The sequence below is a fragment of the Streptomyces sp. NPDC025833 genome (genome assembly GCF_055558055.1).
The window spans coordinates 114269-162234 of sequence record NZ_JBVHNF010000003.1 but is presented as its reverse complement, the minus strand read 5'-3'; the positions used below and the strand labels follow the sequence as shown (position 1 = coordinate 162234).

43 protein-coding genes and 2 riboswitches are annotated in these 47966 nt (G+C 72.9%); of the genes, 14 read left to right on the top strand and 29 right to left on the bottom strand.

The window, feature by feature from the left end; genetic code table 11:
• Positions 1–106: 106 nt before the first annotated feature.
• From ACZ4K2_RS05825 to ACZ4K2_RS05805, 5 genes are all read right to left on the bottom strand, one after another.
• Complete coding sequence (locus ACZ4K2_RS05825; protein ID WP_467474152.1) at positions 107–2359, bottom strand: putative bifunctional diguanylate cyclase/phosphodiesterase; 2253 nt, start codon at positions 2357–2359, stop codon at positions 107–109.
• A 258-nt stretch (positions 2360–2617) separates the two neighbouring features.
• A complete protein-coding gene (ligA, locus tag ACZ4K2_RS05820; RefSeq protein ID WP_467474150.1) occupies positions 2618–4813 on the bottom strand; it encodes an NAD-dependent DNA ligase LigA in 2196 nt (731 codons plus the stop codon).
• 15 nt (positions 4814–4828) lie between these two features.
• A complete protein-coding gene (locus tag ACZ4K2_RS05815; protein ID WP_467474148.1) occupies positions 4829–5836 on the bottom strand; it encodes a methionine synthase in 1008 nt (335 codons plus the stop codon).
• A gap of 30 nt (positions 5837–5866) precedes the next feature.
• Positions 5867–6565 carry an SDR family oxidoreductase gene (locus ACZ4K2_RS05810; RefSeq protein WP_467474146.1) on the bottom strand — a complete coding sequence of 233 codons (699 nt, stop codon included), beginning with the start codon at positions 6563–6565 and terminating at the stop codon, positions 5867–5869.
• Between the two features lie 7 nt (positions 6566–6572).
• The gene (locus tag ACZ4K2_RS05805; RefSeq protein ID WP_467474144.1) at positions 6573–7112 is read right to left on the bottom strand and encodes an LOG family protein; all 540 of its coding nucleotides are present in this window, start codon (positions 7110–7112) and stop codon (positions 6573–6575) included.
• A 64-nt stretch (positions 7113–7176) separates the two neighbouring features.
• Here ACZ4K2_RS05805 and ACZ4K2_RS05800 point away from each other — a divergent pair, with 64 nt between their 5' ends.
• Both ACZ4K2_RS05800 and ACZ4K2_RS05795 read left to right on the top strand, forming a co-directional pair.
• Positions 7177–7500 (top strand): DUF427 domain-containing protein, encoded by a 324-nt coding sequence (locus ACZ4K2_RS05800; RefSeq protein WP_467474141.1) that lies wholly within the window; start codon positions 7177–7179, stop codon positions 7498–7500.
• A gap of 38 nt (positions 7501–7538) precedes the next feature.
• Positions 7539–8321, top strand: coding sequence for an alpha/beta fold hydrolase (locus tag ACZ4K2_RS05795; RefSeq protein ID WP_467474140.1), 783 nt, complete (start codon positions 7539–7541; stop codon positions 8319–8321).
• A gap of 13 nt (positions 8322–8334) precedes the next feature.
• Here the strand turns inward: ACZ4K2_RS05795 and mnmA are convergent, their stop codons facing one another.
• The gene (mnmA, locus tag ACZ4K2_RS05790) at positions 8335–9462 is read right to left on the bottom strand and encodes a tRNA 2-thiouridine(34) synthase MnmA (RefSeq protein ID WP_467474138.1); all 1128 of its coding nucleotides are present in this window, start codon (positions 9460–9462) and stop codon (positions 8335–8337) included.
• Between the two features lie 60 nt (positions 9463–9522).
• Between mnmA and ACZ4K2_RS05785 the strand changes: the two genes are divergently transcribed.
• Positions 9523–10200 carry an N-acetylmuramoyl-L-alanine amidase gene (locus ACZ4K2_RS05785; RefSeq protein WP_467474136.1) on the top strand — a complete coding sequence of 226 codons (678 nt, stop codon included), beginning with the start codon at positions 9523–9525 and terminating at the stop codon, positions 10198–10200.
• Here the strand turns inward: ACZ4K2_RS05785 and ACZ4K2_RS05780 are convergent.
• The 3 genes from ACZ4K2_RS05780 to ACZ4K2_RS05770 all read right to left on the bottom strand — a co-directional run bounded on the left by ACZ4K2_RS05780 (position 10193) and on the right by ACZ4K2_RS05770 (position 11907).
• Positions 10193–11362 carry a cysteine desulfurase family protein gene (locus ACZ4K2_RS05780; RefSeq protein ID WP_467474135.1) on the bottom strand — a complete coding sequence of 390 codons (1170 nt, stop codon included), beginning with the start codon at positions 11360–11362 and terminating at the stop codon, positions 10193–10195. The two genes, ACZ4K2_RS05785 and ACZ4K2_RS05780, sit on opposite strands and share 8 nt — an antisense overlap.
• A 64-nt stretch (positions 11363–11426) precedes the next feature.
• Positions 11427–11708: a DUF4190 domain-containing protein gene (locus ACZ4K2_RS05775; protein ID WP_467474133.1), complete on the bottom strand. Its 282-nt coding sequence runs from the start codon at positions 11706–11708 to the stop codon at positions 11427–11429.
• Between the two features lie 31 nt (positions 11709–11739).
• Positions 11740–11907, bottom strand: a complete 168-nt coding sequence (locus ACZ4K2_RS05770; protein WP_467474132.1) for a hypothetical protein — start codon at positions 11905–11907, stop codon at positions 11740–11742.
• A gap of 145 nt (positions 11908–12052) precedes the next feature.
• On the opposite strand from ACZ4K2_RS05770, the gene ACZ4K2_RS05765 reads away from it, so the two are divergent.
• Positions 12053–12679 carry a TetR family transcriptional regulator gene (locus ACZ4K2_RS05765; RefSeq protein ID WP_467474131.1) on the top strand — a complete coding sequence of 209 codons (627 nt, stop codon included), beginning with the start codon at positions 12053–12055 and terminating at the stop codon, positions 12677–12679.
• Between the two features lie 901 nt (positions 12680–13580).
• Here the strand turns inward: ACZ4K2_RS05765 and ACZ4K2_RS05760 are convergent.
• Positions 13581–14441, bottom strand: coding sequence for a thioesterase family protein (locus tag ACZ4K2_RS05760; RefSeq protein ID WP_467474129.1), 861 nt, complete (start codon positions 14439–14441; stop codon positions 13581–13583).
• Between the two features lie 153 nt (positions 14442–14594).
• On the opposite strand from ACZ4K2_RS05760, the gene ACZ4K2_RS05755 reads away from it, so the two are divergent.
• Positions 14595–15842 carry an alpha/beta hydrolase gene (locus ACZ4K2_RS05755; RefSeq protein WP_467474128.1) on the top strand — a complete coding sequence of 416 codons (1248 nt, stop codon included), beginning with the start codon at positions 14595–14597 and terminating at the stop codon, positions 15840–15842.
• On the opposite strand, the gene ACZ4K2_RS05750 is transcribed toward ACZ4K2_RS05755, so the two are convergent.
• From ACZ4K2_RS05750 to ACZ4K2_RS05705, 10 genes are all read right to left on the bottom strand, one after another.
• Positions 15751–16410, bottom strand: a complete 660-nt coding sequence (locus ACZ4K2_RS05750) for a trimeric intracellular cation channel family protein (protein WP_467474126.1) — start codon at positions 16408–16410, stop codon at positions 15751–15753. The genes ACZ4K2_RS05755 and ACZ4K2_RS05750 overlap by 92 nt on opposite strands.
• 46 nt (positions 16411–16456) lie before the next feature.
• Complete coding sequence (locus ACZ4K2_RS05745; protein ID WP_467474124.1) at positions 16457–17848, bottom strand: M1 family metallopeptidase; 1392 nt, start codon at positions 17846–17848, stop codon at positions 16457–16459.
• A gap of 97 nt (positions 17849–17945) precedes the next feature.
• Positions 17946–19448 carry an ABC transporter ATP-binding protein gene (locus ACZ4K2_RS05740; RefSeq protein WP_467474122.1) on the bottom strand — a complete coding sequence of 501 codons (1503 nt, stop codon included), beginning with the start codon at positions 19446–19448 and terminating at the stop codon, positions 17946–17948.
• Entirely contained in the window at positions 19445–20539 is a 1095-nt protein-coding gene (locus ACZ4K2_RS05735) for an ABC transporter ATP-binding protein (protein ID WP_467474120.1), read from the bottom strand. Before ACZ4K2_RS05735 ends, ACZ4K2_RS05740 begins: the two co-directional genes overlap by 4 nt.
• On the bottom strand, positions 20536–21543 hold the full coding sequence (locus ACZ4K2_RS05730; RefSeq protein WP_467474119.1) for an ABC transporter permease: 1008 nt from the start codon (positions 21541–21543) through the stop codon (positions 20536–20538). Before ACZ4K2_RS05730 ends, ACZ4K2_RS05735 begins: the two co-directional genes overlap by 4 nt.
• A gap of 72 nt (positions 21544–21615) precedes the next feature.
• The gene (locus ACZ4K2_RS05725) at positions 21616–23364 is read right to left on the bottom strand and encodes an ABC transporter substrate-binding protein (RefSeq protein WP_467474117.1); all 1749 of its coding nucleotides are present in this window, start codon (positions 23362–23364) and stop codon (positions 21616–21618) included.
• 55 nt (positions 23365–23419) lie between these two features.
• Positions 23420–24418: an ABC transporter permease gene (locus ACZ4K2_RS05720; RefSeq protein WP_467474115.1), complete on the bottom strand. Its 999-nt coding sequence runs from the start codon at positions 24416–24418 to the stop codon at positions 23420–23422.
• Between the two features lie 402 nt (positions 24419–24820).
• On the bottom strand, positions 24821–25600 hold the full coding sequence (locus tag ACZ4K2_RS05715) for an enhanced serine sensitivity protein SseB C-terminal domain-containing protein (protein ID WP_467474645.1): 780 nt from the start codon (positions 25598–25600) through the stop codon (positions 24821–24823).
• 169 nt (positions 25601–25769) lie between these two features.
• Complete coding sequence (locus ACZ4K2_RS05710; protein ID WP_467474114.1) at positions 25770–26561, bottom strand: enhanced serine sensitivity protein SseB; 792 nt, start codon at positions 26559–26561, stop codon at positions 25770–25772.
• A 66-nt stretch (positions 26562–26627) separates the two neighbouring features.
• A complete protein-coding gene (locus ACZ4K2_RS05705) occupies positions 26628–27296 on the bottom strand; it encodes an AAA family ATPase (RefSeq protein WP_467474112.1) in 669 nt (222 codons plus the stop codon).
• A 179-nt stretch (positions 27297–27475) separates the two neighbouring features.
• Positions 27476–27573: riboswitch (glycine riboswitch) on the top strand.
• Positions 27574–27687: riboswitch (glycine riboswitch) on the top strand.
• Between the two features lie 43 nt (positions 27688–27730).
• Between ACZ4K2_RS05705 and gcvT the strand changes: the two genes are divergently transcribed.
• The 4 genes from gcvT to ACZ4K2_RS05685 all read left to right on the top strand — a co-directional run bounded on the left by gcvT (position 27731) and on the right by ACZ4K2_RS05685 (position 32106).
• Positions 27731–28849, top strand: a complete 1119-nt coding sequence (gcvT, locus tag ACZ4K2_RS05700; protein WP_467474110.1) for a glycine cleavage system aminomethyltransferase GcvT — start codon at positions 27731–27733, stop codon at positions 28847–28849.
• 132 nt (positions 28850–28981) lie between these two features.
• Entirely contained in the window at positions 28982–29359 is a 378-nt protein-coding gene (gene gcvH, locus ACZ4K2_RS05695) for a glycine cleavage system protein GcvH (protein ID WP_467474108.1), read from the top strand.
• 14 nt (positions 29360–29373) lie between these two features.
• Complete coding sequence (gene glyA, locus ACZ4K2_RS05690; protein WP_467474107.1) at positions 29374–30636, top strand: serine hydroxymethyltransferase; 1263 nt, start codon at positions 29374–29376, stop codon at positions 30634–30636.
• A gap of 102 nt (positions 30637–30738) precedes the next feature.
• Positions 30739–32106, top strand: a complete 1368-nt coding sequence (locus tag ACZ4K2_RS05685; RefSeq protein ID WP_467474105.1) for an L-serine ammonia-lyase — start codon at positions 30739–30741, stop codon at positions 32104–32106.
• Positions 32107–32182: 76 nt separating this feature from the next.
• Here ACZ4K2_RS05685 and ACZ4K2_RS05680 read toward each other — a convergent pair whose 3' ends face one another.
• Positions 32183–33922, bottom strand: coding sequence for a M28 family peptidase (locus tag ACZ4K2_RS05680; RefSeq protein ID WP_467474644.1), 1740 nt, complete (start codon positions 33920–33922; stop codon positions 32183–32185).
• Positions 33923–34296: 374 nt separating this feature from the next.
• Between ACZ4K2_RS05680 and ACZ4K2_RS05675 the strand changes: the two genes are divergently transcribed.
• The 3 genes from ACZ4K2_RS05675 (at position 34297) to ACZ4K2_RS05665 (ending at position 37118) form a co-directional block, all read left to right on the top strand.
• Positions 34297–35304, top strand: coding sequence for a helix-turn-helix transcriptional regulator (locus ACZ4K2_RS05675; protein ID WP_467474103.1), 1008 nt, complete (start codon positions 34297–34299; stop codon positions 35302–35304).
• A 119-nt stretch (positions 35305–35423) separates the two neighbouring features.
• Positions 35424–36458, top strand: a complete 1035-nt coding sequence (locus tag ACZ4K2_RS05670; protein ID WP_467474101.1) for a phosphatidylinositol-specific phospholipase C domain-containing protein — start codon at positions 35424–35426, stop codon at positions 36456–36458.
• Between the two features lie 105 nt (positions 36459–36563).
• Positions 36564–37118, top strand: a complete 555-nt coding sequence (locus tag ACZ4K2_RS05665; protein ID WP_467474099.1) for a GH25 family lysozyme — start codon at positions 36564–36566, stop codon at positions 37116–37118.
• 31 nt (positions 37119–37149) lie between these two features.
• Here the strand turns inward: ACZ4K2_RS05665 and ACZ4K2_RS05660 are convergent, their stop codons facing one another.
• Positions 37150–37842 (bottom strand): NADPH-dependent F420 reductase, encoded by a 693-nt coding sequence (locus tag ACZ4K2_RS05660; protein ID WP_467474098.1) that lies wholly within the window; start codon positions 37840–37842, stop codon positions 37150–37152.
• 144 nt (positions 37843–37986) lie between these two features.
• Positions 37987–38199, bottom strand: a complete 213-nt coding sequence (locus ACZ4K2_RS05655) for an EF-hand domain-containing protein (protein ID WP_467474642.1) — start codon at positions 38197–38199, stop codon at positions 37987–37989.
• Positions 38200–38378: 179 nt separating this feature from the next.
• Between ACZ4K2_RS05655 and ACZ4K2_RS05650 the strand changes: the two genes are divergently transcribed.
• Positions 38379–39017: a GNAT family N-acetyltransferase gene (locus ACZ4K2_RS05650; protein WP_467474097.1), complete on the top strand. Its 639-nt coding sequence runs from the start codon at positions 38379–38381 to the stop codon at positions 39015–39017.
• 7 nt (positions 39018–39024) lie between these two features.
• Here ACZ4K2_RS05650 and ACZ4K2_RS05645 read toward each other — a convergent pair whose 3' ends face one another.
• The 6 genes from ACZ4K2_RS05645 to ACZ4K2_RS05620 form a co-directional block, all read right to left on the bottom strand.
• Entirely contained in the window at positions 39025–40212 is a 1188-nt protein-coding gene (locus tag ACZ4K2_RS05645) for a YVTN family beta-propeller repeat protein (protein ID WP_467474095.1), read from the bottom strand.
• Positions 40212–41006 carry a polysaccharide deacetylase family protein gene (locus tag ACZ4K2_RS05640; protein WP_467474094.1) on the bottom strand — a complete coding sequence of 265 codons (795 nt, stop codon included), beginning with the start codon at positions 41004–41006 and terminating at the stop codon, positions 40212–40214. The genes ACZ4K2_RS05645 and ACZ4K2_RS05640 overlap by 1 nt, the downstream gene beginning before the upstream one ends.
• A 105-nt stretch (positions 41007–41111) precedes the next feature.
• The gene (locus ACZ4K2_RS05635; RefSeq protein WP_467474093.1) at positions 41112–41615 is read right to left on the bottom strand and encodes an ATP-binding protein; all 504 of its coding nucleotides are present in this window, start codon (positions 41613–41615) and stop codon (positions 41112–41114) included.
• Positions 41616–41914: 299 nt separating this feature from the next.
• Entirely contained in the window at positions 41915–42682 is a 768-nt protein-coding gene (locus tag ACZ4K2_RS05630; RefSeq protein ID WP_467474091.1) for an enoyl-CoA hydratase/isomerase family protein, read from the bottom strand.
• 76 nt (positions 42683–42758) lie between these two features.
• The gene (locus ACZ4K2_RS05625) at positions 42759–43997 is read right to left on the bottom strand and encodes a L,D-transpeptidase (RefSeq protein ID WP_467474090.1); all 1239 of its coding nucleotides are present in this window, start codon (positions 43995–43997) and stop codon (positions 42759–42761) included.
• 162 nt (positions 43998–44159) lie between these two features.
• Positions 44160–45383: a L,D-transpeptidase gene (locus tag ACZ4K2_RS05620; RefSeq protein ID WP_467474088.1), complete on the bottom strand. Its 1224-nt coding sequence runs from the start codon at positions 45381–45383 to the stop codon at positions 44160–44162.
• Between the two features lie 231 nt (positions 45384–45614).
• Between ACZ4K2_RS05620 and glgX the strand changes: the two genes are divergently transcribed.
• Positions 45615–47858 (top strand): glycogen debranching protein GlgX, encoded by a 2244-nt coding sequence (gene glgX, locus ACZ4K2_RS05615; RefSeq protein ID WP_467474086.1) that lies wholly within the window; start codon positions 45615–45617, stop codon positions 47856–47858.
• Positions 47859–47966: the final 108 nt, after the last annotated feature.

The window sequence follows — 47966 nt, the reverse complement described above, 5'->3', positions numbered from 1 at the left end:
AGCCCGGCACGCGGGCGCGGGGACGATGCGCGGGGCGCCCGGCCACGCGGACACGGCCGCCCCGGGCCCATCGCGGCGGAGCCGCCACCGCGAGGACGTCGGGGGGTTACTCCGCGGCCGGGAGGGCGGCGCGGGGGCGCTGCCAGCCGCGGGAGCCCCGCGCCAGCAGCCACGCGGTGGTCTCGTCCGGGGGCATCGCCGCGGCGACCAGCCAGCCCTGTACCGCGTCGCAGCCCAGGTCCCGCAGCCGCTCCCAGGTCTCGTCGTCCTCCACGCCCTCGGCCACGACGAGCAGGCCCAGCGAGTGGGCCAGGTCGAGGGTGCAGCGCACGATCTCGGCGTCCTGGGCGTCGACCGCCAGCCGGGCCACGAAGGAACGGTCGATCTTCAACTCGCTGACGGGCAGCCGGCGCAGGTGCACCAGGGACGAGTACCCGGTGCCGAAGTCGTCCAGGGACATCTTGACGCCGTGCCCGGTCAGCCCGGCGAGGGTGTCGGCGGCCCGCTGCGGGTCCTCCAGCAGGACGTGCTCGGTGATCTCCAGCTGGAGCGCCCCCGCGGGGACCCCGTGCCGGGCGAGCCGGGCGGCGACGGAGCCGGCGAAGCCGGGGGTGTGCACGTCGCGCGGGGAGACGTTGACGGCGACCGGCACCCGCAGGCCCTGTGCGCGCCACCGGGCGACCTGGGCGAGCGCGGTCTCCAGGACGTACTCGGTGAGGTGGGGCATCAGCCCCGAGGACTCGGCTATCGCTATGAACTCGTCCGGCGGGACCTTGCCGCGCTCCGGGTGGACCCAGCGCACCAGCGCCTCCAGGCCGGCGACCTGGCCGTCGAAGCGGACCTTGGGCTGGTAGTGGAGCTGCACCTCGTGCGCGTCCAGGGCGCGGCGCAGGTCGCCCAGCAGGCCGAGCCGGTCCGGGGTGTTGGAGTCCCGCTTGGACTCGTACACCTCGACGCCCGTGCGGTCCCGCTTCGCCTGGTACATCGCCACGTCGGCGCGGCGCAGCAGTCCCTCGGCGTCGAGCGCGTGGTCGGGGAAGACGGCGACGCCCGCGCTGGCCTCCAGGACGAGGGTGAGTCCGTCCAGGTCCAGCGGGGAGCTGAGGTCGGTGACCAGGCCGCGGGCGACGCGGGTGGCCGACGTGATGGAGTCGGCCACGGGGAGTAAGACGGCGAACTCGTCCCCGCCGAGCCGGGCGGCCTCGGCGCCGCGCGGCAGGGCGAGCCGCAGCCGGTCGGCTATCTGGAGCAGCAGCCGGTCGCCGGCCAGGTGGCCGAGGGTGTCGTTCACCGACCGGAAGCGGTCGAGGTCGATCAGCATGAGCGCGGTGCGGGCCCCGATGCGCTCGGCGTCGTCCAAAGCGGTCCAGATCCGCTCCAGCAGCCACTGGCGGTTGGGCAGTCCGGTCAGCGGATCGCGCAACTGCTCCTCGGCGCGGGCGCGGGCCATCCACAGGGTGGAGTCCAGGGCGATGAGCGGGATGGCGAACAGCGGGAGCAGGATCGGCTGCGCGTCCGCGACGGCGCACAGCAGGGGCGCGATGCCGAGCAGCGCGACGGCGACCAGGCCCTGCCTGATCAGGGCGGTCCGGGCGGCGGTGGGCACCCCGCCGCCGCGCGGGGCGTGCAGGTACCACAGCAGGCCGCGGCTGCCGGCGAGGTAGGCGACCGCGACCAGGACGACCTCGGGGACCGTGGCGGCGGTCCAGGTCCCGGGCCGCCAGGGCTCCTCCACGCTCGGGACCCGGCCGAACGCGCCCAGCAGCAGGGCGCCGACGCCGATGCCGAGGATGTCGACCGCGCCGTGCAGCACGCCCTGCCGCCAGTGGTGCCGGCGGGCGATGCCGACCAGGACGACGACGGTGAGGCTGACCAGGCCGGCCGGCAGCCAGCCGTACAGCAGCAGGGCGGCGAGGGTCAGCGCGGCGCCCGAGCCGGTGCCGCCCCACCAGCGGGCGCGGCCGAGCATCACGAGGTGGCCGACGATGACGCCGGTGAGCAGGGCCAGCGCCCAGCCGGCCGTGCCGCGCGGGAAGAGGGCGTGGTGGCCGCTGAAGGCGCGGTGGAAGCCGGCGGCCAGGGCAAGGGCCGCGGCCGCGGTCAGGACCGCGGGCAGCACCGGCCGGGAGGTCTGGCGTTCGGTGTCGGCGCAGTCCAGGACGGGGGTGGGTGCGGCGACCGGTGGCAGGGGGGCGGCGGTCTCGACGGCGGCGCCCGGTCCGGCGGGGCGTGGGCGCACATGCGCGCGGCGCCCCGCGGTCAGCCCGGTCCACCCGGCCCACCGGTGCCCGGGCCCTGCGCCTGCGCGGCGGCGCGGGCGCAGCCGTGAGCCGGCAGCGACGCTCTCGGTCGGTTTCATTCCGTCCCTCTCACAGCCGGCGGTGCCCACGCCACGCGGCCCGATGCCCGACAACCATCAGCGGCTCCGCGTCGAAGAAACCTTCCCCCGGCCTCAGGAGGGCGCAGGGGTGCCCCAGCCGTGGCCGGGCACGGCAGGCGCACACCTCAACAGTAGGCCGCGGAAGGCTTCCACGGGCAGCGGTCTCCGACGGTTGCCCGAATGCGCCCGGGCCACCCGTATGCATCTGATATGCGCCGATCGGGTGGCCTTCAACCGCTACTCTCCGGCCGAAAGCGCGACTTCGGCCGCCGCGTCCGGCCCCTGCTCCAGAAGGACGGCGAATCCCTCCTCGTTCAGCACCGGAACCTTCAGTTGCACGGCCTTGTCGTATTTCGATCCGGGGTTGTCACCCACAACGACGAAAGCAGTCTTCTTCGATACCGAACCGGTCACTTTGGCACCCTGCCGCTGGAGCGCCTCCTTGGCCCCGTCACGGGTGTGGTGCTCCAGCGTGCCGGTGACGACGACCGTGAGCCCCTCCAGCGGACGCGGCCCCTCGTCCTCGCCGGACGACTCCTCCTCCAGCGGGACCCCCGCGGCCTTCCACTTGCGGACGATCTCGCGGTGCCAGTCCTCGGCGAACCACTCCTTGAGGGCGGCGGCGATGATCGGGCCGACACCGGCGGTGGCCGCCAGCTCCTCCTCGGTCGCCTGTTCGATGCGCTCCATGGACCGGAACTCGCGTGCGAGGGCCTGCGCGGCGACCGGTCCCACGTGCCGGATGGACAGCCCGTTCAGGAAACGGGCGAGCGGACGGGACTTGGCCGCCTCGATGTTCGCCAGCAGGGCGAGGGTGTTCTTCTTCGGCTCGCCCTTCTGGTTGGCGAAGACGGTGACGACCTTCTCCTCGCCCGTCCTGGGGTCCCGCTTGGGCAGGCCGCTGTCGGGGTCGAGGACGTGCGCCTTGATGGGCAGCAGCTTCTCCACCGTCAGGTCGAACAGGTCGCCCTCGTCCACCAGCGGCGGGTCGGCCGGCTCCAGCGGCTGGGTCAGCGCGGCGGCGGCCACGTCGCCGAAGTGCTCGATGTCCAGGCACTCGCGGCCCGCCAGGTACGAGACGCGCCCGCGCAACTGCGCCGGGCAGGTGCGGGCGTTGGGGCAGCGGAGGTCGATGTCGCCCTCCTTCATCGGCCGCAGCGCCGTTCCGCACTCGGGGCACTCGCCCGGCATCACGAACGCCCGCTCGCTGCCGTCCCGCAGGTCGGCCACCGGGCCGAGGATCTCCGGGATGACGTCACCGGCCTTGCGGAGCACGACGGTGTCCCCGATGAGCACGCCCTTGGCCTTGACGACCTCCTGGTTGTGCAGGGTGGCGAACTCGACCTCGCTGCCCGCGACGACGACCGGCTGGACCTGGGCGTACGGCGTGACGCGGCCGGTGCGGCCGACGCCCACCTTGATGTCGACGAGTTTGGTGTTGACCTCTTCCGGCGCGTACTTGTAGGCGATGGCCCAGCGGGGGGCCCGCGCGGTGGAGCCGAGCCGGCCCTGGAGGCGGATCTCGTCCAGCTTCACCACGACACCGTCGATCTCGTGCTCGACGGAGTGCCGGTTCTCGCCGTGGTACGCGATGAACTCCCGCACGCCGTCGAGGTCGTCGACCACGCGGTTGTGCCGGGACGTGGGCAGCCCCCAGGTCTTCAGCAGGTCGTACGCCTGGGAGAGCCGGGCCATGCCCGAGTAGCCCTCCAGGGCGCCGATGCCGTGGACGACCATGTGCAGCGGGCGGGTGGCGGTGACCCGCGGGTCCTTCTGGCGCAGCGAACCGGCGGCGGCGTTGCGGGGGTTGGCGAAGGGCTTGTCGCCGGCGGCGACCAGGCGCTCGTTCAGTTCGAGGAACTTCTCCATCGGGAAGTAGACCTCGCCGCGGACCTCCACCAGATCGGGCACCCGCTCGCCCTTCAGGCGGTCCGGGATCTCCGCGATGGTGCGGACGTTCGGCGTGATGTCCTCGCCGGTGCGGCCGTCGCCGCGGGTGGCGGCGCGGGTCAGGCGGCCCTTCTCGTAGGTGAGGTTGACCGCGAGGCCGTCCACCTTCAGCTCGCACAGGAAGTGGTACTCCTGCTCGCCCAGCTCCTTCGCGACGCGGTCGGACCAGGCGGCCAGTTCGTCGTCGTTGAAGGTGTTGTCGAGGGACAGCATCCGCTCGCGGTGCGCGACCGCCGTGAACTCCGTCTCGTACGAGCCGGCGACCTTCTGGGTGGGCGAGTCCGGGGTGCGCAGCTCCGGGTACCGCTCCTCCATGGCCTGGAGGGTCTTCAGGAGCTCGTCGAACTCGGCGTCGCTGACGACGGGAGCGTCCTTCACGTAGTACCGGAAGCGGTGCTCCTCGATCTGCTCAGCGAGCTGCGCGTGCCTGTCCCGTGCCTCGGCGGGAACCGCCGTCTCCGCCTGCTGCTTGTCGCCGGCCACCGTGTGGTCCTCCCGTTACTCTGGGTTGTCCGCGAGGGATCTCGCCGCCTGGACGCAGTGGGCGAGCGCCTGCCGTGCGTAGCCGGGGGAAGCGCCCGCGAGACCGCACGCCGGGGTCACCGTGACCGCCTCCGCGAGCAGCCCCGGATGCAGCCCCAGCCTGCGCCACAGCGTCCTGACACCCATGACGCTACCGGCAGGGTCCGACAACGGGCCGTCCGTGCCGGGCACGACACCGGTGAACAGCCGCGTGCCGCTCTCGACGGCCTCGCCGATCGTGTCGTCGTCACGTTCGGTGAGGAGCGCGAAGTCGAAGGAGACGGCCGCCGCGCCGGCCCGCCGCAGCAGCGCGAACGGCACGCCGGGGGCGCAGGAGTGGACGACCACGGGGCCGCCGCCGTGCGCCGCGACGACGTCCCGCAGCGTCGACTCCACGACCTGCCGGTCCACGGCGCGGTGCGTGCGGTAGCCGCTGGCGGTGCGGACCCGGCCGCTCAGGACGGCGGTGAGGGAGGGCTCGTCGAGCTGGAGGACGAGCCGGGCGCCGGGGACGCGGCGCCGCACCTCGGCGAGGTGCAGCCGTAGCCCCTCGGCCAGCGAGGCGGCGAGGTCCCGGCACGCGCCGGGGTCGGACAGGGCGGACTCGCCGTTGCGCAGCTCCAGCGCGGCGGCCAGCGTCCAGGGCCCGACGGCCTGCACCTTCAGATCGCCCTCGTGGCCCCGGGTGAACTCCTCCAGGGCGTCCAGGTCCTCGCCCAGCCAGGACCGGGCCCGCTTGGTGTCCCGGCCGGGCCGGTCGCCGAGCCGCCAGCCGCTGGGCTCCACGCGCGCGTACAGCTCGACCAGCATCCCCGCGGTACGGCCGATCATGTCGGCGCCGGGTCCGCGCGCGGGCAGCTCTGGAAGGAAGGGGAAGTCCTCGCAGGACCCCGTGGCGGTCTTGGCGGCCTCTTGGGCGTCGCCCCCGGGCAGGGATCCGACACCGGTGGCCCCGGCGAACCTGAACTGGCTGTTTTCGCTCACCCGGGAAGCCTACGGAACGCCCCGCCCGGGTCAGCGCCCCGGCCGCACCGTCAGGTCGTTGACCTCCGCGTCCGCCGGCAGGTCGAGGGCCATCAGGATCGTGGTGGCGACCGACTCGGGATCGATCCACCGCGCCGCGTCGTAGTCCTTGCCCTCCTGCCGGTGCACCTTGACCTGCATGGGGCTCGCGGTGCGGCCGGGGTAGACCGAGGTGACGCGGACGCCGGCCGCGTGCTCCTCCTGGCGCAGGGAGTCGGCCAGGGCCTTCAGGCCGTGCTTGGAGGCCGCGTAGGCGGACCAGCCGGCGGAGGCGCTGAGGCCGGCGCCGGAGTTGACGAAGATCACATGACCGCGGGCCACCCGGAGCTGCGGCAGGAAGTGCCGGGTCAGCTCCGCCGGGGCGATCAGGTTGACGTTGAGCTGGTGGTGCCAGGACTTCGGGGTCAGGTCGCCGACGTCGCCGAGGTCGACGACCCCGGCGACGTGCAGCAGCGAGTCCACCCGCTCGGGCAGGCTCTGGTGGGAGAAGGCCCAGGACAGCCTGTCCGGGTCCGCGAGGTCGCCGACCAGGGTGCGGGCGCCGGGGAACTCCGCCGCCAGTTCCCTGGCCCGGCCCGCGTCGCGCGCGTGCAGCACGATGTCGTCCCCGCGCGCGTGCAGCCGCCGGGCGACGGCCGCGCCGATGCCGGAACCGGCCCCGGTGATCACATGAGTAGCCATGCCCGCCATGCTCGCATCACCGGGTGCCGGCCTGCTCCTCCAGGTAGGCCAGGGCGCCGGCCGGCTCGTCCGCGAAGAAGACCAGGTCGGCCAGCGGGCGGGGCAGGAAGCCCTCGGTCTCCATGCGGCGGAACTGCTCGCGCAGGCCGTCGTAGAAGCCCGCCGTGTTGAGCAGCACGACCGGCTTCCCGGTGCGGCCGTGCTTCTTCAGCTCCAGGATCTCGGTGGCCTCGTCCAGCGTGCCGGTGCCGCCCACCATGATCACCACGGCGTCGGCCTTCTCCAGCAGCAGCCTCTTGCGCTCGGCGAGGTCGGCCGCGATGACCATCTCGTCGGCGCCGGGCCGGGCCTTGTTCGCGAGGAACTCCACGGAGACGCCCAGCAGCCTGCCTCCCGCCTCCTGCACGCCGTCGGCGACCACTTTCATCAGACCGCTGTCGGAACCGCCCCAGACCAGCGTGTGGCCGGCTTTGCCGAGCAGTTCCGCGAACGCGCGGGCGGGCCGCGTGTAGCGCTCGTCGAGGTCGGCGGCGGACAGGAAGACGCAGATGTTCATGGCCTCCACCGTACGGTCCCGCGCCCGGCGGGAAGAACCGGCCTCCTCCCGGCGCTGTCCCGGTATGAGCCGAGGACACACGATCACCATCGACAAGAGCGAGCGGCACGTGCGCGTGGTGCACGGCGGCCGGGTACTCGCCGAGACCGACCGCCCGCTGGAGCTGCGCGAGACCGGCTGTCCGGTGCGCTACTACATCCCGGCCGAGGACGTCCGCCTCGACCTCCTGACGCCCTCCGGCACGCACACCGTCTGCCCCTTCAAGGGCACGGCGTCCTACTGGTCGCTGCCGGACGCGCCCGACCTCGTCTGGGCCTATCCGGACCCCGCGCCGGGCGTCGCCGAGATCAAGGACCACTTCTGCTTCTTCGAAGCCGACGTGTCGTGACCGGGTGAGCGCCGTACCGTGCGGCAGTCTGCACGGCCATGGACAAGAAGACGACTTCCCACGACGGCACCTGCATCGTCTACGGGGTGACCGGCCGGGGGCCCGCCGTGATCCTGGTGAGCGGCGCGATGTCCACCGGTGGCACCGTGGCGCCCCTGGCGCGGCACCTCGCGGACCACTGCACGGCCGTGGTCTACGACCGCCGGGGCCGTGGCGGGAGCGGCGGCACGGAGCCGTACGCGGTCGAGCGCGAGGTGGAGGACCTGGCCGCGCTCGTCGACGCGGTCGGCGGCGAGGCCGCGCTGTTCGGCGTCTCCTCGGGCGGCGCGCTGGTCCTGCGCGCGGCGGCGGGCGGGCTGCCGGTGCGCCGGGCGGCGGTGTACGAGGTGCCGTACGCCGACCACCTGGCGGACGGGGCCGCGCGGGAGGCCGCCTACAAGGAGCGGCTCGCCCGGGCGCTCGGGGAGGGCCGGCGCGGGGACGCGGTGGAGCTGTTCCTGCGGCTGACGGGGCTGGGCGAGGAGGTGATCCGGGGCGCCCGCCAGTCCCCCATGTGGGCGGGCATGGAGGCCCTCGCCCCCAGCCTCGCGCACGACGACGCGGTCATGGGCGACGGGCTGCTGCCCCGGGACCGGCTCGCCGCGGTCCCCGTGCCCGTGCTGTCGGTCGCGGGCGGCCTGAGCCCGGAGTGGATGCGCGCGGCGGCCCGGGAGATCGCCGACACCGTGCCCCGGGGCACCCACCGGGTCCTGGCGGGCCAGACCCACATGGTGGAGCCGGAGGTGCTGGGGCCGGTGCTGGCGGAGTTCCTCGCGGACTAGGGGGCGGGCCGGCTCAGACCGCGGCCGTCGCGCGCGTGGTGGCCGCGATCGTCGCCGAGCCCACCACGCGCGTGCCGTCGTACAGCACGATCGCCTGGCCGGGGGCGACCCCGCGGACCGGCTCGGTGAAGGTCACCCTCAGCTCGCCGTCGACGGCTTCGGCCCGCACCTCGGTCTCGCCGCCGTGGGCGCGGAGCTGGGCGGTGTAGGTGCCGGGGCCGGTGGGGGCGGTGCCGCACCAGCGGGGCCTGATCGCGGTGAGGGCGCTGACGTCGAGGGCGGCGGCCGGGCCGACGGTGACCGTGTTGGTGACCGGGGAGATGTCGAGGACGTAGCGCGGCTTGCCGTCGGGGGCCGGGGTGCCGATGCGCAGGCCCTTGCGCTGGCCGATGGTGAAGCCGTACGCGCCCTCGTGGGTGCCCACCCTGGCGCCGGTCTCGTCCACGATGTCGCCCTCGGCCCTGCCCAGGCGGTTCGCGAGGAAGCCCTGGGTGTCGCCGTCGGCGATGAAGCAGATGTCGTGCGAGTCGGGCTTCTTGGCGACGGCGAGGCCCCGGCGCTCGGCCTCCGCGCGGATCTCCTCCTTGGTGGTCACCGTGTCGCCGAGCGGGAACAGCGCGTGCGCGAGCTGCCTCTCGTCCAGCACGCCGAGGACGTACGACTGGTCCTTCGCCATGTCGGAGGCGCGGTGCAGCTCGCGGGAGCCGTCCTCGGCCACGACCACCTTGGCGTAGTGGCCGGTGCAGACGGCGTCGAAGCCGAGGGCGAGCGCCTTGTCCAGCAGCGCGGCGAACTTGATCTTCTCGTTGCAGCGCAGGCACGGGTTCGGGGTGCGGCCGGCCTCGTACTCGGCGACGAAGTCCTCGACGACGTCCTCGCGGAAGCGGTCGGCGAGGTCCCAGACGTAGAACGGGATGCCGATGACGTCGGCCGCGCGGCGGGCGTCCCGCGAGTCCTCGATGGTGCAACAGCCCCGCGCGCCGGTTCGGAAGGACTGCGGGTTCGCGGAGAGCGCGAGGTGGACGCCGGTGACGTCGTGGCCTGCTTCCGCGGCGCGCGCGGCGGCGACGGCGGAGTCGACCCCGCCGGACATGGCGGCGAGGACGCGGAGGGGGCGGGTGCGCTGCGGGGTGTCAGTCATAACCCTTCCAGAGTAAGGGGGCGCGGGAACCCGGTGGGCCGGACATCCGTTGGGATGCACATGGGGGCGACGGACGGGGCGGCGGAGGACGGCGACCGGCGGCTGGGGCGGCGGGCCCTGCTGGCCGGCGGGGTCGTGACGGCGGTGGGCGCGGCCCTGCTGGCCCGCGAGGAGCTGTCCCGCGCGTGGTGGCGGCTGCCCGGGGTGGACAGGCCGCGCGTGGCGGGCGCGGTGGACTTCCGGGGCGCGCGCTGGGTGGCCGCCTCGCCCGCGAACTACCGGCGGGCGGACCGGCCGGGCGACTACCGGATCGACCGGGTCGTCGTCCACGTCACGCAGGGCGGCTACGCGTCGGCGGTCAGGGTCTTCCAGGATCCGGCGCACGGGGCCGCGGCGCACTACATCGTGGGTGCGGACGGGCGGGTCACCCAGTTGATCCGGGAGCTGGACGTGGCCTTCCACGCGGGCGACCGGGAGTACAACGAGCGCAGTGTCGGCATCGAGCACGAGGGCTTCGTGGAGCGGGCGTCCTCCTTCACGGACGCCATGTACGCGTCCTCGGCCAGGCTGACGGCGGCCGTCTGCGGGCGCTACGGGATACCCGTCGACCGGGAGCACGTCATCGGGCACGCGGAGGTGCCGGGGACGGACCACACGGACCCCGGCCGGTTCTGGGACTGGGACCGGTACCTGCGCCTGGTGCGCGCCGAGCGCGCCGGGGCCCCGCGGGCTACGTGAGCCCGGCCGCCCGGGCCCGCTCCACCGCCGGGCCGATCGCCTTGGCGACGGCGTCGACGTCGGCCTGCGTGGAGGTGTGGCCGAGCGAGAAGCGCAGGGTGCCGCGGGCCAGGTCCGGGTCGGTGCCGGTGGCGAGGAGGACGTGGCTGGGCTGGGCGACGCCCGCGGTGCAGGCGGAGCCGGTGGAGCACTCGATGCCCTGGGCGTCCAGCAGGAGCAGCAGGGAGTCGCCCTCGCAGCCGGGGAAGGTGAAGTGGGCGTTGGCCGGGAGCCGGCCCCCGGGGGCGGGGTCGCCGCCGAGGATGGCGTCCGGCACGGCGTCGCGCACGGCGTCGACCAGCCGGTCGCGCAGGGCGCCGATCTCCCGGGCGAACCACTCGCGCCGCTCGGCGGCGAGCCGGCCGGCGACCGCGAAGGAGGCCACGGCCGGGACGTCGAGCGTGCCGGAGCGGACGTGCCGCTCCTGGCCGCCGCCGTGCAGGACGGGCACGGGGGTGTGCTCGCGCCCGAGGACGAGGGCGCCGATGCCGTACGGGCCGCCGATCTTGTGGCCCGACACGGTCATCGCGGCCAGGCCCGAGGTCTCGAAGCCGACCGGCACCTGGCCGAACGCCTGGACCGCGTCGGCGTGCAGCGGGACGTCGAACTCGGCTGCGACGTCCGCCAGTTCACGGACCGGCATGAGGGTGCCGATCTCGTTGTTGGCCCACATCACGGTGGCCAGGGCGACATCGCCGGGGTTCTGGGCGAGGGCCTCGCGCAGCGCGTCGGGGTGGACCCGGCCGTGGGCGTCGACGGGGAGGTACTCGACGGTGGCGCCCTCGTGCTCGCCGAGCCAGTGCACGGCGTCCAGCACGGCGTGGTGCTCGACGGGGCTGGCCAGGATGCGGGTGCGGGCCGGGTCGGCGGCGCGGCGGGACCAGTACAGGCCCTTGACGGCCAGGTTGTCGGCCTCGGTGCCGCCGGAGGTGAGGACGACCTCGCTGGGGCGGGCGCCCAGTGCCTCCGCGAGGGTCTCGCGGGCCTCCTCGACCGCCCGGCGGGCCTGCCGGCCGGAGGCGTGGAGGGAGGACGCGTTGCCCGTGATGCTCAGCCGGGCGGTGAGTGCCTCTGCCGCCTCCGGGAGCATCGGGGTCGTCGCGGCGTGGTCGAGGTAAGCCATGGTGAGGTGATTCTACGGTCCCGGCGCCGCGGACCGGGCCCGGCCGCCCCGGCGTCCGAAGGCCTCACAGGCTCCAGGAGACCGTCCCGGAGACCTCCATCGCCACCACCAGGGCCGCCAGGTCGGCGGCGCCCAGCGCCAGGCCCAGGCAGGCGCGGCCGGGGCGCGCGGTCCGGCGCCAGAGGGCGGCCGCGGCGAGCACGATGGCGGTGGAGCCGAGGACGACGTTGAGGACGAGCAGGCCGAGGAGGCCGAGGATGAAGGACGCGACGGCCATGCCGTCGGCGTCGGGGGTCAGGGACCGGGTCCCGGTGCGGCCGGTGGCGGCCGGTGCGGTGAGGTGCATGGTACTCAGCTCCTGGGGTCGTGGCCTGCGGTCAGCCGGCCGGGGTGCGCCGGCGGCGGGCGTGGCGCTCGCGGAGCGCGAAGACGCCCAGCCAGCCGGCGATGACGGCGGCCAGCAGGCCGGTGACGGTCAGCGGGGCGTGGGCGACGGTGCCCAGGACGACTCCGAACAGCATGAGCGCGGCGACGAGGAACAGCATGGGATCGGATCCCCCTCCGGGATGCCTCGTGGTCAGCCGGTGTGAAGCTTGGGTGAACAGTTGTAGTAACAGTTGTTCACTGACTGCCGAGTCTAGCGCTTCGCGCGGCTTTCCAATTACGGAGAACAGTTGTTAACTGGATGACATGAGTCACACTCTCGGCGTCCGGCAGGCCCAGAAGCGGAAGACCCGGCAGGCGTTCCTCGACGCGGCGCTGACGCTGCTGGAGGAGCAGAGTCTGAGCAGCCTGGGCCTGCGCGAGGTCACCCGGGCCGTCGGGGTCGCGCCGACGGCCTTCTACCGGCACTTCCGCTCGACCGCCGACCTCGGTGTGGCCCTGGTCGACGAGGCGCTGGGCAGCCTGCACCCGATGGTGCGCACGACGGTGTCCGCCACGGGCGACAGCGGGGAACGCATCGCGCGCGCCGTGGAAATGATCGCCGGTCACGTGGCGGCCCACCCCGCGCACGTCCGGTTCATCGCCCGCGAGCGGCACGGCGGGGTGCAGCCGGTGCGCGAGGCGATCCGCGCCCAGTTGCTGCGGTTCGCCGAGGAGGTCGGGACCGAGCTGGCGGGCGACCCGGAGGCGGCCGGCTGGAGCGAGGAGGACCTGCTCATGCTCGCGCACCTCTACGTCGACCAGATGCTCAGCACCGCGTCCCTGTTCCTGGAGACGCTGGACGCCCCGGACGAGGAGCGGGAGCGGGTGGCGCGGCTCGCCGCACGCCAGCTCCGGCTCATCACCATCGGCCGCGCCCACTGGCAGGCCTGAGGCGCACCCGGCGAGCGGCCGGAACCGGGCGCGTCCCCGGCCCGGCCGGGAGGCCCGCGCACCCCGGACATCTCCGTCCGACCGGAGACCGCGGGGAGCCGACGCATCGCCCACGGCACCGGGCAGGCCACCCAGGCGCTCGCGCCTCCGCTCTCGCCGCCGCCGGGGTCGGACGGGCCCGGCAGTCGGGCGGCGGCCGTCCGCCGGACGGGCCGAGCACGCCGCGCCGCGGCCGCGCGCCGGCCTCACCCCCCGGGCGGCCCGCGCACGGGCGGCCGGGCGACCGCCGTCGGGACCGTACGGCCCGGATCCCTCGACCGGCCGGCGCCCGGCGCCGGGTCAGGAGTGCGCGGACCGCCCGGCCACATCGCCGGCGGCACGGGCCTGGCCGCAGGTCGCCGACGGGCTCACGGTGCCGCCGACCGCCGGTCCGATCGCGCGGGACGGCCGGGCGACCGCCCCCGCTGAGGTGCGGGCAGGACATGGGCCTCGGGCGCCGCGGTCGCGTCCGGCTCCCGACGGTCACCGAGGCCGCCGCCCTCCACCCGCACGGCGGGGCCGGACGACGAGCCGACGACGCCCCCCGGCGCGCGTACGCCGGGCCACGTCGGGAAGACCGCCACCCGCACGGCCCGGCCGGACCCCCCCCCGGGCGCCCGGTCCGGCCCGCACCGGAACCGGCCGGGCGCCACCGCGCGGCGAACGGACCACCGCGCCCTCCGGGGACCGGCGCGAGGCATCCACAGGCGCCGATGCCTACGCGACGACCGGGAGGCTGCCACGCGCCCCCGGCGCACGTGCCGCGAGGTCCCGGCGCGGGACCGCCGGCCGCACCCGGAACCCGGCCGAGGCGCCGGGGGCGCAGGCGTCCGTACGCGGCCCGCGGGGCGGGGCGGGCCGGTCAGCCGAGCCGGACCCTGGCGAGCTGGCGGGACTGGGCGACCAGCCGGTCCTCGCTGTCCCAGACCTCGGCGTCCTCCTCCAGGAAGCCGCCGGCCAGGTTGCGGGTGGTGATCGACACCCGCAGCGGGCCGGGGGCCGGGCGGTGGCGGACGTGGACGGTGAGTTCGACCGTGGGCACCCAGCCCTTGATGCCCAGCTCGAAGGCGGTGGGCGGGAGGGCGTCCACGGTCAGGAGCAGCGACAGCGGGTCGGCGTCGCGGCCGTCGGCCAGGCCGAACCAGGCGCGCATCTCGCCCTTGCCGGAGGGGGCGCCGAGCGCCCAGCCCAGGGTGGCGGGGTCGAGCTTGATGCTGAGCCGGTCGGTGATGGCGGAGCTGCCCGGGATCGGGGCGGGCGAGTCGTCCGGCCCGAAGCACTGCTCCGGCGGCGGGATCGACGGCGGGAGGGCGGTGGTGCGCACGTCGTCGGGAAGGGCGGCGAGGTCGCCGTAGGAGGCGAGGACGCGAATGCGCTCCACCTCGTCGCCCTCGTCGTCGTACTGGAAGAGCGAGGCCTGGCCGGTGGAGAGGGTCCGGCCGGCGCGTACGGTCTCGGTGCGGACGACCGCGGGTCCCGGCCGGGACGCGGTCAGGTAGTGCGCGGAGACGGTGAACGGGTCCGGGTGCGGCAGGGCGTCCGCGAGGGCGCGGCCGAGCACGGCCAGCAGGTAGCCGCCGTTGACGGCGTTGATGATGGTCCAGCCGGCCGAGAGGTCGATGTCGTAGACGCCGGGCTCGCGCCGGGTGACCGCGGTGTCGCGGTCGAACTCGCTGTCACCGATCGCGGCCGGCTGGGCGGGGACGGTAGCTGCTTCTGCCATGCGCAAACGGTACAGCAGAAAACTACTAAGCGGTAGCTTTTTCAACTTTCCCTCCCACCCGCGCTCTTCCCTCCGGGTGAGACTCCGGCAATATCTCGGTAAGTGTCCGGACACGTCCCCAACCCGGCGCCCGGGATCTCCCTCTATGGGGACATGAGCCTCACCGGGACTCCGTTCCTCTGCACGACCGCCGTGCTGGCCGTCGCCGCCCTCATACTGCCGCTCGCCGTGTGGTCGCGGCTGCGCGGGCCGAGCCCCCTGCGGTTCGCGGCCCGGACGCTGATGCTGCTGTTCGCCCAGGGCACGGCCGTCACCCTGGTCTTCGTGCTGGTCAACAACCAGAACAGCCTCTACGGCGACTGGGGAGACCTGCTCGGCACCGGGAACCACGTCCGGCAGGCGCTCGACCTCGGCCGGGACGGCACCGGCGGCATCGCGGTGAAACGGCTGCCCCGGGTGCGGCAGACCTTCACGGCCGCCGGCGGGCCCGGCATGCGCGCGGCCGGCGGCGTGCGCGTCACCCAGCTCAGGGGCCGGGTCTCGGGCGTGAACGCCGAGGTCTACCTCTGGCTGCCGCCGCAGTACACCGACCCGGCCTACCGGCACCGCAGGTTCCCGGTGGTGGAGCTGCTGCCGGGCTACCCGGGTTCCGCCACGGCCTGGTTCGAGTCGCTGCGGGTCCACGAGCAGTTGCTGCCGCTGATGCGCGCCGGCCGGGTGGCCCCGTTCATCCTGGTCGCACCGCGCACCAACCTGCTGGCCGGCGTGGACACCGGGTGCGCCAACGTCCCGGGCCAGGTCAACGCGGACAGCTGGCTCAGCGTCGACGTGCCGAAGATGGTCACCGACAACTTCCGGGCCCAGCCGGCACCCCGCGGCTGGGCGGTGGCCGGCTACTCGGCGGGCGCGCACTGCGCGGTCAAGCTGGCCGTCGCGCACCCCGACCGGTACCGGGCCGCGGTGAGCATGTCCGGCTACAACGACCCGATCGGCGAACGCACCTCGCTCGCCGCCCAGACCCCCGCCCTGCGCGCCGCGAACAACCCCTACCTGCTGCTGCGGAAGGCCGCCGTGCCGCCCCCGGTCGCCCTGTACGTGTCCGGCGAGTCCGGCGACGGCTACCAGGCCGGCATGGCCCTGGAGGGGGCGGCCAAGGCGCCCACCACCGTGCGCGTGGTGTTCCTGCCGCGCAGCGCGGGCGGGCACACCATGGCGCTGTGGCGGCCGCAGGTCGACACCGTCTTCCGCTGGCTGACCCTCCAGATGGGCCAGAGCCGCGCCGGCGGCCGGGACACCTCCCTCGCCGGGGCTACTCCTCCACCACCGTCGACCGCCGGTTCCACGCACGCGGCGCTCGCCAGTGGAAACGCATCGCGAGCAGCCGCAGCGCGAAGGCCGTGACGACGGCGAGACCGCTGGTGAACGGGGTCAGCGCGTGGTAGCGGATGCACAGGACGACCATCGTCGCGCCGACGATCGCCGGGACCGCGTACAGGTCGCGGTCCCAGCGCAGCAGCGAGGGCACCTCGTTCGCCAGCACGTCCCGCAGCACACCGCCGCCCACGGCCGTGGCGAGGCCCAGCGTCGCCGACGCGGTCAGGCCGAGGCCGTGGCTGTACGCCTTCGTCGTGCCGCTGACGCAGAACAGGCCGAGGCCGGCCGCGTCGAACACGAGCACGCCCGTCTGGAGGCGCTCCACGTGCGGGTGCAGGAAGAAGACGACGAGCGTGGCGAACAGCGGCGTCAGGAAGTACCCGAGGTCGGTGAAGGCGGCCGGCGGCACGGCGCCGATCACCACGTCGCGGAACAGTCCGCCGCCCAGCGCGGTGACCTCGGCGAGGACGGCGATGCCGAAGACGTCGAAGTTCTTCCGGACGGCCAGCAGGGCGCCGGAGATCGCGAACACGAAGATGCCGATCACATCGAGCGTGTGCTGGACGGACGGACTGAAGAGTTCCTGGAGCTGCACCCTGACATTCTCACCTGTCAGGAGGTGTAAACCTTACAAACGCAGGTCACAGGGCGGGCTTCCCTGGGGTGAACAGCCAGGTGTCGAAGAGATCACCGAGCTGCCGCCCGCTGACCCGCTCGGCGAGGCGGACGAAGTCGGCGGTGTCCGCGTTGCCGTACCGGTGGAGCCTCGTCCAGGCCGGCAGCAGCCGGAAGAAGGCGGCGTCGCCGATCCGCTCGCGCAGCACCTGGAGGGTCATCGCGCCGCGCTGGTAGACGGCGGAGGCGAACATGGTGTCCCGCTGCGGGTCGCCCGGCTTGATCTGCCAGAAGGCCGAGTCGGCCGGCCGGGCGTCGTACCCGGCGCGGAAGGAGTCGTGGGCGGAGCGGGTGCCCTGGTGCTCGGCCCACAGCCACTGGGCGTAGGTGGCGAAGCCCTCGTTGAGCCAGATGTCCTTCCACCGCGCCACGCTGACCGAGTCGCCGAACCACTGGTGGGCCAGCTCGTGCACGATGGTCGACTCGCTGCGCACGGCCGAGTAGGCGGGCTTGCTCTGCACCTCCAGCGAGAACCCGGCCTCGGGCATGTCGTCGACGACGGCCCCCGTCTCCTCGAAGGGGTACGGGCCGAAGACCTGGGACCAGTAGTCGGTGGCGGCGGCGGTGACGGCGTAGACGTCGACGTTGTTCGCGTTCTTCAGGACCGGGTCGACGGCGACGTAGATCGGCGTGCCGCCGGGGGTCCGGCCGGTGCGCACGTCGAACTTCCCGATGGTGGCGGTGGCGAGGTAGGTGGCCATCGGCCGGCTCTCCCGCCAGTGGGTGTACGTCGAGCCGTGCCGGTCGTACGTCGACACGAGCCGGCCGTTGGAGACGGCGGTCAGGCCCTTGGGCGCCTTGATCCGGATGTCGTAGGTCGCCTTGTCGGAGGGGTGGTCGCTGGACGGGAACCAGGTGGAGGCCGCGTTGGGCTCGCAGGCGACGAACACGCCGTCGTCCGTCTTCATCCAGCCGTACGAGGAGCCGAACACGATCGGCCCGGTGAGGGCCTCGGGCACGCCGCCGTAGGTCACCGAGACGGTGAAGGTGCGGCCCGCGCGCAGGGAGGCGCGCGGGGTGACGGTGATCTCGTCGCCGTCGCGGCCGAACCGGGCGGGTCTGCCGTCGACCTCGACGCGCGTGACCTCCAGCCGCTGGAGGTCGAGGTCGAAGGAGGAGAGGTCCTGGGTGGCCCGCGCGCGCAGGGTCGTACGGCCGTCCAGGCGGCCGGTGTCCGGGGCGTAGGAGATGTCCAGGTCGTAGTGGCGGGCGTCGAAGCCGCCGTTGCCCAGGCGCGGGAAGTAGGAGTCGCCGATGCCGGGAGCGCCCGGTGCCGGCGCCGCGGAGGCCGCGATGACGAGGAAGGAGGCCGCCGCGGTGGCGAGGGCCCCCAGACGTGCCGAACGGGAGAGTGCCATGGGTCGTCCCTTTCGAGCGTGCCGATGGTGGTCGGGCACGGACGACTCTGCACTCCCCCGTTCAAGCATGTACATGACTTTGCTGAGTCGTCATGTCCTACTTGCCGGTTGACTCCTGGGAGTCGGTGCCGGTCGAGGTCTTCGCACCGGGGCCGGTCTTCGGGGCCGGGGGCTCCACCGCCTCGGCGGCCTCGGCCGCCTCCGCGGACGGCTCCTCGGACACCGGCTCGGCGGACACCGGCTCCTCGGACACCGCCGGCTCGGCCGCCGGACGCGCCGCGGCCTGGTCCCCCGGGGCCTGCTCCGTCGCCGCCGCCTCGGCCGCGGTCCCGGACTCCGCCTCGCCCGCGGACTCCGCCTCGGGCTCGGGCTTCGCCTCGGGCTCGGGCTTCGTCCCGGACTCGGGCTTCGTCCCGGACTCGGGCTTCGTCCCGGACTCGGGCTTCGCCTCGGGCTCGGGCTTCGGGCCGGCGACGACCGCGTCCGGCACCAGTTCCGACGCCGCCTTCGCCGCCGACAGCAGGACCGTGTCCTGCGGGGCCTGGTCGGCGAAGTTCTCCGGGTGGTGGCAGGCGACCCGCTGACCCGGCCGCAGCTCGACGAGCTGCGGCTCGGTCGTCCTGCAGATCTCCGTGGCCTTCCAGCACCGGGTGTGGAACCGGCAGCCGGACGGCGGGGCGATCGGCGAGGGCACGTCGCCGCGGAGCAGGATGCGCTCGCTCTTCTGCCCCCGGCGCTTCGGGTCCGGCACCGGCACCGCCGACATCAGCGCCTTGGTGTACGGGTGCATCGGCGCCTCGTACAGCGAGGTGCGGTCGGCGAGCTCGACGATCTTGCCGAGGTACATCACCGCGATGCGGTCCGAGACGTGCCGCACCACCGAGAGGTCGTGCGCGATGATCACGTAGGTGAGGCCGAGTTCCTCCTGGAGGTCGTCCATGAGGTTCACGACCTGCGCCTGGATCGACACGTCCAGCGCGGAGACCGGCTCGTCCGCCACGACCAGCTTCGGCTTGAGGGCGAGCGCGCGGGCGATGCCGATGCGCTGGCGCTGGCCGCCGGAGAACTCGTGCGGGTAGCGGTTGTAGTGCTCGGGGCTGAGGCCGACCAGTTCGAGGAGCCGCTGGACCTCCTTCTTCACCCCGCCCTCGGGCTCGACGCCCTGGAGCCGGAAGGGCGCCGAGACGATCGAGCCGATGGTGTGCCGGGGGTTCAGGGAGCCGTACGGGTCCTGGAAGATCATCTGGATGTCGCGGCGCAGCGGGCGCATCTGCCCGGTGCCGAGCCGCGTGATGTCCCGGCCCTCGAAGGTGATCCGCCCGCCGGTCGGGTCCTGGAGCCGGGTGATGACCCGGCCCATGGTCGACTTGCCGCAGCCCGACTCGCCGACCACGCCCAGGGTCTCGCCCCGGCGCACCTCGAAGTCGATGCCGTCGACGGCCTTCACGGCGCCGACCTGGCGCTGCAGGATGCCCTTCTTGATCGGGAAGTGCTTGGTCAGTCCCTCGACCTTGAGCAGCACGTCGCGCTCTTCGGGAGCCGACGCCTGCTTCGGGACCGCTGCCTCGGCGACGGTGTCCGTCTTCTTGGTCTCACTCACAGCTTCGGCGCAATCTCTTCGGTCCAGATCCGCTGACGGTCCTCCGCCGAGAGGTGGCAGGCGGACCAGTGCCCGGTGCCCACCAGCTCCAGCTCGGGGCGCACCGTGCGGGTGACGTTCCCCTTGGGGATGTCCGCGTACGGGCAGCGCGGGTGGAAGGCGCAGCCCGAGGGGACGTTGATGAGGCTCGGCGGAGAGCCCTTGACCGGGATGAGCCGTTCGGAGGTCTCGCGGTCGATGCGGGGCATCGAGCCGAGCAGACCCCAGGTGTAGGGGTGCTGCGGGCGCTCGAAGACCTCGTCGGCCGCGCCGCGCTCCACGCACCGGCCGCCGTACATCACGAGGACGTCGTCGGCGATCTCGGCGACCACGCCGAGGTCGTGCGTGATCATGATGACCGCGGAGCCGAACTCCTTCTGGAGGTCCCGGATCAGGTCGAGGATCTGCGCCTGGACCGTCACGTCGAGGGCGGTGGTCGGCTCGTCCGCGATGAGCAGCTCGGGGTTGTTCACCAGCGCCATGGCGATCATGGCGCGCTGGCGCATACCGCCGGAGAACTCGTGCGGGTAGCTGTCGACGCGCTTGGCGGGCTCGGGGATGCCGACCCGGTCGAGCATCTCGACGGCGCGGGCGCGCGCGACCTTCTTGCCGACCTTGTGGTGCACCCGGTACGCCTCGACGATCTGGTCGCCGACCTTGTAGTAGGGGTGCATCGCGGACAGCGGGTCCTGGAAGATCATCGCCATCTCGCGGCCGCGGAGCTTGCGCACCTCGTCCGGGGCGGCGGAGACCAGTTCCTTGCCGTCCAGCCAGATCTCGCCGGACATCCGCACGTTCTTGCCGCGCGTGCCGAGCCGGTGCAGGCCCATGATGGCCTGCGAGGTCACCGACTTGCCGGAGCCGGACTCGCCCACGATCGCGAGGGTGCTGCCCTTCTCCAGCGAGAAGCTGAGCCCGTCGACGGACTTGACCACGCCGTCGTCGGTCGGGAAGTGCACCTTGAGGTCGCGGACCTCCAGGAAGGCTTCGGGTGCCGGGCGGCCGGTGGTGGGCTCGCCCACCGCGGCGCCGGTCTTGGACAGTTCGGTCACGAGAGCCTCACCCGCGGGTCGGCGGCGGCGTAGAGCACGTCCACCACGAGATTTGCGAAGACGACGAAAGAGGCGGCGAGCAGGGTCACGCCGAGGATCTTCGGCAGGTCGTTGTCCGTGATGCCCTGCACCGCGTACTGGCCGATGCCGGGCAGCGAGAACACCGACTCCGTGATCACGGCACCGCCGAGCAGCAGACCGATGTCCATGCCGAACACCGTGATGATCGGGGTGAGGGCGGCGCGCAGTCCGTGCCGGGTGATGACGGTGCCCTCACGCAGGCCCTTGGCGCGTGCCGTGCGGATGAAGTCCTCGTTCATCGTCTCCAGCATTCCCGAGCGGGTGAGCCGGGCGTAGATGGCGGAGTACAGCAGGGCGAGCGAACACCAGGCCGGGATGAGGGTGTTGGCCCACTGCGACGGGTTCTCCGTGAACGGCACGTAGTCGCTGCCGAAGATCGGCCACTTGTACCGGAAGAGCAGGATCGCCAGGTTGCCGGTGAAGAACATGGGCAGCGAGACGCCGGTGAGCGCGACGCCCATGAAGGCGCGGTCGACGACCGAGCGCGGCTTCAGCGCGGAGATGACACCGGCGACCACACCCGAGACCAGCCACAGCACGGCCGCGCCGGCGGCCAGCGAGAGGGTGATCGGGAGCCGGGAGGTCAGCTCGGGCCAGACGGCCTGGTGGTTCTTGAAGGAGTAGCCGAAGCAGGGTGCATCGCAGTGCACCGTGGTGGGGCCGAGGTCGTAGGTGGAGCCGGCCACGATCCCCTTGATGAAGTGCCAGTACTGGACGTAGACAGGCTGGTCCAGCCCGAGGTTGTGCTTGACAGCGGCGATGTCCGCCTTGGACGGGCTCTTGCCGATGTACTGCTGCGCCAGCTGGTCCGCTGTCTGGCCGGCAAGCCGCGGCAGCAGGAAGAAGATGGCGAAGGTGACCGCGGAGACGACCAGCAGCAGGATCACTGCCGCGAACGTCCGGCGGAGGATGTACGAGATCACGGGGACCGGCGCTGGTGTCCGCGGGCCGTGAAGCCCGCGGACACCAATGCCTTCACCTGCCTTCCGGGGCTGCTACTTCGACGCGACGCCGATGTTGAGGTAGTCGTACTGACCGCTGAAGGCCGCCGTGGAAACCAGGTTGGTGTAGGTCGTCGGGCGGCCCAGCAGGACCTTGAAGTAGGTCAGCGGGACCAGGACGGCGTCGTCCATGGTCTTCTTGTCGATCTGGGTGTACAGGTTGTTGCGCGCGTCGGCGTCCTGCGTGCCGATCGCCTTGCCCAGCAGTCCGTTGACGGTCTTGTCGTTGTACTGCGACAGGTTGGTGTTACCGGACTGGCTGATCGCCTTGCCGTTCAGGATCTGCTGCAGGAAGCCGTAGCCGGAGGGCCAGTCGGCACCCCACTGCATCATCTCCAGGCCGATGTTCTGCTTCTTGGTGAACGACGGCACGCCCGCGTAGTCGGTGAAGTACTTGCCGGACGGGTACTGCTTGAGGCTGGCGTTGATGCCGACCTTCTTGAGCGAGTTGATGATCGCGGTGGCCGCGTCGATCTCCTGCGGACGGTCCGAGCGGGCCGAGATGTTCGTCGAGATCGACGACTTGCCGCAGGCCTTCAGCTGCTCCTTGGCCTTGGCGACGTCGCCCTTGTTGTCCGTCGTGGCGTAGACGTCGGACTTCGCGTAGCCCGGGATGTCGGGCGGCAGGACGGTGGAGGCGATGTCACCGCGGATCGGGCCGCCCTCGGCGGTCTGCACCGAGACCTTGTCGATGGCGTACTGCACGGCCTTGCGGCACTCGACCTTGTCGAACGGCGCCACCGTGGTGTTGATCGCCATGTAGACGAGACGGCCACCGTAGGTGTTGTCCGTGTTCGCCTTCTTGGCGTTGTCGGTGAGCACCTGCGCCTGCGTGGACGCCTGGACACCCGTACCGGCCAGGTCGATGGCCTTGCCGGCCATGACGTCCTGGTCGATGGTCTCCGGGTTGACCTTCAGCTTGACGACGATCTTGTCCGGCAGCTGCTTGCGCAGCGGGTCGGTCTTCGCGTCCCAGTTCTCGTTGCGCACGAGCACGGCCTGCTTGCCGTCCTCGTAGCTCTGGAACTTGTACGAGCCCGAGGACACGATGTGCTTGACGTAGTCGACGCCCTTGTCCTTGGCCTGGGGCACCGGGGCCGTCTGCGGGGCGGCGACCAGGTAGTCGAACTCCTGGAAGGCCTGCTTCAGGTGGAAGACGATCGTGCTGTCGTCCGGCGTCTGGATGGAGGACAGGCCCTTGGCACTCTTGTCCTTGTAGGGGCCCTTGTACTTGTCGCCGTCGGCCATGAACTGCTGGAAGTAGTTCGGGCCGAGGGAGAGCACGTCACGCGCGAAGTTGGAGCGCTCGACGGCGTACTTGACGTCCTTCGAGGTGATCGGCGTGCCGTCCTCGTACTTCAGGCCCGTACGCAGCTTGTACGTCCAGGTCTTGCCGCCGTCGCTCGGGACGCCCTTGCTCGCCGCGAGGTCCGGGACGAGGGTGTTGCCCTTCTCGCCCGCGCCGGGCTGGAAGGTCATCAGCGGGCGGGCCCACAGCCGGCTGAGGTTGTACATGTAGGCGTAGTACGTGTTGCCCGGGTCGAACGAGTCCGGGACGTCGGACAGCTCGTACGTGACCGTGCCGCCCTTCTTGTCGGACGCGTTGACGACGTCCTTGGTCGCGGCATTGGCCCCCGCCGACTTGCCGTTCTCGTTCTTGTTGTCATCGGCCTTGCTACAACCTGCAACAAACAGGCTGGCGGTGCCGATGGCCGCGATCGCGGCCAGCGCTGACCTTCGCATGATGGGCGCTTTCCCCTCCATTGTCGGAAACTTTTCGGGCTCTCCGCGGCCGGCGTCAGCGGCTGCGCGGGTCGAGAGCATCGCGGAGACCGTCGCCGAGCAGGTTGAACGCGAGGACGGTGAGGAAGATGGCGAGGCCAGGCACGATCATGAACTGCGGGTCGACCTGGTAGTAGGTGACCGCTTCACGGAGCATGCCGCCCCAGGACGCCTGTGGGGGCTGGATGCCGACGCCGAGGAAGCTCAGCGACGCCTCGAAGAGGATGTTCGTCGGGATGAGCAGCGTCGAGTAGACGATGATCGGGCCCACCAGGTTGGGCATCAGCTCCCGGAACAGGATGTAGGGAGCCTTGGCACCCATGCCGCGCGACGCGTCCACGAACTCGCGCTCGCGCAGGGCGAGGGTCTGGCCGCGCACGATCCGGCCCAGGTACGGCCAGTTGAAGAAGCCGATGACGAAGATCAGCACGCTCAGGTGGAGGGGCAGGCCCTCCAGGCCGAAGGCGCCGCCCTGGAGGGTGGCGGAGATGGAGATGGCGAACAGCAGGAGGGGGAAGGCGAGGAACGTGTCCATCAGCCGGCTGATGATCGAGTCGACCCGTCCGCCGTAGTAGCCGGCCACGACACCCATGATCGCGCCGATCACGTTCGACAGGATCGTGGCGCCGAAGGCCACCACCAGCGACACCCAGGAGCCCTCCAGGACACGGGTGGCGATGTCCCGGCCGAACTTCGGGTCGACGCCGAGCGGGTGGTCCGCGCTCATGCCGCCCCAGCTCCCCTTGGGGAGCGAGGTGTCCGGGGTGATCAGGTCCTGGTTGAAGGCGTTGGGGTCGAGTCCGAAGATCGACTGGATGGGGCGCGAGAGGACGGCGAGGAGGATCAGCAGGATCACGATGACGCCGCCGGCGACGGCGACCTTGTCCTTCTTGAACCGGGCCCAGGCGATCTGGCCCAGGGAACGACCCTCGATCTGCCCCTTACCGGCACCCTGCAGCACAGCCTCCGGCTGTGCCTCGGCTGCCGCCCCGGTGGTCTCGATCGGTGCGGTCACGGTGAGCGACCCCTCTCGCCGGTGGTGACCGGCCTGCGCCTGCCGCGGATTGCGGCTTTGTCGACTTGCCATCGATCACGAGGTCTCGGCCTCGTGTCTGAACCGCGAGTCTTCAGCGTGGTTGTGATCACCCGCCAGATGTGACGGCGAAAGTATGCGCAACCGTGATGCAGTCCGGGGGATTCCGTTATCCGAACAGTGGGTAACGCCTCCCGGACGTGGTCCAGTTGGGACAGAACGGCGATTTTGCGCGGTTCGGGACGTTCAGGCGATGTCTACGCGCGCAGAAGAACGCCTATGCCGCAAATTCTGCCCCGCGCCCCAGGCGAAGGCCGCGCGGCCGAGTTGTCCGCCGGCGTCGGCGCCCCCGCCGTCCGGGGAGGCGCCGCGCGGTCCGGCCGCTCAGTAGCCGCCGTGCGCCGGCGGGTAGCCGTAGCCGCCGGCCGGGGCGTGCGGCGGGGCCGGCGCCTGGAGCTGCGGCGCGGCGGCGTGCGCCTCGCGGTCGTAGAAGGGACGCGCGCGGGCCCGCATCCACATCACCACCGGGTCGTGACCGTCGGTCATCGCCACCGTGGACACCGGCAGGCCGTCCGGGACCGCGCCGACGGAGCTCTGCATCATCCCGCGGACCGAGTCGACCGCGGCGGGCGAGGTGTCGTACACGTCCAGGCCGATGGCGAGGTACGGCGCCCCGAGCGCGGGCTGCACCCAGGCGCGGCGCAGCGAGCGGAGCGCGGGGGTGCGGTGCGCGTTCTGCGCGAGCAGGGCGTAGAACTGCGGGATCTCGATGCCGGGTTCGGACAGGCGCAGCGGGCCGGCCGGCTGGCGCTCCAGTCCGGCGGCGATGCGGCGCAGGTCCAGCCAGGGCACGCCGACGCCGCCGCCCGGGGCGTGCGGGTTGAGCCAGAGGCCGTAGTGGTCGGGGTAGAGGGTGCGGGCCACGTCCAGGCCGTCGACCACCTCGTAGGAGCGGTTCCAGCCACTGGCCGACAGCTCCTGGGCGGAGGTCACGCAGGGGGCGTAGTGGAAGCCGTCCACCTCCATGTCCCCGTACTGGGCGTCCCGGGAGCCGGCCTGACCGTGCCACAGGAGCATCCAGATCTGGCCGGCGGACGGGGTGGCGAGGGCGCGCAGCAGGGCCTCGTACGCGTCGTAGCGTCCGGGCGTGACCTGGCGCACCATGTGCTCGACGCTGCCGCTGTGGCTCGCGCTCACCTGTCGTACCGGCCCTTCTGGGAGTCGTCCCGCGTTGGGGAACAGCTTAAGCGTCCGGCACGCCCGGGCCCCGTGCCCGTTCGCCGGTGCGGGTGCCCGTACCTCGCCGCGCGGTCGCGCGCCCCCCGCGGGCGGCTCAGTGACCGTGCTGGTAGAACGGGCGGACGTGCTGTTTCAGCCAGCCGGCGACCGGATCGTCGGTCACGTCCAGCAGGACCAGGTTGACCGGCCAATTGACCGGGACTTTGCCCAGGGCCCGGCCCAGTGCCTGGAGGGGCAGGGCGCGCAGGTCGCCCTCCCACTGGGAGAGTTCCACGCCGACGAACATCACCGGGTCGGCCGTCTCGACGGCCGCGAGGCAGCGGCGCGCGGTGAGGACCACGCCGGTGTCGGCGAACTCGGCGGAGGCCGCGGCGAGGAAGTCGACCGGGTCGTCCTGCCAGTCGGGCTCGAAGAGGCGGACCCGGCCGCCGGTGCCCGGGCCGTCGAGCGGGGTGCGGCCGGCGCGGCACAGCTCGGCCACGGCCTGCGGCGGCAGGGGCATGCCGACCACGCCGTCGGGGTTGAGGGCGAGGCCGACCTGCGGGGGCAGGCCGCGGGCGAACTCCACCGCCGGGGCGACGGTGTACGACATGTGGGGCCCGGCCGCCAGCCGGAGCTGCTCCTCGGAGCTGAACACCGGGACGTACGCCTGGCCTTCGGCCTCCAGCGTCGGCAGGTCGAGCTGGCCGCTGTCCGGGCCGCCGCCGGAGGGCAGCGGGATCCACAGGAGGCTGCGGCCGAGGACCTCGACGATCCGGCCGCCCGCCGTGGGGATGCCGAGGGAGGCCGACAGCACCTCCTCCAGTTCGTTGCCGGGCCAACCGCCGTGCGGGTGGGGGTGCGCCTGTGCCGGGAAGTCCGCGGGAATGTCCGCCGGGAAGTCCATCTGCCTACCGCCTGCTGGGAACCACTGTCGGGAGCCTGAAGGCTATCGGGTGGCGGTGACAGTCCCTCATCCCGTGAAGCCCACGCGGACGAGGACGTCCGCCGCGTCCCGGTCCAGCAGCACCGCCGCGCCGCAGCCGGCGGGGAGTTCGCCCCTCTCCACCGCGCCCAGCAGGCGGGCGGTGGCCCGGCGGTGGCGGCGGAAGGCGTAGCGGGAGACGCCCCGGCCGCGTTCGCGCTGGCCCTCCCGGGCCCGGCCGGGGGTGACGTCGAGGAGCAGCAGGTGCAGGGTGGCGCCGCGCCGCCGGGCCTCGCGGCCCAGCCAGGCGCGCACCCAGGGCTGGGTGCCGCAGTCGTGCACGACGACGCCCTCACCGGTGCGCAGGGCCCGGCGGAGCCCGGCGTAGTGGGCGAGGCGGACCAGCGGGCGGTACAGCGCGTACGGGAGCCGGCGCGGCATGCGGGCGTCCCAGCGGTCGCGGGTGTCCTGGGAGTCGACGCGGTGGCCGGCGACCGCGCGGTGCATCAGGGTGGACTTGCCGCTGCCGGGCAGGCCGGTGACGACCACCAGGTCGCGGGGGCCGAAGAGCAGGGCGTGCGGGCTGCGGCCGGCGCGGTCGCGCAGGTCGCGGACGACCGGCGCGGGACGGTCCGCGGAGCGCTCGCGGGCCGGGACGGAGGGCTGCTCCGGCACCGCGAGACCGGCGCCGGCGGCGTAGGCCGATGTCCTGTTCACCGTGATCGTCCTCCCCAGTGGGCACGGTCATGACCCGTACCCGTCGCGTGTAAAGAGAAGGTAATGCGCAACGGTCGGCGGTTCATGCGCGTAGTGCCACAGGTCGGTTACAGATGCGGACCCTGACGGGCCGGGGCGCGGCGTGCAATGATGTGCCCGCCAACTGCATACCGGCCGTTCGAATCCGCGCGGGAGAGTTCCCAGCAGTCCTCGCTGGGGCGCCGAAGGAGCAAGTCCCTCCCTTGAATCTCTCAGGCACCGTTACCGCGTGGGCGAGGCACATCTGAAAAGCGGGCCGCCGTGACGGCGGCTCCACCCAAGGTGCAAGCCGTGACCACCCCGCGGGGCGGTCGAGGCGAACCTCTCAGGTTCCGATGACAGATGGGGAGGAACTTTCCTCGCCCCATCCCTGTGCCCTGGGAGACGACCGACCGATGAGCAGTACCGAACTCCGCCACACCGCGCTGGACGCGCTGCACCGCTCGCTCGGTGCGACGATGACCGACTTCGCCGGCTGGGACATGCCCCTGCGCTACGGCTCCGAGCGCGACGAGCACGTCGCCGTGCGCACCCGGGCCGGGCTCTTCGACCTGTCCCACATGGGCGAGATCGCCGTCACCGGCGCCGGGGCCGCCGCCCTGCTGAACTTCGCCCTGGTCGGCGACATCGCCTCCGTCGGCGTCGGCCGCGCCCGCTACACCATGATCTGCCAGGCCGACGGCGGCATCCTGGACGACCTGATCGTCTACCGGCTGGCCGAGACCGAGTACCTGGTCGTGGCCAACGCCTCCAACGCCCAGGTGGTCCTGGACGCGCTGACCGAGCGCGCCGCCGGCTTCGACGCCGAGGTCCGCGACGACCGGGACGCCTACGCGCTGATCGCGGTCCAGGGCCCGGAGTCCCCCGGCATCCTGAAGTCGCTCACCGACGCCGACCTGGACGGCCTGAAGTACTACGCCGGCCTGCCCGGCACCGTCGCCGGTGTCCCCGCGCTGATCGCCCGGACCGGCTACACCGGCGAGGACGGCTTCGAGCTGTTCGTGAAGCCGGAGCACGCCGTGGAGCTGTGGCAGGCGCTGACCGCGGCGGGCGAGGGCGCCGGCCTGGTGCCGTGCGGCCTGTCCTGCCGGGACACGCTGCGCCTGGAGGCGGGCATGCCGCTGTACGGGCACGAGCTGACCACCTCCCTGACCCCGTTCGACGCCGGTCTGGGCCGTGTGGTGAAGTTCGAGAAGGAGGGCGACTTCGTCGGGCGCGAGGCGCTCGCGGAGGCCGCCGAGCGGGCCGCCTCCAAGCCCCCGCGCAAGCTCGTCGGCCTGGTCGCCGAGGGCCGCCGGGTGCCGCGCGCCGGGTACGCCGTCGTCGCCGGCGGCGAGGTGGTCGGCGAGGTCACCTCCGGCGCCCCCTCCCCCACCCTGGGCAAGCCGATCGCGATCGCCTACGTGGACGCGGAGCACGCGGCGCCGGGCACCGCGGGTGTCGGCGTGGACATCCGGGGAAGCCACGAGCCGTACGAGGTCGTGGCGCTGCCCTTCTACAAGCGTCAGAAGTAGCGACCGGGCGCGGTCGCGGGCGGGGCCCGGTCCCGTGGCCGGCGCGTGACCCTGCGCACACTCACCCGCCCACCAGCGGTTTCCTCACTCCCCCGTCATCAGCACTCCCGCGCGTACAGGAGAATTCAGGCCATGAGCAACCCCCAGCAGCTGCGTTTCAGCAAGGAGCACGAGTGGCTGTCGGACGCCGAGGACGGCGTCTCGACGGTCGGCATCACGGAGCACGCCGCCAACGCGCTCGGTGACGTCGTCTTCGTCCAGCTCCCCGAGGCCGGCTCCACGGTGACCGCGGGCGACACCTGCGGCGAGCTGGAGTCCACGAAGTCGGTCTCCGACCTGTACTCGCCGGTCAGCGGTGAGATCACGGAGGTCAACGAGGACGTCGTCAACGACCCCTCGCTGGTGAACTCGGCCCCCTTCGAGGGCGGCTGGCTGTTCAAGGTACGCGTCTCGGAGGAGCCGGCCGAGCTGCTCTCCGCCGACGAGTACACCGCCTTCACCGCCGGCTGAGGAGTCGTAGTCACATGACTGTCCTGAACACGCCCCTGCACGAGCTGGACCCGGAGATCGCCGCCGCGGTCGACGCCGAGCTGGACCGCCAGCAGTCGACCCTGGAGATGATCGCCTCCGAGAACTTCGCGCCGCTCGCGGTCATGGAGGCGCAGGGCTCGGTCCTCACCAACAAGTACGCCGAGGGCTACCCGGGCCGCCGCTACTACGGCGGCTGCGAGCACGTCGACGTCGCCGAGCAGATCGCCATCGACCGGGTCAAGGAGCTGTTCGGCGCCGAGTACGCCAACGTGCAGCCCCACTCCGGCGCCTCCGCGAACCAGGCGGCCCTGTTCGCGCTGGCCCAGCCCGGGGACACCATCCTCGGCCTGGACCTGGCGCACGGCGGCCACCTGACCCACGGGATGCGGCTGAACTTCTCCGGCAAGCAGTTCAACGTGGTCGCCTACCACGTGGACGAGGCCGGCCGGGTCGACATGGCCGAGGTCGAGCGGCTCGCCGAGGAGCACCGCCCCAAGGTGATCATCGCGGGCTGGTCGGCCTACCCCCGGCAGCTCGACTTCGCGGAGTTCCGCCGGATCGCCGACGCGGTCGGCGCGTACCTGTGGGTCGACATGGCCCACTTCGCCGGGCTGGTGGCCGCCGGTCTGCACCCGAACCCGGTCGAGCACGCGGACGTGGTGACCTCCACCACGCACAAGACGCTCGGCGGCCCGCGCGGCGGTGTCATCCTCGCCCGCAAGGAGTTCGCGAAGAAGCTGAACTCGTCCGTCTTCCCGGGCTTCCAGGGCGGCCCCCTGGAGCACGTGATCGCGGCCAAGGCGGTCTCCTTCAAGGTCGCCGCCTCGGCGGACTTCGCGGAGCGCCAGCGCCGTACGGTGGAGGGTGCCCGCATCCTCGCCGAGCGGCTGACGGCCGACGACGCCCGCGAGGCCGGGGTGAACGTGCTGTCCGGCGGCACCGACGTGCACCTGGTCCTGGTGGACCTGCGCGCGTCCGAGCTGGACGGACAGCAGGCCGAGGACCGGCTCCACGAGGTCGGCATCACGGTCAACCGCAACGCCGTCCCGAACGACCCGCGCCCGCCGATGGTCACCTCGGGTCTGCGCATCGGCACGCCGGCCCTGGCGACCCGCGGCTTCACGGCCGAGGACTTCGCCGAGGTCGCCGACGTGATCGCGGAGACGCTGAAGCCGTCGTACGACGCGGAGGGGCTGAAGGCGCGCGTGAAGGCGCTCGCCGACAAGCACCCGCTGTACCCCGGTCTGAACAAGTAGGTCACCTTTCGCGGGGTACCGCGCACACTGGACGTACCGGCGTGCGCGGTGCCCGCGCCCCGCACCACCCCTCGCATCACCCCCCGTATGGAGGAGTCACCCGTGGCCATCTCGGTCTTCGACCTGTTCTCGATCGGCATCGGCCCGTCCAGCTCCCACACCGTCGGCCCGATGCGCGCGGCGCGGATGTTCGCCCGCCGGCTGCGCAACGAGGAACTGCTCGGTTCCGTGGCGTCCGTGCGCTGCGAGCTGTACGGCTCGCTGGGCGCGACCGGCCACGGCCACGGCACGCCGAAGGCGGTGCTGCTCGGTCTGGAGGGTGCCTCGCCGCGCACGGTGGACGTGGAGACGGCCGACGAGCGCGTGGAGCGGATCAAGCGGGAGGGCCGCCTCGCGCTGCTCGGCGAGCACGAGATCGCGTTCTCCTTCGACGACGACCTGGTGCTGCACCGCCGCAAGGCGCTGCCGTACCACGCCAACGGCATGACGGTCTGGGCCTACGACGCCACCGGGGCGGAGGTGCTGTCGAAGACGTACTACTCGGTCGGCGGCGGCTTCGTGGTGGACGAGGACGCGGTGGGCGCGGACCGCATCGTGCTGGACGACACGGTCCTGAAGTACCCGTTCCGCACCGGTGACGAGCTGCTCCGCCTGACCCGGGAGACGGGCCTGTCGATCTCGTCCCTGATGCTGGAGAACGAGCGGGCCTGGCGCACCGAGGAGGAGATCCGGGCCGGCCTGCTGGAGATCTGGCGCGTGATGCGCGAGTGCGTGGGGCGCGGCATGTCCCGGGAGGGCATCCTGCCCGGCGGTCTGAAGGTCCGCCGGCGCGCCGCCGTCTCCGCCCGCCAGCTGCGTGCCGAGGGCGATCCGCTGGCGCACGCCATGGAGTGGATCACGCTCTACGCGATGGCGGTGAACGAGGAGAACGCGGCGGGCGGCCGGGTGGTGACCGCGCCGACCAACGGCGCGGCCGGCATCATCCCGGCGGTCCTGCACTACTACATGGACTTCGTGCCCGGCGCCGACGAGGACGGGGTCGTCCGCTTCCTGCTGGCGGCCGGCGCGATCGGCATGCTGTTCAAGGAGAACGCGTCCATCTCCGGCGCCGAGGTCGGCTGCCAGGGCGAGGTCGGCTCCGCGTGCTCCATGGCCGCGGGCGCCTTCGCCGAGGTGCTCGGCGGCTCGCCGGAGCAGGTGGAGAACGCGGCCGAGATCGGCATGGAGCACAACCTGGGCCTGACCTGCGACCCGGTCGGCGGCCTGGTGCAGATCCCGTGCATCGAGCGCAACGGCATGGCCGCGGTGAAGGCGGTCACGGCGGCGAAGATGGCGATGCGCGGCGACGGCTCGCACAAGGTGTCCCTGGACAAGGTCATCAAGACCATGAAGGAGACCGGCGCCGACATGAGCGTGAAGTACAAGGAGACGGCCCGCGGCGGCCTCGCGGTGAACATCATCGAGTGCTAGAGGGTTTCGTCCGCCCGGTGTGCGGAAGGGGAGGCGCTTCCTCGCGGGGCGCCTCCCCTTCGCGTCGGGGCCGTGCTCAGCCGGTCGTCAGGGTGGCGTCGTCGACGACGAAGCTGGTCTGGAGGCCGGAGTCCTCGGTGCCGGTGAAGGCCAGCGTGATCTGCTGCCCGAGGTAGGGCGTGAGGTCCAGGGTGCGCTCGGTGTACCCGGTGCCCGCGTCGGCGTTGGAGTACGTCTGCTTGGCGGTCCCGTTGACCTTGACCTGGAAGGTGTCGTAGGCCGTCGTGCCCGTCTCGGCGGTGTCGATGTGCAGCCAGTACCTCAGGGTCGCCTTCGCGCAGCCGGACGGCACGGTGAGGGTCTGGGCGACGCTGTCGGTGGCCGCGGAGCCGTAGCCCGCCAGCCAGGCGTACCGGGAGCCGGAGTGCGCGGACTGGCCGCTGAACGTGCCGATCGCCCCGGTGCTGCCCGTCCACGGCGACGTGCCGCTCTCGAAGCCGCCGTTGGAGATCACCTGCGTCGGGGTGCAGCCGCCCGCGCCCTTGACGGTCAGCGTGTACGACGCGGTGTGCGTGGTGGAACCGGTGCCGGTGATCGTGAGGGCGTACGTGCCCGGCGGCACCGACGAGCCCACGGAGACGGTCGCCGTGGAGGAGGCCCCGGAGGTCACCGAGGCCGGGCTGAAGGCGACCGTGACGCCCGCCGGGGCGCCGGAGGCGGACAGGTTCACGGTCTGCGCGGAGCCGCCGGTGGTGGCCGTGGAGACGGTGGCGGTCAGCGAGCCGCCCGGGTCGGCGCTGCCCGTGGCGGGGCTCACCGCGAGGGAGAAGTCGTTCGCCGGGGCGGAGTCGGAGACCGCCTGCTTCCAGAGGGTGTAGGCGACACCGTCGGCGCTGCGGTTCAGCCCGGTGGCGTTGATGTTGGAGGTGGTGTCGCACGCGGAGTGGTAGCAGCCGTCGTACGCGGCACCGGCCGTGCCGCCCCACTTGGCGGCCTGCGCGGAGGTCTTGCGGGCGCTCGCGCCCATGGCGTAGCCGGAGGTCGGGATGCCGTAGTTCTCGAAGGAGTAGTCGTCGGAGCGGCCCGCGCCCTCGGTGTTCTCCTCGGGCTGGAGGTTCAGCGAGTCCCAGTACGCCTTCATCGGCGCGGCGGCGGCGGAGGTGACGTGGTTGATGAAGTAGCCGCCGTTGGGCGAGGCGACCATGTCGAAGTTGTAGTACGCCTTGATCGCGGAGCGCTGGGCGGAGGTCAGCGAACGGACGTAGAAGGCGGAGCCGTTCAGGCCCTGCTCCTCGTCCGTCCACCAGCCGAAGCGGACGCGCGCGGCCATCGTGGGACGGGTCTCGGCCAGTTTCAGCGCCACCTCCAGGAGGGTCGCGCTGCCGGAGCCGTTGTCGTTGATGCCGGGGCCGGCGGAGACGCTGTCCAGGTGCGAGCCGAACATGTACACCTTCGACGCGTCGCCGGAGGGCCACTCGGCTATCAGGTTCGGGCCCGCGCCGCTGGTGCAGCCGGAGGTGCAGGGCTGCTCGGTGACGGTGTAACCGGCCGCCTGGAGCTTGCCCTTCACGTAGGCGACCGAGTCGCGGTAGCCCTGGGTGGTCGATCTGCGGGTGCCGCCGTTGCGGCCGGCTATCGCGTTCAGCTCGGTGAGGTGTGCCTGGACCCGGGTGACGTCGATGTCGGGCGCCGTCGCGGCGGCGGCCGGGGCCGGGGCCGCCGCGCGGTGGACCACCGGGGCCGCGGGGGCCGCGCCGGCACTCGCGGGCAGCGCCGCGAGTCCCGCGGCCGCCGTGACGAGCGAGAGTCCTGCCAGGGTGATTCGTCGTAGCCGTGACACCGGGTCTCCTTGTGGGGTGGGAGGAAACGAGAGGTGGGCGTGGGGATCCGCCGGGTCGCGCCGCCTCGGGTTATAAGCATGCGCATGCCAATCGAGGGCTCGAACCTCGCCTCGCGGAACCGGCCGGACCGGGGGGACACACCCGCACCCCCGGCGGTCTCCGGCGGGCGTGGGGCAGGGGAGGCGCGCCGGGGACCCGAGGAGTCGGGCGGGCAAGAGGTTAACGGCAGGACGGTCCGCCCGTCCCTGTCCGAAACCGGCGCGTCCGCTCCCGGCCAGGCCGGCCGCCGGGCGCGCACCGGGCAGGGGACCGTCTGGCCCGCGGTGCGGGGCACCCGTATCGTGCGCGCATGCATGCGGCGCAGACCCCTCCGCCCGGCCGGCGGCCGGCGGACTCCGGGGCGAAGGAGGCCTACCTGGCCATGGTGGAGCGGATCGCGTTGTCGGGCGCGCGGGACCCCGGCGCCGAGAAGGAGGAACTGGGTTCGCTCGCACCGGAGTTGATCCGGTGGCTGGTGGAACGCCGGCTGCTCGACCCGGACGCCGGACGGCTCGGCCCGCCCGATCGCGCCCTGCGCCACATCGTGGACGACCAGCGGCGCCGCCTCCTCGCGGCCGCCGAGGAGCTCGGCCGTGACGCCCGGGCGATGGAGGACGTCCTGTCCCTGCTGACGGCTCCCCGGCCCGAAACCCGGGAGTCCGTGGAGACGGAGTACTTCACGGACCGCGAGCACACCCGGCGGCGGCTGGCGGAACTGGGCGCGCTCGTCCGGGACGAGTTCCTCGCGATGCGCAACTCCTTCCCCGACGCCCAGGTCCTGGAGGCCAGCCTCGTGCGGGACCGGGAACTGGTCGCGGACGGGGTCAGGATGCGCATGCTGACCTCCCAGCAGGCCCTGCGCTCCCACGCGCCGGCCCGCTACCTGAACGCGCTGGCCGAGGCCGGGGCCGAGGTACGGGTGGCCGCGACGGTGCCGCTGCACATGAACATCATGGACCGCGCGGTCGTCATCATCGGGGCCGGACCGGGACCGCAGGGCGAGGGCGGCGACGTCGTCCTGCACAGCACGCCCGTCGCCCAGTGCTTCGTCAAGGTCTTCACGCACGCCTGGGACCTCGCCCGGCCGCACACCGAACGGCAGCCCCGCCGCGGGCGCCCCGGGTGCGAACTGTCCGCGCAGGAGCGCGAGGTGCTGGCACTGCTGGCCACCGGCGCCAAGGACGGGACCATCGCCCGCCGGCTGGCCTGCTCGGAACGCACCCTGCGCCGGGTGATGAACCAGATCATGGAGAAGCTCGGCACCTCCAGCCGGTTCGAGGCCGGCGTGCGGGCCGTCCGCCTCGGCCTCGTGGGCTGAGGCCCCGGCCGCCGAACGCGCCCACCGGGCCGCACCGAAGTTCCCCGCCGGGCTACCGCACGGTAACCGCGCGGCTCTACGCTGCCGTCGACTCGGCGTCGAGACAAGGGAGTTGGGACATGGCTGCGACAAGACGGCCGATGGTGCTCGCGGGTGTCGCCGCGCTGCTGGCGATCCTGCCGGGCAACGCCCACGCGGCGGCGTCGCCGAAGTTCTCCGAGACGACGGCCATCGGCACGCACAACGCGTACGAGAAGGCCAAGTACGCGTACTTCGCGCAGGCGCTGGACTCCGGCGCCTCGCTGCTGGAGCTGGACGTCTACGTCGACAGCATCACCCGCCGCTGGCGGGTCAGCCACGGCAACCCGCTGGGCAACGACAACAACTGCGAGGCGGCGAAGACCCCGGACGAGCTGTACGGCAAGAGCCGCGACCAGGACCTCGGCGGCTGCCTGGACGACATGGCCGCCTGGAGCAAGCGCCACCCCGACCACCCCCCGGTCGTCGTCAAGGTCGAGATGAAGGTCGGCTTCAACGACCGGGCGAACATGGGGCCGGACGAGTTCGACACGCTCGTCGCGCAGAAGCTCGGCGGCAGCGTCTACAAGCCGGCCGACCTGCTCGGCGGGGACCACGGCACGCTGGACGCGGCGGCGAAGGCCGACGCCTGGCCCACCCGGGACTCCCTCAGGGGCAAGTTCCTCTTCGACCTGATCCCGGGCACCGTGGAACAGGCCAACCCCTTCGACCACTACTGGACGGACCAGGAGTACGGCGACCACCTGCGCGACCTGGCCGCGGCCGGCCGCGTCTCCACGGCCCAGGCGTTCCCGGTCGTCCTGGGCGCCGCTAACGGCGACCCGCGCACCGCCCGGTACGACGCCTCGATCCGCCCCTGGTTCGTCTTCTTCGACGGCGACGCGGCCACGTACGCCGACAAGGGCTACGACACCTCGTTCTACTCCGCGAACCACTACATCCTGATCGCGACCGACGCCCACAACGTGTCCCCGGCGATCTCCTCCACCGCCCCGACGGACGCCGAAGTCGCCGCACGACTCGCCCTGCTGGCCAGGAACCACGCCAGCATCATCACCTCGGACTGGTCGACGAAGACGGCCCCGGTGCTGGGCTCCGTGGTACCCAGGGGCTGACCACCCGCCGGGACGTTTTCCGGGCGCGCGAGCGGATCGCGGACACCGGGCCGGGGCATACATCAGGCAACTGCCAGCCCTCCCACCGGCACTTCGGGAGTACCCATGCTCCACGGCATCGACATCAGCGCGTACCAGCCCTCGGCGTACGACACGGACGGCCTCTCCTTCGCCTTCATCAAGGCGACGGAGGGCCGTACGTACGTCAACCCCCGCCTGACCGCGCAGACCAGGACGGCCCGGAAGGGCGGACTGGTCGTCGGCTTCTACCACTTCCTGTGGCCCGGCGGCCTCACCGCCCAGGCCGACCACTTCCTCCGCCACGCGCCCGACCGCCCGGGCGACGTCCTCGCCGTCGACTGGGAGACCACCGGCGACGGGACCCACGCGAGCAACGCCGAGAAGGACCGCTTCATCCGCAGGCTGAAAGAGCTGCGGCCGGACAACCGGGTCCTGCTCTACTGCAACCGCACCTTCTGGCTCGACGTGGACTCCACCTCCTACGCCGGGGACGGGCTGTGGATCGCGGACTACGTCACCGCCGGCAGGCCCCGGGTCAAGGCCAAGTGGCGGTTCCACCAGTACACCGCCGATCCCCATGACAAGGACGTGGCCCACTTCGCGCACGCGGACGACCTGCGCGAGTGGGCCACGCCGTAGGGGGACGGACCGGGCCGGAGCCGCGGCGCCGTCAGGCCCGGAAGTCCGCCGGGCGCTCCGGGGACGCCTCCGCGAGGGCCTTGCGCACCGCCTCCGTGCCCGCCCGCAGGCCGTACACCGGGGTGCCGGGCTGCTGGCGCCAGGAGTCGTCGACGGTACCGGCGTCGACGGTGTCGAAGCCCAGCTCGTCGATCAGGTCGCGGACGGTCCGCTTGGCCGCCTCGTCGTCACCGGCGACCGGCAGGGCCAGGCGGTCCGGGTCGCCCGAGGGGCGGGGGCGGTCCAGGATGTCCTGGGCGTAGGTGCCGTTGAACGCCTTGACCACCGGGTGGCCGAGGTGCCGCTCGGTCCAGCGGCTCTCGGTGAGCCCCTCGTCCTCGATGCCCGCGATGCGGCCGTCCCGCTGCGGGTAGTAGTTGCCGGTGTCGATCACCGCGGCGCCCTCGGCGGCGCCGTCCAGCAGGCCGGCGGGCAGCTCGGGCACCGCCTTCAGCGGGACGGTGACCACCACCACCTGGGCGCCCCGCGCGGCCTCCGCCGCGGGTACGGGGGTGGCGCCGGTCTCCTCGGCCAGTTCCCGGAGCGTCTCGGGGCCGCGGGAGTTGGCCACGGAGACGTCGTGGCCGAGGGCGGTGAGCCGCCGGGTGAGGTTGCCGCCGATGTTTCCCGCGCCGATGATGCCGATCTTCATGGCCGACCTTCCGGATGATTCATGCGCGTGCATGCTTCTGTCGTCCTGGGCAACCCCGGGGGATCGCGGACTATTCCGGGCGGTGGACCGAACGGGTGCGGGGCCGCACCGGCGGCGGTGCGGACGACGGCGGGGGCACCCCGCCCCCGCGGGACGGGCGCCCCCGCCGCCGGCGGGTCACTTGTTCAGGTAGGACCAGAACTCGTCGAACGACAGCACCTTGTCGCCGTTGAGGTCGCGGGTCCGGATGACGGCCTCGGCGACCGCCTCGGTGACGTTCCAGTCACCCTGCTGCGCCAGGGCGGACTTGAACTCCGCCGCGGTGATGAACCCGTCGCCGTCCGCGTCGATCCGCTGGAACTGCTTGCGTGCTTCCTCGATGTCCGCCACCGATCCGCCCCTTTTGCTCGTGTTTCTCATGCCGTGCTGGCGTACTGACGCTGGTCAGATTAACGGCCCGCGGACACGCGGGACGCCGCGACCACCGCCGGCGGGGAAAGGCCGGTGCCGCCTCCGGTCCCGTCTGGGAGTCTGGAGCCTCCAGCGGAGGCGGACACGGGGAGCGGGCCTTGGCGACCTTGCGGGACATTCTCGACGCGGCGGCGGCGGGCGTCTTCCCGCCGGCGGACGGCGGTACGACGGTCCTCCCCCAGCCCTCCCCGCGGGACGCCGGGGTGCTGGCGTTGACCGCGCACTCGGTCGTCTTCACCGACGAGGACCCGGACTGGGTCCGCGAGGCCCTGCGCGGCACCGGCTGCGACCCCCTGGCGGCGCCGTTGAACCCGCGCTTCCTGTCCGCCCTGCTGGACCGGACGGGACGCCGGACGGAGACCGTCGACGCGCTGCTGGTGGGCGGCCCGCTGCCGGGCCGGCCGGCGCTCGCGCTGCGGGAGATCGAGGACGCCGGCCACCCCCGGATCGCCTACGCCCGCCGCGGACGGGACGACGTGCGCGCCTGGTCCGCCGACGGCGGGGTGCTCGTCCTGGGGCGCGGGGTCGCCGGCCGGCTGGAGGTGTCGGTCGAGGTGGACGATCACGCGCGCCACCGCGGGCTCGGGCGGCTGCTGGTGGCCGCCGCCCGGCAGCTCGCCGCGGAGCCGCTGTGGGCGCAGGTCGCCCCGGGGAACGCCCGCAGCCTCCGGGCGTTCCAGGCGGCCGGGTACCGCCCGGTGGGCGCGGAGGCGCTGCTGCGCGTGCCCGCCGGCTGACGGCGGCTCAGCGGAAGACGCCGGTGTGCCCGAGCGAGTAGCGGCCGGGCTGCGGGTAGACGGCGAGGCCGTGCGGACCGCTGCCGACCTTGATCCGGGCCAGTTGGGCGCCGGTGCGGGTGTCGATGGCGTAGACCTCGGAGTTGTACCGGCCCGACAGCCACAGGACCTTGCCGTCGGCGGAGACCCCGCCCATGTCGGGGCTGCCGCCGCCGGGCAGCCGCCACTTCCTGGTGAGCCGGCCCCGGGTGAAGTCGAAGACGGAGACGGTGCCCTCGCCGCGGTTGGAGATGTACATCTCGCGCGAGTCCCGGCTGACGTACAGGCCGTGGGCGCCCTTGCCGGTGGCGAGGAACCGGGGCCGGCCGAACGTGTCGCCGTCGAGGATCCACACGCCGTCGGCCATCATGTCGGCGATGTAGAACAGCCTGCCGTCCGGGGAGATCTTGACGTCCTGCGGCATGGCGCCGCGCAGGGGCAGCTTCTGCCCGCGCACGACCTCCATCCTCGCGGTGTCGACCTTCAGCAGTTCGCCGCTGAACTCGCAGGAGACGATGAAGTAGCGGCCGTCGGCGGAGAAGTCGGCGTGGTTGACGCCGTAGCAGTTCACCGGGACGGACTTGACCACCTTCATGGTGTGCGCGTCGCGGAAGACCAGCCGGCGGTCCATGGAGGCCATGACGACGGCGTACCGGCCGTCGGGCGTGAAGTAGAGGTTGTACGGGTCGTGCACCTCGACCGGCGTGCCGGCCTTGCCGGTCCGCGGGTCGATGGGGGTGAGGCTGTTGCCGAGGTCGTTGTTGACCCAGAGGGTCTTCAGGTCCCAGGAGGGGACGACGTGCTGGGGCTGGCGGCCGACCCGGACGGTCTGGAGGACCCGGTAGGTGGCGGGATCGATGACGGTGACCGTGTCGGAGTTGGTGTTGGGCACGTACACCCGCGAGGGGAAGCCCTTGACCACGGGCGAGAGCCGGTTCGGCCGGTCGGCGGAGTACAGGTCGGCCGGGTCCTCGACCGGGGGCATCCCGGGCAGCACGTCCACCCTCGGCCCCTTCACCCGGGGCTGGACCGGCGTCCGGCCGGCGGAGGGCTCGGCCGCCCCGCCGCCCGCTCCGCCGCCGCACGCGGAGAGCAGCGTCAGGGCGGTGACGGCGGCACCGGCGGCCAGCGTGCGGGCGGCTTTCGTGGTTCGCATCAGCTCAGCAGCTCCGTGGTGGTGACCGCGCCCAGTCCGCGCCGGCCGAGTTCGGTCAGGAGGTCGGGGAGGGCGGCGGCCGTGCCGGGGTGTCCGAGGTGCAGGCTCACCACGGATCCGCCGCGCACCTCGGCGAGGACCTTGCGGGTGACGGCGGCGGCGCCGGGGTCGGTGTGGTCGAGCGAGTCGACGTCGTACGACAGCACGTGCGGGTAGCCGGCGGCGCGGGCCAGCCGGACGACGAGCGGGGAGGCGGCCGGGGCGCGGGAGGGGCGGAACCAGGTGCCGATGGAGCCGGTGAGCCGCGTGAGCCGCTCGGCGCAGTCGGTGATCTCCCGGCGGGCGTCCGCCTCGGGCAGGGTGTTGACGTCGATGTGGTGCTCGGTGTGGTTGCCGAGGTCGTGGCCGCCGTCGAGGATGCGGCGGGCGAGGTCCGGGTGCTCGTCCAGCCAGGTGCCGACGGCGAGCACGGTGAGCCGGGCGCCGCCGCGTTCGGCGGTGGCGAGCAGGGTGCGGGCGAGGGCGGGGTCGCCCTGGCCGTGGAAGGTGAGGGCCACCCGGGGGTGGTCGCGCGGCCCGTGGGTGATCTGGGCGGGCAGGCCGGGGTGGGCGCGGGGGGCCGGGGCGGTGCGGGCGCCGACCGTGGGCCGGGCGGACCGGTGGGTCGCGGCGGCCGGGGCGGCGGGCGGACCGGCCCGGTCCGCGCCGCATCCGGTGGCGAGCGCGCCGCCGGCGGCGAGGCCGGCGCCGGCGCGCAGCACGTCGCGGCGGTGAGTGGAGGTCACTCGTACCATTTAAGGGTGGTTGGGCCGCAAAACCCGCGATTAGTCCGGTTCGGGGAGCGTACGGGTCGTGCGGTCCACCCGGGGCCGGCGGGCGCCCCGGCCGCGGCGGCGCGGTCAGCGGTCGGCGACCCGCATCTCGAACCAGGTGGTCTTGCCGCGCGGGAGCAGGTCCACGCCCCAGCGGTCGGAGAGCTTGTCCACGAGGAAGAGCCCGCGCCCGCTGACGTCCATCTCCTGGACCGGCATCAGGCAGGGCAGCCCGCGCGAGGGGTCGCGGACCTCCACCCGGATCCAGCCGGGGCGGCGGCGCATCCGCAGGCCGAACACGCGGGCGCCGGTGTGCCGTACGGCGTTGCCGACGAGCTCCGACACGAGCAGGACGGCGTCCTCGGTCAGTTTGGGGGTGAGCCGCCAGGTGCGCAGGACGACGACCTGGGCGAGCCGGCGGGCGGTGGCGGCGCTCTCCGGGCGCGAGGGCAGCGGGACCTCCGCCTCGGTCGGGTCGCCGAACAGTTCGAGCGCCTTCAGCGCCCGCTCGTCCTCGACCGCGGGCGACCAGCGCACCGCGGAAGCACGGCCGTGTCCCCGCGGCTGTTCGATGCCCTCCAGCCCCGCCATGCCCCCATGATGGCCGTCCGGGGCGGCCCCGGGGGCCGTTCCAGGGGAATGCGCCCCCTGCGCGCCCCCGTCGTGCCCCCGCCGCCCGGCATATGCCGATGGCATGTCGATGTCGGTCAGGTCCGTTCCGACCTGTGACGACGGCTCACTTTCGGGCAAGCGCCGGGCTCCCTCGACACCACGGATGCAAGGATGCTCCAAGGCTCCCACACACCGCTCCGTCAAGGGGCGCGAATCAGACGACGCGTCAACGGCGCCTCCCCCGCGAGGATCCGCGGGGGTGACGCGCCGTCGGCGGATCAGCGGAACTCGGCCTTGCCCGGCCCCTCCTCGACGAAGCTGCGCATGCCCCGCTCGCGGTCCTCGGTGGCGAACAGGCCCGCGAACCAGTTCCGTTCGACGGCCAGTCCGGTGTCGATGCCGGCGTCCAGTCCGGTGTCGACGGACTCCTTCGCCGCGCGCAGCGCCAGCGCGGGGCCCCGGGCGAGCCGGGCGGCCCAGGCGTGCGCCTGCTCGTACACCTCGGCGGCCGGGACGACCCGGTCCACCAGGCCGATCGCCAGGGCCTCGTCGGCCTTGACCTGGCGGCCCGTGAAGATGAGGTCCTTGGCCTTGGAGGGGCCGACCAGCCGGGGCAGCCGCTGGGTGCCGCCGGCGCCCGGGATCAGGCCGAGCAGGATCTCGGGCTGGCCGAGCTTGGCGTTGTCGGCGGCGATGCGGTAGTCGGCGCACAGCGCGAGTTCGCAGCCGCCGCCGAGGGCGTAGCCGGTGACGGCGGCCACGACCGGCTTGGGGATGCGGGCCACGGCGGTGAAGGCGTCCTGGAGAGCGCGGGCGCGCAGGACCATCCCGGTGTGGTCCATGTCCTGCATCTCCTTGATGTCCGCGCCCGCCGCGAACACCCGCTCGCCGCCGTAGATCACCACGGCGCGCACGTCGTCGCGGTGCGTGGCCTCCTCGGCGAGTTCCTTCAGCCGGTCCTGCGTGGCGATGTCCAGCGCGTTCATCGGCGGCCGGGCCAGCCGCAGGGTGCCGACGCCTTCGGCGACTTCCAGAGTGACGGTCATGGGGGCCAGGTTAACGGGGACTAACGGCGGCGGGCCGGGTGCGGTCGATCACACCCGGCCCGTCCCCGGACCGGGGTCACTTCTTCCAGTCGGCCCAGGACATGTTCCAGCCGTTGAGCCCGTTGTCCGGGGCCACCGTGCCGTCGTGGGAGTTCTTGACGACCACCACGTCGCCGATCATCGAGTGGTTGAAGAACCAGGCCGCCGGGGCGGAGCCGTCGTAGCCGCCGCGCACGTCGCGCAGGCCCACGCAGCCGTGGCTGGCGTTGTAGTTGCCGAAGGCGTCGCCGCCCCAGTAGTTGCCGTGGATGAACGTGCCGGAGGTGGTGAGGCGGATGGCGTGCGGGACGTCCTTGATGTCGTACTCGCCGCCGTACCCGACGGTGTCGCCGTTCATCCGGGTGACGGTGAGCTTCTCGCTCATGACCATCTTCCCGTTCCAGGTGTCGTAGCCGTCCTTGCCGGTGGTGACCGGCAGGGTCTTCACGACCTTGCCGTCCTGGGTGACCTTCATCGTGTGCTTCTCGGCGTCCACGACGGAGACCTGGTCGCGGCCTATCGTGAACTCCACGGTCCTGCGCTGCTCGCCGTAGACGCCGTCGCGGCCCTCGACGCCGTCCAGGTCGAGGTCGACGGTGACCTTGGTGCCGGCCTTCCAGTACTTCTCCGGGCGGAAGTCCAGGCGGTCGTTGCCGAACCAGTGGCCCTCGACCTCGACGGCCGGCTCGGTCCTGATCCGTATGGCCTTCTCCACCGCGTCCGGGCTGGTGATGCCCCGCGTGAAGCGTATGGAGAACGGCATGCCGACACCGACGGTGGAGCCGTCCTCGGGGGTGAAGGCGCCGACGAAGGTGTTCTTCGGGGTGAGCGTGGTGAAGGTGGAGTCCGCGGCGGTCTCGCGGCCCTCGGCGTCCTTCGCGACCGCGTGCACGGTGTACCTGGTGGCGGCGGCCAGATGGGTCGACGGTGTCCAGCTCGCGCCGCCCCCGGTGACGGACCCCTCGACCTTCGCGCCCTCGTCGTCCTTGACGGTGACCTCGGTCAGCGTGCCCCGGGCGACGCTGACCTTGAGCGCGCCACCGGTGTCGACGGCCGTGGCGCCGGACGCGGGCGCGATGCTGACGGCGGCCGTGGACCGCCCGCCCCGCGCGCCGGCCTCGGCGCCCTTGCCGTCCGTGTCCCCCGGGCCGGGGTCCCCGCCCCCGCCGCACGCGGCGAGCGACAGCAACAGGACGCCGGTCACGCCCGCCAGTCCCCGTCCCCCACGGCCCCGCCGCCCCCGTGCCGACGCCCCCGATACCGGCCGCATGTTCAATTGGTTCTCCCCTCGCCGGGCCGGCTCAGGCCCGCTCCCCACCTCTTTGTGCGCGCATATTAGCTGCCAGGTTTTGGGTACGGCGTCAGCCGAATGTCACCGTTCCGTCGCAACTTCCGCCTGGCAGCCCCGACCCGCGCGCGCTCCCCCCGGGCAATACGGCTAGGTCACCGCGCCGCCCGCCTTCCAGTCCTTCCAGGGCATGTTCCAGCCGCCGAGTCCGTTGTCGGGCGCGACCGTCCGGTCCTTGCTGTGCACCACCTCGATGACGTCACCGATGAGGCTGCGGTCGAAGAACCAGCCCGCCGGGGTGTCCGAGCCGCCGCCCTTGACGTCCCGCAGACCCACGCAGCCGTGGCTCACGTTGGCCACCCCGGGCGCCTCCGGGGCCCAGTAGTTGCCGTGCAGGAAGGTGCCGGAGTCGGTGAGCTTCATGGCGTGCGGGACGTCCGGGATGTCGTACTCCCCGCCGAAGCCGACGGTCTGGCTGTTCATGCGGGTCACCTCCAGCATGTCCATCACGACCATCTTGCCGTTGTAGCTCGGGTGCTTGGGGGCGCCGGCCGTGACGGGCACGGTGGCCAGCAGCTCCCCGTCGCGCCGTACGTCCATGGTGTGCTTGGTGACGTCCACCAGGGAGACCTGGCTGCGGCCGACGGTGAAGGAGAAGGTCTTGTCCTGGAGGCCGTAGACGCCGTGCGCGCCCTCGACGTCCCGCAGGCCCAGGCTGACGGTGACCTCGGTGCCCGGCTTCCAGTACCGCTCCGGGCGGAAGTCCAGGCGGTCCTTGCCGAACCAGTGCGGGCGGATCTCCACCGGCGGCCGCGCGGTGACGCGGACGGCCCGCTCGACGGCGGCGCGGTTCGCGATCTCCCGGCTGAAGGCGAGCGAGACGATCATGCCGGTGCCGACGGTGGCCCGGTTCTCGGGGGTGACGTAGCCGATGAACCGCTCGTCGGGGACGTAGGTGGTGAAGGTGGTGTGCCGGGCCGAGCGGCGGCCCCGGGCGTCCACCGCCACCACGTCGACGGTGTACCGGGCGGCCAGCGCCAGCCGGTCCCGGTCGGGCCGCCAGGTCAGCCCGTTCGCGGCGATGCGCCCGGGGACCGGCGTGTCCTGGGCGTCCCGCGACTCGACGACGGTCACCTTCTCCAGGTGTCCGTCGGGCAGCCGGACGCGTAGTCGCCCGTCCGGCCGCACCCCCTTGCTGCCGTCGTCGGGGGTCACCCGGATGGCGTCCTCGGGTGCCGGGGGCCCGCCCGGTGCCCCGCCGATGCCCAGCGGTCCCGAGCCGTCCGCGGAGCAGCCCGTGAGCAGCCCCGCCCATGTCAGTACGGCGGCCAGCGCGGCCCCCGCGCGCCGTGCGCGTCCAGTTACGTGCCTCACGCGGGGCTCAACGACGGCGCCCGCCCCGGGGAAACGTGAGTGCGAGCCGCGCACTGGGCAGAACACAGGGAAGGACGACAGGCGGGGAGCCTCTGCCGGGGCGCCCGCAGCCCGGACCGGAGCCGTCGGGACGCGGTTCGCGCCGGGCGGCCCGGGGTGCCGGAGCGCTCCCCGGGCCGCCGGCGCGGCCGGCCGCGTCCCTCGGGCGAGCCACTGAGAAGAGGGCCGACAGTGACGAGCGCAGCCGAGCGACGGGCACCGGCCGGGGAGCCGGCCGCCGGGAGCGGGCAACCGGCGGCGGTGAACGCCGCCCGGCGGTCCGTACCGCCCGCCCCGGCCGTGTGGCCGGGCGCGCCGACCCCGCTGGGAGCCCGGTTCCGGGTCGGCCCCGACGGAGCCGCCGGCACCAACTTCGCGCTGTGGGCGGCCGGGGCGGAGGCGGTCCGGGTCTGCCTGTTCGACGAGCGGGGCCGGGAGACGCAGGTCCCGCTGACCGAGCTGACGCACGAGATATGGCACGGTTTCGTGCCGGGCGTGATGCCCGGGCAGCGGTACGGCTACCGGGTGGACGGCCGCTGGGACCCGTGGACCGGCGCCCGCTGGAACCCGGCCAAGCTGCTGCTCGACCCGTACGCGCGCGCGGTGGACGGCGAGTTCGGGCTGCCGCCGCAGGTGTACGGGCACGTCCGGGACTGGCCGGAGCAGCAGGTCGCGGACACCGTGCGGGACGAGCGGGACTCCGCGCCGTTCGTGCCGAAGGGCGTCGTCGTGCACGACGAGGACGACTGGTCCGACGACCACCGCCCCAAGACGCCGTGGGCGGACTCGGTCATCTACGAGCTGCACGTCCGCGGCTTCACCAAGCTGCACCCCGGCATACCCGAGGAGCTGCGCGGCACCTACGCGGGGCTCGCGCACCCGGCCGCGGTCGAGCACCTGGTGGGGCTGGGCGTCACCGCCGTGGAGCTGCTGCCCGTGCACCAGTTCGCGCACGAGGACCACCTGCTGCGCCGGGGCCTGCGGAACTACTGGGGCTACAACTCCATCGGCTACTTCGCCCCGCACGCGGCCTACGCGGCCTCCGGGACGACGGGCCAGCAGGTCGGCGAGTTCAAGCGGATGGTGCGCGCGCTGCACGCGGCCGGCATCGAGGTCGTCCTCGACGTGGTCTACAACCACACCGCGGAGGCCGGCGAGCTGGGGCCGACGCTGTCCCTGAAGGGCATCGACAACCGCGGCTACTACCGCCTCCAGGGCGACGCCCGCCGGTACGCCGACTACACCGGCTGCGGCAACACCCTGCACGTCGTCCAGCCCCAGGTGCTGCGCCTGATCACCGACTCGCTGCGCTACTGGGTGACCGAGATGGGCGTGGACGGCTTCCGCTTCGACCTGGCGGCGGCGCTGGCCCGCTCGATGCACGACGTCGACATGCTCTCGCCGTTCCTCGCGGTGATCGCGCAGGACCCGGTGCTGCGCCGGGTGAAGCTGATCGCCGAGCCCTGGGACGTCGGCTCCGGCGGGTACCAGGTGGGCGCCTTCCCGCCGCTGTGGACCGAGTGGAACGACCGCTACCGCGACGCCGTCCGGGACTTCTGGCGGGGCGCGCTGCCCGACGTGCGGGAGATGGGCTACCGCCTCTCCGGCTCCAGCGACCTGTACGCCTGGGGCGGCCGGCGCCCCTACGCCTCCGTCAACTTCGTCACCGCGCACGACGGCTTCACCCTGCGCGACCTGGTGTCGTACGACACCAAGCACAACGAGGCCAACGGCGAGGGCAACCGGGACGGCACGGACGACAACCGCTCCTGGAACTGCGGCGCGGAGGGCGAGACCGGTGACGAGCGGGTGCGCGCGCTGCGCCGCCGCCAGCTGCGCAACCTCCTCACCACGCTGCTGCTGTCCACCGGGGTGCCCATGCTGGTGGCGGGCGACGAACTCGGCCGCACCCAGCACGGCAACAACAACGCCTACTGCCAGGACAACGAGACCGGCTGGCTGGACTGGACGCTGCTCCGGGACCCCGGCTGGCGGGCGCTGTACGACCTGACGGCGCGGCTGATCGCGCTGCGCCACCGGCACCCGGTGCTGCGCCGGGGGGCCTTCTTCTCCGGCCGGTCGCAGACCGCGGACGGGCTGCGGGACCTGGCCTGGTTCACCTCGCGGGGCGCGGAGATGACGGAGGGGGACTGGTACGCGCCCGCGGCCACGCTGGCCATGTACCTGTCCGGGCGGGACATCCCGGGCCGGGACGAGCGGGGCGCGGCCGTGGTGGACGACAGCTTCCTGGCGGTGCTGCACGCGGGCGACCGGCCGGCCGGCTTCGTGCTGCCGGGTCCGCCGTGGGCGGAGCGGTACGAGGTGGTCGTCGACACCTGTGCGGAGGACCAGGACCGGGCGCCGGGCACGGTCCATCCGGCGGGGGCCCGCATCACGGTCCCGGCGCGGACGGTGCTCCTGCTCCGGGTCGCCTGACCCCCCGGCCGGGGCCGTACGGCAGAATCCCCTCGGCCGCGCCCCGGCCGTGCGTGACGCGGATCACGTCCCCTGGGTGCAGCGCGGGCCGGGGCCCAGGGCCTTTCC

Coding starts and splice junctions, on each gene's coding strand:
- ACZ4K2_RS05785 (WP_467474136.1), top strand. CDS start 9,523: ATGGGGGCGACGGACGGGGCGGCGGAGGACGGCGACCGGCGGCTGGGG.
- ACZ4K2_RS05725 (WP_467474117.1), bottom strand. CDS start 23,364: ATGCGAAGGTCAGCGCTGGCCGCGATCGCGGCCATCGGCACCGCCAGC.
- ACZ4K2_RS05775 (WP_467474133.1), bottom strand. CDS start 11,708: ATGCACCTCACCGCACCGGCCGCCACCGGCCGCACCGGGACCCGGTCC.
- ACZ4K2_RS05800 (WP_467474141.1), top strand. CDS start 7,177: ATGAGCCGAGGACACACGATCACCATCGACAAGAGCGAGCGGCACGTG.
- ACZ4K2_RS05745 (WP_467474124.1), bottom strand. CDS start 17,848: ATGGCACTCTCCCGTTCGGCACGTCTGGGGGCCCTCGCCACCGCGGCG.
- ACZ4K2_RS05635 (WP_467474093.1), bottom strand. CDS start 41,615: ATGGCGGGGCTGGAGGGCATCGAACAGCCGCGGGGACACGGCCGTGCT.
- ACZ4K2_RS05780 (WP_467474135.1), bottom strand. CDS start 11,362: ATGGCTTACCTCGACCACGCCGCGACGACCCCGATGCTCCCGGAGGCG.
- ACZ4K2_RS05675 (WP_467474103.1), top strand. CDS start 34,297: ATGCATGCGGCGCAGACCCCTCCGCCCGGCCGGCGGCCGGCGGACTCC.
- ACZ4K2_RS05640 (WP_467474094.1), bottom strand. CDS start 41,006: ATGGTACGAGTGACCTCCACTCACCGCCGCGACGTGCTGCGCGCCGGC.
- ACZ4K2_RS05795 (WP_467474140.1), top strand. CDS start 7,539: ATGGACAAGAAGACGACTTCCCACGACGGCACCTGCATCGTCTACGGG.
- ACZ4K2_RS05805 (WP_467474144.1), bottom strand. CDS start 7,112: ATGAACATCTGCGTCTTCCTGTCCGCCGCCGACCTCGACGAGCGCTAC.
- ACZ4K2_RS05755 (WP_467474128.1), top strand. CDS start 14,595: ATGAGCCTCACCGGGACTCCGTTCCTCTGCACGACCGCCGTGCTGGCC.
- gcvT (WP_467474110.1), top strand. CDS start 27,731: ATGAGCAGTACCGAACTCCGCCACACCGCGCTGGACGCGCTGCACCGC.
- ACZ4K2_RS05765 (WP_467474131.1), top strand. CDS start 12,053: ATGAGTCACACTCTCGGCGTCCGGCAGGCCCAGAAGCGGAAGACCCGG.
- ACZ4K2_RS05715 (WP_467474645.1), bottom strand. CDS start 25,600: ATGGTGCGCCAGGTCACGCCCGGACGCTACGACGCGTACGAGGCCCTG.
- ACZ4K2_RS05825 (WP_467474152.1), bottom strand. CDS start 2,359: ATGAAACCGACCGAGAGCGTCGCTGCCGGCTCACGGCTGCGCCCGCGC.
- ACZ4K2_RS05710 (WP_467474114.1), bottom strand. CDS start 26,561: ATGGACTTCCCGGCGGACATTCCCGCGGACTTCCCGGCACAGGCGCAC.
- mnmA (WP_467474138.1), bottom strand. CDS start 9,462: ATGACTGACACCCCGCAGCGCACCCGCCCCCTCCGCGTCCTCGCCGCC.
- ACZ4K2_RS05660 (WP_467474098.1), bottom strand. CDS start 37,842: ATGCACGCGCATGAATCATCCGGAAGGTCGGCCATGAAGATCGGCATC.
- ACZ4K2_RS05665 (WP_467474099.1), top strand. CDS start 36,564: ATGCTCCACGGCATCGACATCAGCGCGTACCAGCCCTCGGCGTACGAC.
- ACZ4K2_RS05810 (WP_467474146.1), bottom strand. CDS start 6,565: ATGGCGGGCATGGCTACTCATGTGATCACCGGGGCCGGTTCCGGCATC.
- ACZ4K2_RS05770 (WP_467474132.1), bottom strand. CDS start 11,907: ATGCTGTTCCTCGTCGCCGCGCTCATGCTGTTCGGAGTCGTCCTGGGC.
- ACZ4K2_RS05630 (WP_467474091.1), bottom strand. CDS start 42,682: ATGACCGTCACTCTGGAAGTCGCCGAAGGCGTCGGCACCCTGCGGCTG.
- ACZ4K2_RS05645 (WP_467474095.1), bottom strand. CDS start 40,212: ATGCGAACCACGAAAGCCGCCCGCACGCTGGCCGCCGGTGCCGCCGTC.
- gcvH (WP_467474108.1), top strand. CDS start 28,982: ATGAGCAACCCCCAGCAGCTGCGTTTCAGCAAGGAGCACGAGTGGCTG.
- ACZ4K2_RS05670 (WP_467474101.1), top strand. CDS start 35,424: ATGGCTGCGACAAGACGGCCGATGGTGCTCGCGGGTGTCGCCGCGCTG.
- glyA (WP_467474107.1), top strand. CDS start 29,374: ATGACTGTCCTGAACACGCCCCTGCACGAGCTGGACCCGGAGATCGCC.
- ACZ4K2_RS05760 (WP_467474129.1), bottom strand. CDS start 14,441: ATGGCAGAAGCAGCTACCGTCCCCGCCCAGCCGGCCGCGATCGGTGAC.